This window comes from Novosphingobium sp. BL-A-41-Hi4A-0G, assembly GCF_055521735.1.
Genome location: NZ_CM145501.1, coordinates 3,427,347 through 3,482,034 on the forward strand (window position 1 = coordinate 3,427,347; position 54,688 = coordinate 3,482,034).

Here is a 54,688-nt window from a genome sequence, read left to right on the forward strand (position 1 = left end):
TTCGGGATCGGCGAGAATATAGCGCGTATTGAAGACGTTAAGGCCCTTGTTCTCCATCGCGCCGGCGTTGAAATCGCTGACCGCGACGATGTTGAAATCATCGAGGTCATACTCGCGCCCATAGACATCCTCGTCCCACTTCATCGAAGCGATGAGCGAGCGCATGGCGTGGTCGGTCCGGGCCTCGTCGCCGGGGCGGACGTAGATCGCCAGGTTCACCTTGCGGCCCGATTTTGTCGTGAAATTATCGCGGTTTGCGACGAGTTCACCGGCGACCAGCGCGAACAGGTACGAGGGCTTGGGCCAGGGATCGTGCCACTCGGCCCAGTGCGTTCCGTCGCCATTTTCGCCCGCAGCGGTGGGGTTGCCGTTGGACAGGAGCACCGGGAACAGCGCCTTGTCCCCGCTCATCCGCACCGAATAGACCGAAAGCACGTCGGGCCGGTCGGGGAAGAAGGTGATGCGGCGGAAGCCTTCGGCCTCGCACTGGGTGCAGAGCAGGCCGTTCGAGGCGTAAAGCCCTGAAAGCTGAGTATTTTCCGATGGATTGATCAGCGTTTCGATGCCCACGTCATGGGCATCGCCGGGCAGTTCGATGACGAGGTCGGTGCCGTCCATGTGCCAGTCGTTGTGCGCATGGCCGTCGACCGTGACGGCCTTGGCCTCGATCGCATCACCATTGAGACGCAGCAGCGAAGTGCCTGATCCAGCAGCATTCTTCGCAACCTTCAGCGTTGCCTGAACCCGCGTGGCATCGAGCGAGAGCGCGAAATCCAGCGCGATCTCGGGGACGAGCCATTCGGGCGGACGATAGTCCGCGCGGTGGATCACGGTGGGGGCGATGACGGGCTGGCCGGAGAGATCGTTCATGGACATGAACTTAGGAAGTGGTGCGCTGTGCGGCAATCGCGGTTATCAGGCTTTTGATGGGAAACTTGCTGATCTTCGGAATGGGCTACACCGCGCAGGTGATCGCCGCGCGGCTGCGGGCGCAGGGCTGGACCGTGCGCGGGACGGGCAGCGCGGGCGATATCGCCTTTGCCGACCGTGCTGCGGTGGAGGCGGCGCTGGCGCAGGCGACGCACGTCCTGTCCTCCGTCCCGCCACTTCGCGAGGGCGGCGATCCGGTGTTGCAGACCTATGGTGAGGCGATTGCCGCCGCACCGCTCGCAGCCATCGGCTACCTCTCCTCGACCGGCGTCTATGGAGATGCGGGCGGGGCGTGGGTGGATGAAGGCTCGGTTGTAGGCACCGGGCGGCGATCGGCGCGGACTCAGGCGGATCTCGACTGGCAGGCGCTATCGCCAAAGGTGCGGGTCTACCGCCTGCCCGGCATCTACGGGCCGGGGCGCAGCGCGCTCGAGCGGGTGGCCGAGGGCAAGGCGCATCGCATCGATATTCCGGGGCAGGTTTTCAGCCGGGTGCACGTGGAAGACATTGCCAGCGGGGTGATTGCCGGGTTTTCGGGGCCTGCGGGGATCTACAACCTTGCCGACGATCTGCCCTGCAGCCAGAACACGGTGATCGAGGAAGCGGCGCGGATTCTCGGGGTGGAACCACCGCCGATGCAGTCGCTGGAGGAGGCCAACCTCTCGCCCATGGCGCTGGCGTTCTATGCCGAGAACCGGCGCGTGGCGAACGGCAAGGCCAAGCGCCTGCTTGGCTGGAAGCCCGCCTTTCCGACCTATCGCGAGGGGCTGCGCGCCCTGAGCGCCAGCACGAGGCCGACCATTGCCAAGGCCGATCCGGCAAGTGCCAGCACCGACCAGCGATAACCCTCGAACACGGTCGAGAGCAGCATCGCGACGACTGGCACCAGCACGCCGTTGTAGGCCCCGCGACCGGCTCCCAGACGCTGGAGCAAGCGGAAGTATAGCGGGAATGTGACCACCGAACCAACGATCCCGAGATAGAGCACGCCGAACACGTAGCCGGGGCGCGGATCGAACTGCGGCGGTCCTTCGACGACCCACGCGAAGGCTCCGTCGAGCACAGCGCCAATCAGCATGGCCCATGCCAGCATCGGCACCATGGCCACGCGCCTTGCCATCGGGCTGGCCTGCAGCACATTGGCCGACGAGGCGCTGAACAGGGCGGCGGTGGTCAGCGCGATGCCGGTCAGGACTTGTCCTTCGGGTGGGGCCATGCGGTATTCGTGGAGCAGCAGCAGGGCGATGCCTGCCCCTGCGACCAGCGAACCGCCGATGAACCCGCGCGTGACCGGCTGCTTGAGCACGGCCCACGCCATCAGCGCGTTGGGCACCACCAGCAGAGCGAAGAACACGGCGACTATGCCCGATGTCAGGTGATGTTCGGCGCGGTAGACGAACTGGAAGTTCATCACGAACTGCAGCAGGCCGAGGAGGGCCGCGACCTTGAGGCCTTCTGCATTGAGGCGCAGCGATTCCCGCCGGACCAGTGCGAGCACGCCCATGCCGATGGCCGCAGCGACGAAACGCCATGTGACCGACCAGCTTGGCGGAACGCTGCCGATCTGGTCCTTGATCACCAGCCAGGTCGATCCCCAGATCAGTGCGACGAGGAAGAACGGGCCTGCGACGTCCCACTGCCAGAAGCGGGCCTGACCGGGTAATTCGCGTCCGGGTAGTTCCTGCTCGCTCATAGCGCGGCAATGGCGCGGGCAAGCGCGGAGACTTCGGCGGGATCGCTGTTCCATGCGGTGACGAGGCGGGCGGCACCGGAGGCACCTTCAGGCGCGGTCCAGTCGTAGAAATCGAAGCCTTGGGCACGCAAGGTGGCCTGCTCGGCGGGCGAGAGCACGACGAACAGTTCGTTCGCTTCCACGGCGTGGAACAGGCGCTCGCCGCAGGCCTGTGCGATTTCCTGCGCGGCCGCATTGGCGGCGCGGGCGTTTTCGAGCCAGAGGTCGCCCTCGATCATCGCGAGGACCTGCGCGGCGAGGTAGCGGCCCTTGGATTGCAGGTGTCCGGCACGCTTGCGGCGGTAGCGAACCACGTCGGCCAGTTCCATGTCGAAGAACACCAGCGCTTCGGCATTCATCCCGCCGTTCTTGACGCAGCCGAAGGTCAGGACGTCGACGCCTGCCTGCGCGGTGACTTCGGCCGGACGGCAGCCAAGGTGCGCGACGGCATTGGCAAAGCGCGCGCCGTCCATGTGCAGGCCAAGCCCGCGCCCCTGGGCGAGCGAGCCGATCCGGGCGACTTCCTCCGGCGTATAGACCCGGCCATATTCGGTGGCCTGCGTGATCGAGATCGCGTGCGGCTGGACCTGATGGACGTCGTTGCGGATCGGGTCGATGACCTTGGCAATGCTCGCGGGCGTCAGCTTTGCGCCTTCGCCGTCTGCCAGCATGAGCTTGGCGCCGTGCAGGTAAAAGCCCGGTGCTCCGCCCTCGTCCATCTCGATATGCGCCTCGCGGTGGCAGACCACGCCGCCGTGAGGGGGGACCATTGCGGCGAGCGCAAGGCAGTTCGCCGCGGTGCCGGTGGCGACCCACAGCGCGGTGCATTCGGTGCCGAACAGATCGGAAAATGCCTCGTCCATGCGCTGTGAAAGGGCATCGCCGTCGTAGCCCGAATCGGGTGCGTCGGCAGCGTGCATCGCGGCCCACAAGCGGGGGTGGACGGCGGCGGCATTGTCGGAGAAGAACTTCATGGGAAACCGCAATGTGACCCTGCGCGTTTCGGGTCAAGCGACCCCGAAGTGCCGGGGTGCAAAGGGCAAGGAATTTACCGCATGGCAGACGTCACCATCACCCACCTCGATCAGGGATCGCGCGGGGAATACCACGCCAAGGTGGAAGGCAGCGAGGCGATCGGGCGGCTGACCTATCAGCGGAACGGCGATTTGGTGGTGGCCGACCATACGCTGGTGCCGACCGAGATCGGCGGGCGCGGCGTGGCGGGCGAACTGGTCAAGGCGCTGATCGCGGACGCGCGCAAGTTCGGGTTCAAGATCGAGCCACAGTGCAGCTATGTCGAGGCCGCGTTCCGGCGTCACCCGGAATGGGCGGACCTCAGGGCCTGATTTTCCGAAGTCCGGGGAAATGGTGCTGCTGGGGAGGATTGAACTCCCGACCTCAGCCTTACCAAGGATGCGCTCTACCACTGAGCTACAGCAGCACACCATTTCCGCTTGGCCACTCCGGCACCGGTGACGGGCGGGGTGGGCAGGGGCGCGCTAATGACGGGGGGGGCTGGCTTTGTCAAGCGACGTTCGGGGCCAAAGTCCTGCAGGGCTTGCAGTAAGGCGGGGATCGCTGCAATCAGGCGGGCAATGAGCGAACAAAAGTCCACGATGAGCCGCGAGGAACGGCTGGCCGCGCGACTGCGCGAGAACCTGAAACGGCGCAAGGCGCAGGCGCGCGCTCTGGAAGCCGTTGCAGGCGCGGCCGATGCAGTGGTGTCCGAATCGCCCGATTCGCCGGAAACCGGGCTTTCCAATCCGGCCGCCTGACGCTAGGGGCGCGGTTCCTTTTTTTTAGTCAGCTACAGGATGCCCCGATGCCCCGCCTGATCCTGATTCGCCACGGCCAGTCGCAGTGGAACCTCGAAAACCGCTTCACCGGCTGGTGGGACGTGGACGTGACCGAGAAGGGTGCGGCTGAAGCGTTTGCGGCGGGCAAGCTGCTCAAGGACAAGGGCGTGTTGCCGACGCTGGCCTTCACCTCGCTGCAGACGCGCGCGATCAAGACGCTGCATCTGGCGCTTGAGGCTGCCGGTCGCCTGTGGGTGCAGGAAGACAAGGACTGGCGCCTTAACGAGCGGCACTATGGCGGGCTGACCGGCCTCGACAAGGCCGAGACCGCGGCCAAGCACGGCGACGATCAGGTCAAGGTGTGGCGCCGCAGCTTTGATGTGCCGCCGCCGCCGCTGGAAGCGGGCAGCGAGTTCGATCTGGCGTCCGACCCGCGCTATGCCGGGATCGCGGTGCCTTCGACCGAAAGCCTCAAGGACACCATCGCGCGCGTGCTTCCCTGCTGGGAAGAGAAGATCGCACCTGCGCTGCGTGCCGGGGAGACGGTGATCGTCTCGGCCCATGGCAACTCGCTGCGCGCGCTGGTCAAGCATCTGTCGGGCATTTCGGACGAGGACATCACCGGCCTCGAAATCCCCACCGGGCAGCCGATCATCTATGAACTCGACGACAATCTTGCCGAGATCGAACGCTACTACCTCTCGGAGCGCTGAGCGCCCGAAAGCCTGAAGGGGGCAGGGGAGATGTCTGAGAAGCCGCAAGTTGCCATCGTCATGGGCAGCCAGTCCGACTGGGAGACGATGAAGAACGCGTCTGCCGTGCTGGAGAAGCTGGGCGTGGCGCATGAATGTCGCATCGTCTCGGCGCATCGCACGCCTGAGCGGCTGGTGAGCTTTGCCAAGGGCGCACACCTCGAAGGCTTCAAGGTGGTGATCGCGGGCGCGGGCGGCGCGGCGCATCTGCCGGGCATGGTCGCCTCGATGACGCACCTGCCGGTGCTGGGCGTGCCGGTGGAATCGAAGGCCTTGAAGGGCATGGATTCGCTGCTTTCGATCGTGCAGATGCCGGGCGGGATTCCGGTTGGAACGCTGGCGATTGGTGTTCCGGGGGCGACGAACGCGGGGATTCTGGCGGCTTCGATTTTGGCGACTTCGGACGAGGCGTTGGCGCAGCGTCTGATCGCCTTCCGCACCGCGCAGACCGAATCGGTGGCGGAGAAGCCGGTCTGATGATCCCCCCCGGCGAGACGATCGGCATCCTCGGTGGCGGCCAGCTGGGCCGGATGATCGCGCTGGCGGCGGCGAACCTGGGCTATCGCTGCCACGTCTATGCGCCGGAAGCGGATTCGATTGCCGCCGATGTCTGCGCCGCGTTCACGCAAGGCGAGTATGACGACGAAGCGGCGCTGGCGGCTTTTGCCGCGCAGTGCGCCGTGGTTACCTATGAGTTCGAGAATGTGGCGGCTGCGCCTCTGGCGGCGGTGTCGGCACATGCGCCGCTCCATCCCCCCGCAAAGGCGCTGGAAGTGGCGCAGGATCGGGTGAACGAGAAGTCGTTCGTCGAAGCGCTGGGCGGGCGGCCCGCGCCTTGGGCCACGGTCGATTCGATGGACGATCTGCGCGCGGCGGTTGCCAGCATCGGCGCGCCCGGCATCCTCAAGACGCGGCGTGATGGCTATGATGGCAAGGGCCAGTGGCGGATCATGCAGCCGTCCGATGCGGAAGCCGTGGAGCTTCCCGGCAAGCCGCTGATCTACGAAGGCTTCGTGACGTTCGAGGCGGAGTTCTCGGTGATCCTCGTACGCACCGAGGCGGGCGAGGTGCGGTTCTGGGATAGCGCCGAGAATGTGCACAAGAGCGGTATTCTGGACCGTTCGACCGTACCTGCATCGCCGGTTATCGTGGCGCAGGTGGAAGATGCGCGGGCGCTCGCGGCGAAAGTGGCCGATGCGCTGGGCTATGTCGGCGTGCTGACGCTGGAATTCTTCGCCACGGCGGACGGCCCGGTGTTCAACGAGATGGCCCCGCGCGTGCACAACTCCGGGCACTGGACCATCGAGGGCGCGCTCACCAGCCAGTTCGAGAACCATGTGCGCGCGATCTGCGGGCTGCCGCTGGGCTCGACTGCGCTGGCGGCCAAGGGCGTGGTCATGGACAACCTGATCGGCGACGATGCGCACGATTGGCCCGCGATCCTTTCGGACCCTGCCAACCACTTGCACCTCTATGGCAAGGCGGCAGTGCGGCCCGGGCGCAAGATGGGCCACGTGACGCGGCTGGTGCTGTGAGCGGGGTACGGCCCGGACTCTTCCTGATCTACGCCCGCGCCACCAACGGCGTGATCGGCAAGGACAATGCCTTGCCGTGGCGGCTGCCTGCGGACTTGAAGCGGTTCAAGGCGCTGACGATGAACAAGCCTATGATCATGGGCCGCAAGACTTTCGAGAGCCTGCCGGGACTGCTGCCCGGTCGCCGCCATATCGTGCTGACCCGCGATGGCGGGTGGAGCGCCGAGGGGGCGGAAGTGGCGAAGAATGTCGAGCAGGCGCTGGCGCTGGCGCATGAGGGCGAAGTTGCCGTCGTCGGCGGGGCGGAGATCTACCGCCTGTTCATGCCCCTTGCCGAACGCGTGGAATTGACCGAGATACACGGGGCGTTCGAGGGGGATACCGTGATGGAGCCGCTCGGACCGGAGTGGATAGAGGTATCGCGCGAAGTGCATCAGGCGCAGGCTGAAAGACCCGCTTTCGATTTCGTCACTTACGCCAAGGTAGGCGCATGATCCGCCTCGACAGCCTGCAGCCGGTGCCGGAAACGATGCGTGGCGGGATTGTCGCGCTGGGCAATTTCGACGGGTTTCATCTGGGCCATCAGGCGGTGGTGGGCGAGGCGATCCGTTGGGCCAGGGCGGAAGGGCGTCCGGCTATCGTCGCCACGTTCGATCCGCATCCGGTGCGCCATTTCAAGCCCGATGCCGAGCCGTTTCGCCTGACCACGCTGGATCAGCGGCAGGAGTTGTTCGGCGCAGCCGGGGCCGATGCCATGCTGGTGATCCACTTCGGCGCGGATGTGGCGGGCATGACCGCGCTCGAATGGATCGAGGCGGGGCTGGTCGGGCATCTGGGTGCCGTGGGCGTGGTGACGGGTGAGGACTTCACCTTCGGCAAGGGCCGCAGCGGCAATGCGCAGGTGCTGCGCGAAGATGGGCCGCGCTTCGGGCTTTCGGCTCGCGCGGTGGGGCCGGTCACGCTGGAGGGTGAAGTCGTCTCATCTAGTCGCATCCGCGATGCGTTGAAATCGGGCGATTGCGAGACGGCGACGAAGCTGCTGACGCGGCCCTTCGCGATCCGCGGGCTGGTGCAGCATGGCGACAAGCTGGGTCGCACGATCAACTTCCCGACCGCCAACCTCGACATCGGCATGTACCTGCGCCCGCGCTATGGCATCTATGCGGTGACTGGGCGTTTGCCGGATGGTCGTCTGCTTAAGGGCGCGGCGAATCTGGGCATTCGCCCGACCTTCGATCCGCCCAAGGAACTGCTCGAGCCGCACTTTTTCGATTTCTCGGGCGATCTCTACGGGCAGGAAATCGAGGTGGCGTTCCACCACTTCCTGCGGCCCGAGGCGAAGTTTGACGGGCTGGATGCGCTGGTGGCGCAGATGGAGCGGGACTGCGACGAGGCTCGGCGGCTGCTGGCGTAGCGGTGGTTCTGTTTCACGCAGAGACGCGGAGAAGAAGTAGAGACGCAGAGATGCTGCGCCGGGCCGACAGGCTCTTTGTGCCGACGACCTGACGCAACACGCAAGCGCCGAGAATCCCAAGCGGCTTCGCCGCAAGCGCGACTTCTGTGCGTCTCTCTTCTTCCTCCGCGTCTCTGCGTGAAACAGCCTGCCTTTCCCCTAACGCAGTTCCTACCACCCCACCACGCCAGAAAAATTGCGCAAAGGCCGCCGCAGCGCTAAGGCCCGCCGGTCATGACTGAAGCACCGCGCCAAGAGCCCAGAGATTATCGACCGACCGTCTTCCTGCCGAAGACCGATTTCCCGATGAAGGCTGGCCTCCCCCAGAAGGAGCCGGTCATTCTTTCGCGCTGGCAGGACGAGGGGATTTACCGGAAGCTGCGCGAGGCGCGCAAAGGGCGCGAGAAGTTCATTCTGCATGACGGCCCGCCCTATGCCAATGGCGACATGCACATCGGCCATGCGCTGAACCATATCCTGAAAGACATGGTCTGCCGCACCCAGACGCTGCTGGGCAAGGACGCGCCCTATGTTCCCGGCTGGGACTGCCATGGCCTGCCCATCGAGTGGAAGGTCGAGGAAGAGTACCGCAAGAAAAAGAAGAACAAGGACGAGGTTCCGCCAAAGGAATTCCGCGCCGAATGCCGCGCCTATGCCCAGAAGTGGGTCGACGTGCAGCGCGAGCAGTTGAAGCGCCTCGGCATCAATGGCGATTGGGACAACCCCTACCTGACGATGGACGCCCAAGCCGAGGGAACCATCGTGCGCGAACTGCTGAAGTTTGCCGAAAGCGGCCAGCTCTATCGCGGGGCCAAGCCGGTGATGTGGTCGCCAGTTGAAAAGACCGCGCTGGCCGAGGCTGAAGTTGAATACGAGGATATCGTCTCGACCCAGATCGACGTGGCGTTCGAGATTGTTGAGTCGCCGATCGCGGAACTGGTCGGCGCGCATGCGGTGATCTGGACGACGACGCCGTGGACGATCCCGGTGAACCAGGCTTTGGCTTATGGGCCGGAGGTTGAGTATGTGCTCGTCGGTGACTCTGGCGAGCCTGCAATGCTGCTTGCCAAAGAGTTGGTGTTGAACGGCGATGTTCTTCATCGGCTCGGCAAGGCGCGCGAAATCGATGTGCTCTGGCAAGGCAAAGGCTCTGACCTCACCGGAACGATCTGCCGCCACCCGATGCACGCGCTCGGCGGGTTCTTCGCCAAGCCGCGTCCGATGCTGCCGGGCGATTTCGTCACCACCGACAGCGGCACCGGCCTTGTTCACATGGCGCCCGATCATGGCGAGGACGACTTTGCGCTGTGCAAGGCGCACGGGATCGAGCCGGTGTTCGCGGTGCAGGGCGATGGCAAGTATCGCGAGGACTGGGCATGGCTCGGCGGGCAAGGCTCGGTCATCAACCCCAAGTTCAATGCGCCCGACGGGCCGATCTGTGAGGCCCTGCGCGAGGCTGGCGGGCTGCTGGCGGCGAGTGCCGATTACAAGCATTCCTATCCGCATTCGTGGCGTTCGAAGGCCAAGGTGATCTATCGCTGCACGCCGCAGTGGTTTGTGCCGATGGACAAGGAACTCCCCTCCCGCAGGCGGGAGGGGGCGGGGGTGGGCCTTGCCGCAAGCGACACCTCTGAAACAAGCCCACCCCTAACCCCTCCCGCCTGCGGGAGGGGGACGCTCAGGGAAACCGCGCTCAAGGCCATCGCCGACACGCGCTTCGTGCCAGAGAAGGGCCGGAACCGCATCGGTGCGATGGTTGAAGGTCGTCCGGACTGGGTGCTGTCGCGCCAACGCGCGTGGGGTGTCCCGATCACGCTGTTCGTGGATCGCAAGACCGGCCAGTACCTCAACGATCCCGAAGTGAACGCGCGCATTGTCGCCGCCGTCATGGCCGAGGGCGTGGATGCGTGGGACGAGGAACGGGCGCAGGAGTACCTAGGCGAGAAGTACAAGCTCGACGATTACGAGCGCGTCACCGACATCTTGGACGTGTGGTTCGATTCCGGCTCCACCCATGCCTTCGTGCTGGAATCGGGGCGCTGGCCGGACCTGCAATGGCCTGCGAACCTCTATCTCGAAGGGTCGGACCAGCATCGCGGCTGGTTCCAGTCCTCGCTGCTGGAATCCAGCGCCACGCGCGGGCGGGCGCCTTATGATGCGGTGCTGACGCACGGGTTCACCATGGACCAGAAGGGCATGAAGATGTCCAAGTCGCTCGGCAACACGATCAGCCCGATCGATCTGATGCGCGATTACGGCGCGGATATCCTGCGGCTCTGGGCGCTCTCGGTCGATTTCACCGAGGACCACCGCATCGGCAAGGAGATCCTGCAGGGCGTTGCCGACCAGTATCGCAAGCTGCGCAACACCTATCGCTATCTGCTGGGCGCGCTGGACGGTTTCAGCGAGGACGAACGGCTGCCGGTGGCGGAGATGCCCGAGCTGGAGCAGTACATGCTCGGCCTGCTCGGCAAGCTGGACGCCACGTTGCGGCAGGCGGTCGATGACTTCGACTACAACACCTATGTCCGCGCGCTGACCGACTTCTGCAACGAGGACCTCTCGGCCTTCTTCTTCGATATCCGCAAGGACTGCCTCTATTGCGACGCGCCGACTGACCCGAAGCGCCGCGCCTATCGCACCGTGCTCGACACGCTGTTCCACGCGCTGGTCCGCTATGGCGCGCCGGTGCTGGTGTTCACGTCCGAGGAAGTGTGGCAGTCGCGCTATCCGGGCAGCGACAGCGTGCATCTGCTGGAATGGCCGGAAGTGCCTGCCGTTTCGGTGGACGAAGCGCGCTGGAACGAGCTGCGCGCCCTGCGCCAGACGGTGAACGAAGCCATCGAACCTCTGCGCCGCGAAAAGGTGCTGGGTTCGGGCCTCGAAGCGGTCGTGACCGTGCCGGAATCCGCTCCGGAAGCCGATCTGGCGGAACTGTTCATCACCGCGACAGTAATGCGCGGGCAGGGCAGTGACGTGACCGTCACCCGTTCCACCGACCACAAGTGCGGCCGTTGCTGGCGCCTGCTTCCGGAAGTCACGGAAGACGGCGCGCTGTGCGACCGTTGTGACGAGGTCGTGGCGGCAATTGACGCAGGTGCAGCGGCTTGATGCTGACCCGTCCGCGCATCGAGGGCCTTGGCCTCGCGCTGCTGGTGGCAGTGGTGGACCGGATCGTGAAGGCGATCATGGTCGGCCCGCTGATGCTGCGCGATCGGGCGGTGATCGATCTGCTGCCGGTGTTCGACTTGCGCTATGCCGAGAACGAGGGCGTCTCCTTCGGGATGTTCACCGCGACCTCGATGGAAATGCGCTATGGCCTGATCATCGTGACCGCGCTCATCGCGCTGGGCGTGACGGTGTGGATGCTGCGCGAAACGCTGCGCGGGGACATCCTTGCGCTCGGCCTCGTGCTCGGCGGGGCGCTCGGCAATATCTATGACCGGCTGATGTTCGGCTACGTCATCGACTATGCCGACCTGCACATCGGCACGTGGCGGCCTTTCGCTATCTTCAATCTGGCCGACGTGGCGATCACGTTCGGTGTCCTGATACTGCTTGCCCGCTCGTTCAAATCGCGCGAAAAGCCCAACGATAGCGGCGACCATACCGCCACGGAGAATGCATGATGCGTAAAGCTGCCGCCCTTGCTCTTGTCGTCTCGGCGGCGACTCTTCTGTCGGCCTGCGGTGGCGGCGGTTCGCTGTTCAACCGTGACCGTCCCGACGAAATGGCCGTGACCCGCGCCGCGCCGCTGGTGGTGCCGCCCGATTTCGCGCTGACCCCGCCGAGCCCCGGCGCGCCGCGTCCGCAGGATTCGGAAACCGGCAAGCAGACGCTCGAAACCCTGTTCGGCGGCCCTTCGGCGCGTTCGAGCGTGGAAACGGATGCGATCAACCGTTCGGGCACCGCTGCTGCCTCGATCCGCTCGACCGTGGGCGATCCAGGCACGCAGACCGTGGCCAAGGGCCAGGTCGTGCGCGACATCCTGTCTGCGCCGGAAGGTGACGGGCAGGCTGCTTCGGCTGCGATCCCGGGCTGATCTTCGGCTTGATGGACTGACGAAAGGCCCCGCTCCGGCGGGGCTTTTTGCGTCACACCCGCCAGTCAATCGCCCCGCGTCCCTTCGCTTCGAGGAAGGCGTTGGCTTGGCTGAACGGTTTCGAGCCGAAGAAGCCGTTGTGCGCGGACAGCGGGCTGGGGTGCGGGGCCTTCAGCACCAGATGTGGGCCATGGGCGAGCGCCGCCACACGCGCGGCCTTCTTCTGCGCGTGGCTGCCCCACAGGATGAACACCGTGGGATCGGGGCGCGCGGCGACGGCTTCGACGGCGGCATCGGTGAACAGTTCCCAGCCCTTGCCCTGATGCGATCCGGCATTGGCCGCTTCCACCGTCAGCGCATTGTTGAGCAGCAGCACGCCCTGCTCTGCCCAGTGCGTGAGGTTGCCGTGGGCCGCGCGGGGGATGCCGAGGTCGGCTTCGAGCTCCTTGTAGATGTTCACCAGGCTCGGCGGGATCTTTACGCCGTGCTGGACCGAGAAGGCGAGGCCATGGGCCTGCCCTGGACCGTGATAGGGGTCCTGCCCGAGGATGACGACGCGCACCTTGTCGAGCGGGGTCATCTCCAGCGCGGCAAGGCGGGTGCCGCGGGGCGGGTAGATCACCTTGCCCGCGCGCTCCTCGGCTTTGATAAAGCCGCCCAGCGTGCGCAGCGGCGGCGATTGCAGGACGTGTTCGAGCGCGGGGCGCCAGGATTCGGGGAGCGTTGTGGTGGTCATGTTCCCGAAAGGTTAGACGCGTAGGAAGCCCGCCCGCAAGCAGGGTTCCGGGATTGCCTCCCGCTTGCTAACAGCGCTGTGCTGTACGGAGTGCTTTGATGAAGATCGCAATGGTTGGCTCGGGCTATGTCGGGCTGGTTTCTGGAGCCTGCTTTGCCGATTTCGGCCACGATGTGGTCTGCATCGACAAGGACGAGAGCAAGATCGAGCGGCTGCGGGCGGGCGTGATGCCGATCTACGAGCCGGGTCTTGCCGAACTGGTCGCAGCAAACGTCAAGGCGGGGCGGCTGTCGTTCTCGACCGATCTTGCCGCATCCATCGAGGGCGCGGCTGCGATCTTCATAGCCGTGGGCACGCCTTCGCGGCGAGGTGATGGGCATGCCGACCTGACCTATGTCTATGCGGTGGCGCAGGAGCTGGCAGCCAACATCACCACGCCCACGGTGGTCGTCACCAAGTCGACCGTGCCCGTGGGCACTGGCGACGAGGTTGAGCGGATCATCCGCGAGAGCGGCACTGACGTGAAATTCGCCGTGGTGTCCAACCCCGAATTCCTGCGCGAGGGTGCGGCCATCGGTGATTTCAAGCGTCCTGATCGCATCGTCATCGGGGCCGAGGAAGAATGGGCGCGCGGCGTGATGCGCGAGGTCTATCGCCCGCTGTTCCTCAACCGCGCACCGATTCTGTTCACCTCGCGCCGCAGCAGCGAGCTGATCAAGTACGCCGCCAATGCCTTCCTCGCCACCAAGATCACCTTCATCAACGAGATGGCGGACCTGTGCGAAAAGGTCGGCGGCGATGTGCAGGACGTGGCGCGCGGCATCGGTCTCGACAATCGAATCGGCGCCAAGTTCCTCCACGCCGGGCCGGGCTATGGCGGCTCGTGCTTCCCCAAGGATACGCTCGCTCTGCTCAAGACGGCTGAGGATTACAACAGCCCGGTGCGGCTGGTGGAAGCGGTGGTCAAGGTCAACGACAGCCGCAAGCGCGCAATGGGCCGCAAGGTGATCGAGGCGCTGGGCGGCGATGCGCGGGGCAAGCGCGTCGCGCTGCTCGGCCTCACGTTCAAGCCCAACACCGATGACATGCGCGATGCGCCCTCCATCGCCATCGTGCAGACGCTGCTTGATGCGGGTGCCGAAGTGCTGGCCTACGATCCCGAGGGCATGGAGGCGGCCGCCGCGATCATGCCCGACGTTAAGATGGTTTCGAGCACATACGCCGCCGTCGAAGGGGCGGATGCCGTAGCACTCGTCACCGAATGGGATGCGTTTCGCGCGCTGGACTTTGCCCGCGTGAAGAAGCTGATGAACGCGCCGGTGCTGGTCGACCTGCGCAATGTCTATGACCCGGCAGAAGCGCGCGCGGCGGGCTTTGCCTACAGCAGCGTGGGCCGGGTCTAGGTGTTTGGTCCGGGCACGTAGGCGGCGGAGGCTGCCTGAGCTGGGTCAGGATCGCTTGCCTTTTGGCCGGCAGGTTGGCTGTGGCGAGCTCAGCTCAGCCGCTCCCAGGACAGACCAAAACGGCCAAGGTACTTGCGCAAGCGATCGGCATCATTGGTACTGGCGCGCTTGGTGCGCGAAGCGGCAAAAAGCAGGCGTCCCGCTTCGGACAGCGAACGGCTGGCTCGGCAAGTTGCAACGACATACGCCAGCTGGACCCGATCAAACGGATCAAGATCTGCGCGTTGCCGATCATCCAGCAGCGTGTCGAGGTCGTCTGCCGGACGCTCGTTGCCGACCCAAAGTCGCCTCAATCGCGCAATCTCTGTGGCAACCACGTCACTGTCGATGCGGCCTTTGGGCGAAAACGTCGCCATTCGGGTGATACTTGCGGCAAGGTCGCGGAAGTTGCCCGGCCATTGCGCCTCGTTCGAGACGGCAAAGGAAAGATACCGGTCGCGGGCTTCCTTGTTGAAGGTCACGCGTTCGCCTTCGCGTTCGGCATGGCGATCAAGTTCGTAATCCAGGTTCGGCGCAATGTCCTCGCGACGTTGGGCAAGTCCCGGCAGCGTGAAAGTCCACAGATTGAGCCGGGCGTAGAGGTCTTCGCGGAAGGTGCCGTCTGCCACGCACCGGGCTAGATCGCGGTTTGTGCCGGCGATCAGCTGGAAGTTGCTCTCTGTCTCACGGTCGGCACCGACGGGCAGGAAGCGCTTGTCCTCGATTGCGCGCAGGATCATCGCCTGCTCGTCGAGGCCGAGCTCGCCGATTTCGTCGAGGAACAGGAGGCCGCCGTCCGCTGTGCGCAGCAGACCCGGGCGGTCGGCCGCGGCGCCTGTGAATGCACCCTTCTTGTGGCCGAACAACGCAGACATCGCGCTGTCGCCGCGCAAGGTCGCGCAGTTCACTTCGACGAACTGTCCGCTGACCTGGCGCTTCAGCTTCTTCAGTTCGAAGATCCGGCGCGCAAGCTGGCTTTTGCCTGCACCTGTCGGCCCCATCAGCAGGATCGGCGCACGGGTGCGGCTCGCGACTTGCTCGATCTCTTCGATCATCGCGTTGAACGCAGGATTGTGCGTTTCGATGCCCGACTTGAGGAACGAGGTACTCGCCTCAGCCTCGCTGGCAAAGCGTGTGGCAATGCTGTCGTAACGCGACAGATCGAGGTCGATGACGCTCCATGTCCCTGCAGCGTCAGGAGCGCCACGCTTGGGTTGCGTCTGCAGTAGCCGCCCCGGAAGGTAATGGGCTTCCGTCAGCAGAAAGAGGCAGATCTGTGCGACGTGAGTGCCGGTGGTGATGTGGACAAGCAAATCCTCGGCATCAGGATCAAACGGCTGCGCGCGCGCGAAATCGAGAAGCTTGCCGTAAACTTCCTCGAAATCCCAAGGGTCCGCAAAGTCGATCACATGATGCTCGACGTCCGTCTCGGGGGATACGGACGCGATATCCTCGGTCACGTACTGGGCAAGGCGTCTGTGAGCCGTGCCGTGGATCATCACGAAGCGATCCACGCGCAGGTCTTCGTGCATGCACAGCCCCACTGATGGCCGCCACTTCATCCAACGTGAAGGGCCGAACTTGGACGCATCCAATGTGGAGCCGAGAAAGCTGATGACGGTGACAGGCTTCATGCGCCAAATTTCTATCATCTTATCCTATGGGATACAAATTGGACACCGCCTGATAGAGTGCCGTGCAAACCGAAATCCCCAAGTTCATAAAAATACCATTATATCTCAGTATTGTACTTTCTCTCGAAGCAGCCCTCATCCAAACTGGCACGGTACCTGCTGATACTTCTGTGTCGGGTAGGTCGAACAGCCCGGCACAAGCGGAGCCGCAGGGCGGTCGGAATGGGCCGACCGCCCTCAAGGTCCGAGACAGGGTGTAGCTCGGATGCGCCAGAGCGCCGGCCTTGGGAGCCGGAGGTCGGTGGTCCGAATCCAGCCCCGGGGCAACCGGAGAAGCTCAGGAGAAATGTCTCGCCAAAATCTCTTCGCCAGCACCATGATGCAACCAAAGGAGGCCGATCGAGGCCGATACGACTTTCGAATTCCAGCACGTGCCCGGCGGGGTGCCGATCAAGATGTGGACGCGTGGCGTGCCCGTCGAGGACGAGGCGCGGGCACAGCTGACGCGTGCGGCGCAGATGCCGTTCATCTTCAAGCACGTGGCAGCTATGCCCGACGTCCATGTCGGCATCGGCGCGACTGTGGGGTCGGTCATCCCGACCAGGGGTGCCGTCATTCCGGCAGCCGTTGGCGTCGACATCGGCTGCGGCATGATGGCCGCGCGCACTTCGCTGATGGCACACGACCTGCCCGATACGCTCGATGGCATCCGCTCTGCGATCGAGCAGGCAGTTCCGCATGGGCGCAGCGTCGGACGCGGGCAGCGCGATCACGGTTCGTGGGGCTCGCCACCCCCGGCGATCGTCGATGCCTGGGCAGTGCTCGTGGCGCGGTTCGAGGCGATCTGCGCCAAGTTCCCGCGGCTGAAGAACACCAACAACCTCACGCACCTCGGCACGCTGGGCACGGGCAACCACTTCATCGAGCTGTGCCTCGATCAGGAGGCGCGCGTCTGGGTCATGCTGCATTCCGGTTCGCGCGGGGTGGGCAATGCGATCGGCACGTTCTTCATCGAGCTCGCCAAGCAGGACATGCGCAAGTGGCACATCAACCTGCCCGACCAGGATCTCGCCTACTTCCCGGAAGGAACCGATCACTTCGATGACTACGTCGAAGCGGTTGGCTGGGCACAGGACTTCGCCGCGCTGAACCGCCGCATGATGATGACCAACGTCATCGCCGCGCTGCGGACAAAGATCGCCAAGCCCTTCGAGGCTGAAATGGAAGCGGTGAACTGCCATCACAACTATGTGACGCGGGAAAACCACTTCGGCGAGAACGTGCTCGTGACCCGCAAGGGGGCGGTGCGTGCGGCCAAAGGCGTGCTGGGGATCATCCCGGGCTCGATGGGAGCGAAGAGCTTCATCGTGCGCGGATTGGGCAACCCGGAGAGCTTTGACAGCTGCAGCCACGGCGCGGGCCGCGTCATGAGCCGCACCCAGGCCAAGAAGCTGGTGTCGCTCGACGAGCATATCGCCGATACCGAGGGCGTCGAGTGTCGCAAGGACGCTGGCGTGATCGACGAGACGCCGCGGGCCTACAAGCCGATCGAAGCCGTGATGGCCGCACAGGCCGATCTGGTGGAAATCGTCCACACGTTGAAGCAGGTCGTCTGCGTGAAGGGCTGATCCCCTTCATGCAGGCCGCCAAGCCTCCTGATTGGTAGACAGATGATTACGATCGACGGTTCGGAAGGCGAAGGCGGGGGCCAGATGGTGCGCAATTCGTGCGCACTCGCGCTGGTCACCGGGCAGCCCTTCCGCATCACCGACATCCGCGCCAGGCGCCCGAAGCCGGGATTGATGCGCCAGCACGTCACGGCGGTAGAAGCGGCAGCGGCGATTTCGGGCTCCGAATGCACGGGTCTTGCGGTGGGCAGTTCGGAACTGACGTTCCGTCCCGGTCGCACCATCCCCGGTGAGTACCACTTTGCGGTCGGCACGGCAGGCTCGACAGGGCTCGTATTGCAGACCGTGCTGTTGCCGCTTGCGCTGGCAGGTGGCCCGTCGCGCCTCGTGCTCGAGGGTGGGACGCACAATATGCTCGCGCCTCCGTTCGAGTTCATCGAACGCGCATTCATGCCGATCATCAACCGGATGGGGCCGCAAGTCTCAGTACGGCTGGTCCGTCATGGCTTCTATCCACGCGGCGGCGGCAGGATCGAGGTGGACATCGTACCCGCGCCGTTGACGCCCTTGGATTGCACCGCACGTGGCGACAGACTTGGCGTGTCTGCCACAGCGGTCTTTTCGGCACTTCCTGGCGAAATCGGGGAACGCATGCTGGCGCGGACGCGGCGCGATCTTGCCGATTGGCCCGAGGAAGCGTTTCGCATGTGTCAGGTCCCGGCAGACCAGGGGCCTGGCATCATTCTCCTCCTCGAAGCCCGATACGCCAACGTCACCGAGATCGTGAGCGCATTTGGCCAGCTTGGCGTAACTGCCGAACGACTGGCGAAGACCGCCGCCGCTCGCATGCAAGGGTATGCAGAATCCTCCGCTTTTGCAGGCCCTTACCTTGCCGATCAGTTGGTGCTTCCGTTCGTGCTTGCGTCAGGTGGTGCGTTCACGACCGTGAAGCCGAGCCAGCATCTGCTGACGGCGATCGACATAGCCAGGAGCTTTACGGGTCGGCGTTTGGAGATCGCTAAGCAGGATGGACATCACGTCATCTCAGTCGGGTAAAGTCACGCAGGTCGCAGACCGGGTTTCTGATTTGGGAGACTGACCAAATCAGGTTCTTGTTTGGCTGACGGGCCACGCAAGTCTCCTCATCCCGATAGAGAGAGTAAGCCCATTCTTGCGCATCGCCCGCATAGAGCGGTGTCCACCCGCTCTAAGGCATGCTGCCGTAACCTCATGGTCTATGCCGATAGAGCCAAACGGCTGTTGATACCATCGGACGCGTGCCTGATGATGCCAGAACAGTTCCCGTGTGAAAGCGTCGGATAAACGGCTCTGCCAAGAGCGGCGAGCCGGAAAGGTCTCAGGTGAACACATCTGCATCCGGCTGGGGTGACGGCTCGGTACCCTCGGTGATCCTGGGGGAAGTCGTCAGTCGACCGCGCATTCCGGCACATGTCATCGTCTTTGCCAACGAGAAGGGTGGCGTAGGCAAATCCACCTTGGCAATGCATGTCTGCATTGCGCTGAGCTATTCAGGTGCGAAGGTTCTTGCAGTTGATCTGGACCGCCGACAGAAGTCGCTGGCCAGTGCGCTTGATGTACGGTCTGGCACTGCAGGTGCCCTGCGGATCGAACTTCCAAGCCCTCGGCATCTCGTGCTCGAAAAGCAAAGTGGCGCGCTGTTGCATCAGGAAATCAACCGTCTGGGGGGCGGCGTCGATTTTGTTGTCATCGATCTGCCCGGATCGGATTCCACGACTGCGCGCTTTGCCATGGCGATTGCCGACACTCTCGTGACGCCTGTCGGCAACTCGACGTTCGATACAACGGGTCTCGGGAAGATAAATCACGTAACCCGGCAGTTTGCCGGCCCGGGCCAATTCGGAGCCCTGGTGTCCGAGCTTCGGGGTGAGCGAGCCCGCTTGGGTCTGCCGCCGATCGATTGGCTGGTGCTCAAGAACCGCGGACGCAGCAGCGACCAGCGACTAAGCGCCCAGACCGATGATGCCCTGCGCCAGATGGCCGCTGCGATGGAGTTTCGAATCGCAGCAGGACTCTCCGAAAGACTTGGCTTTCGTGACCTTCTGTCATTTGGCCTGACCTATCTGGACCTGAGCAGGATTCCCAGCCTCGGCAAGCGGCGTCACGATATCGAGGACAATATCGTGACCTTGCTGGCGGCCCTGAACCTGCCCGGCTTCGATGTGATGGAGAATTCCGGCCCCCGCTCGAGGACAAGACCGCAGCTTCTGAAGAGCGCCGAGGAAAGATACGTCCGATCACTTCATGCGCATCTCGGGAAGTGATCAAGCGCAACGGTAACGCCCTACAGTCTCGATCACCGCTGCGGCCTCAGTCGATCACGAGATAATAGCCCGCAGCGTTGCTCGAAGGATTGGTCAGCACGATCTCGAAGCGTCCGCTGAACAGCGGCGTCCACATGCATTCGCGGGTGCGCGCCTTGGCGGGCGGGCAGACCGGCTTGGCCTCGCCGTCTAGCACCGTAAAGTCGAGTCCCGCCTGTCCCGGCGTCGCCACTGCCACGCGCGCCGATCGGCCACCGTCGAACAGCTGCGGCAGGCGCACCGTCGCGCCGGGGTTGAGCATGCCCGCCTTGTAGGCAGGGCCCAGCACGCGCCCGCGATAGGGCGGCGTCTTTGGTATTGCGGCCTTGCTGCGCCACGTGGCCACCGGGTCCGCCTCGCCGGCCATGGGCCGTGCGCCGAACGCATCGAGCGCGGCAAGGATCGCGCCCAGCCGCTTGGGATCGCCCTGTGCGGCATCGGCATCGGCAAGCAGGCTCGCCACCGCCTCGGCCGGTTCTGCCGTGCCCGACAGCACCACGCGAACCGGCACTTCGCGCGCGGCGCGGGTACCGTCGGCAGCGCAACCGCCGAGCGCGAGAGCGCAGGCAAGGCTCAGGGCTGAAAGGACTTTCATGGGGCAGGCTCCAGGATGAATTGCGCGCCGCGCGGGGTATCGCCCAGCCTCAGGACAAGGCCGTGGCGCTCGGCAATGGCGCGGGAAAGGGCAAGGCCGAGACCGTGGCCGGGCCGGTCACCGGGGGCGGTTGCACGCGCAAACCGTTCGAACACGCGGTCGCGCTGGTCGCGGGGAATGCCGGGGCCGTCGTCCTCCACCGTCACTTGCGGGCCGGGGCGCAGGATCAGGCGGACGCACCCGCCTTCGGGAACGTACTTGATCGCATTGTCGAGCAGGTTGGACAGCAGCCGAGTGATCTGCATCCGCTCGCCCAGCATGGTCACGCCCTTGGCAATCGACATTTCGAGAGTCAGCCCGGCGTCTTCGGCACTGCCTTCGTAAAGGTCCGCAAGACTGGTGACGAGCGCGCTCATGTCGATCTCGGCGAGGCCCGCCAGATCGCCCCGGCGGCTCTCGGCAGAGGCGATGTCGAGCAGCGAATCGAGCATCGACAGGATCGCGCGAATATCCTCGCGTGACTGGCCGATCGGCCCGCCCGCGCCTTCAGGCCGGGCCTGCATCGCCGTGCCCAGGCGGTTGTCGAGGTGCATCAGCGGGGTGCGGACTTCGTGCGCGACGTGTTCGGACACCTGCTTGTAGGCCTTCAGCAGTTGCGCCTGCCGCGCCAGAAGCCTTGCGCCGTGGCCTGCCACTTCGTCGATCTCGTCGCCGCCACGCAGGCGGGCGGGAAAGCTCGCGGCGCGCCCGTCCGCCGCCGCTCCAAGCGCCGCGTTCACAGCGTCCATCCGCCGCGCAAGATGCCGCGCCGTGATCCAGGCAACGAACGCGACTGCCGCGACGATCGCCGCGCCCACGGCAAGGAACGCGGCTGACAGCACGGCAAGCGCGGACCTGTCGCGGTCGTACTCGCGCGCCACCAGCAGTTGCAGGTCCGGGGCAAGCTTGGCCCCTTGCGCATAGACCTCGGTGCCATCGCCCAGCGTCACGAACCCCTCTTCTGAGCGCGCGGCATTGAGCTCGGGCCAGCGCTTCACGTCGCCCGCCAGCAAGCGCCCCGCGCCATCGGCGACCATGTAGTGCGATCGCCGTCCTTCGAGGCTGACCACGTCCTGCCGGTCGGCCACGCGACGCAACAGTTCCTCTCGGCCCGCCGTCGCATAGATGTCGATCAGGCCTGCCAGATCTGTCGAGACGGTGGCGGAAAGCGAAGTGCGGGTCTGGCGCTGGACGGTGATCGTGGTGACCGCAAACAGCACGCCCACCGCGATGACCGCGATCAGGATCGAGGCCGTCGTCAGCTGGCCGAAGATCGACCGGGCACGGACGCGCGCAGGCTTCATTCGCCTCTCGTCAGGCGGTATCCCGCACCCCAGATCGTCTCGAGCGCAGGTGCGGCAAAGCCGTCTTCGAGCTTGCGGCGCAGGCGGCCGATGTTGACGTCGACGACGTTGGTCTGGGGATCGAAGTTCATGTTCCACACATCGCGCAGCAGCATCTCGCGCGTCACCGTCTCGCCCGCGTTCTCCATGAAATAGCGGAACAGCGCGAATTCCTTGGGGCTGAGCGCGATGTGCTTGCCCGAACGGAACGCGGTGCGGGCCTTCACGTGGCATTCGAACGCGCCGTAGATGATCACCGCGCCGTGGACCGCACCCGCTGCCCGGCGGTGCAGCGCCCGCAGCCGGGCCACCAGTTCCTGCGGTTCGTAAGGCTTGGCGAGGTAATCGTCGACGCCCGCTTCCAGCCCCTCGATGCGGTTCTCGCTGCGCCCCAGCGCCGAGAGCATCAGCACCGGTGTGCCCACGCCCGCGGCGCGCAGGCGCGAGACGATGGTCAAACCGTCGATGTCGGGCAGCATGCGGTCGAGGATGATCACGTCAAAGTCTTCGGCCCCGGCGCGCTGCAACCCTCCGGTTCCGGTCTGCTCCCAGGCCAGCCGGTCGCCATCGGCGAGCACGAGGTCCTGCACCGCCTGCGCGGCGCGCGGATCGTCTTCCACATACAGGATGTTGAGACCGCTCTTCATTCTGGAACTCCGGGGCTCGACCTCTGCCACATGGCCGAACCGTCCGACGCGATCATTTCACGCCGGACGGTGGCCATGCAACACTTCGTTTCGTGCGCAGGAGCCAGATGACGCTAGGTTGCATCGCCGGGATTGCGTCAGGAAGCTTCTCGGCAAGGAACTTTGCGCAGGCCGGGCTGGTTGCCCCGGACAAGCAAAGTGACGCTGTCCGAGGGGCTTCCTGACGCAACCCCGAAGGGGCGGGCCGCTTTTGGCCCATCGCAGCGTCGATCGTCGGTCACTATGGACGAGCATGGCTCCCTCCTCTCTCCTCGCGCTGGGCCAAAATCGGCTCCGTCACGACGATGCAACCTAGCGTCATCTGGCTCTTCAGCGCATGTCCTCTACCGAGACCCAGCCCTTGGTGCCGAAGCTGTCCTGGACCTCGATGAACAGACCTTGCCGCTGACCGGTGGGGGTGAGAGCGGTTCCGGCGCGCACGGTGCGAAGCGTTGCGGACTTGAGGTCGGCGGCGGCCAGCATCTTGGTGTCGATCGCCGTTGTCGCGGCTACTGGCGCGGGAGCCGGTGTCGGGGCGAGCGCTGCGGCAGGAACGAGCGAGGCGAGCGAGGGGCCTTGCGCCGATATGCCATTGAAAGCCTTGACGAATGCCTCGATCAGCATCTGCCCGTCCTTGCTCCCGGCATAGGCCGCGCCGGTCGCGCCGCTGGCCACGGCGCCGATGGTTCCGCCGCCATTTCCGAAAGAAATCGTGGTCTTCTTGACCTCGCCCGCGCCCGAAGCGACGGTCTGGCCATTGGCCGGGCTGATCAGGCGGATGCCCGCGGCCACCACCTTCTTCTTGCCGCCAAAGCCGCCGAACATGCCGAGCATCGAGCCGCCGCCGGGAATCCCGCGCAGCATCCCGCTCGCCGCGCCCGAGCGGACGAGGCCTTCCATGGCGACGCCCTTGGCGGTTTCGATGGACTTGTCGACTTCTTCCTTGTCGCCCGCGATCACGTTCATCAGGAACGTGGCGGGCTTGCCGCTGGCGGGATCATGGAGCGCGAAGCAGCCGGATTCACGGGCCATCGCGGCGATCAGTTCGCGCGGCGAGGACAGGCCGTACTTGGTCCAGCCTTGCGTATCGCCATCGACCAGCGCGACCGTGCCGTAGCTCGTTTCGCACTTGTTGAGCGTGACGGGCGGTTCCTTGTCAGCTGCCAGGGCGGCGGTTGAAACCATTGAAAGTACGGTGAAAGCAAAGGTCCTGCGAAGCATCGGTCATCCCCTTGAAACCGGGCCGCACCCCTCGTGCGGCCCTTTTCCAACTCTGGGGTAACTCTGCGGCAACTCCCCCCTGACTCCCACACAACTGTCCCGTCACTCTCGTGACAAATGCGGTCATCTTGGTTGACGTTCTCAGGGTGCCTTCGGACCGAACGCGATGGCACCTGCAACATTGCCGGTGGTCGTCTGGAGGAAATACCCGACGCCGGCATGAGACGCGCCGTTGCCAGCGAGGAACCCTTCCATCGAAACGCCCGAGGCCCCCGTCAGAGTCATCTGGCCGGTGCCGGCCGCGAACGTCGTTCCGCTTGTACGGAGCGACAACGAGGGGCTTGCCGCGCCGCCTGCTGTCGACATCGTCACGGCCGAGCCAGAGACCGTCAGCGCCGCTTCGAACCCGACCTTGGCGGCAGTGAAATCGACCGAGAGCTTGGCGCTGTCGAGCGTGCCGACGACCGCGTCGCCTGTTGCCGGACGGGTGCTGCCGACGAGGGCGTAATCGACCTTGCCGCTGGTCGGCACGTTGGTGGCAGGCGTGCCCCAGACTTGCGCGAGGCCACCTGCGCCGAGCGTGGTGTTCCCCAGCTGGCCAAGGCTGGTGACCCCGCCGTTGACCCAGCGTGACCATGCAATCACGCCACCTGCGGTGCCGTTGTCGGTGTTGGTCGCGCCGTTGAGTTTGTAGAACCCGTCGATCTGCGAAATCTTGCCGTCGCTGGTGGCGGTGACATTGGTGGTGTTGTCGAACGTGGCGAACCTGCCGCCGCCCACAAAGCCGACGTACTTGGCGGTTCCGGTGGGAGCGGCGGTCGTTCCGGTGCTCCCACCAGTGCCAGAACCGGTTCCCGTTCCGGCGCCCGTCCCCGAACCCACCTTGAGCGCTGCTGCGCCGATGATGTTCTTGCCGCTGCCTGCGGGGCTGACGGCGGTGTAGGTCAGGCCGATCTTGTCGGTGCTGCCTGCCCAGCTGCCGAAGGCGGCGATGTAGCAGGTGCCGGTGGAGCAGGTGCCGGAATGATCGTCACCCGGCACCACGAAGCTGAAGCTCTGGTTCGAGAACACGTTGAAATCACTGGTCGATTGCGTGATGTCGGCAAGGCCGCCGGGCGTTGCGAAGTCGAAGGTATAGGCCCCGCCGCCCGCGCCGCCTGTTGGCATCACGATCTTCGCTTCCATCCCGACCTTGGGCACGGCGAGCCCGAAGTTGACTTTGAAGCTGCCGGTGAATGTGCCGGGTGCGCCCGATCCGTCGATCCACGTCGGCTTGGTCGCCGCATAGAGATCGTACTGGATGATCCCCGTCGTCGGAGCGGCAAAGCCGGTCGGCAGGGCGCTAGTCATTACGTAGTGGAAGCCCTGATTGGCATTCAGGGTGAAGGGGTTGGCCCCGGTGTTGGTGCCATTGGACCAGCGACCGAGCAGCACATCGGCATCGCCTGCCACGTCGCCGATGGTCATCGTGCCCGGCGTGCGGGTGAAGTTTCCGGCGCGGGTATAGCTGGTCAGCCCGCCATTGCTGTCGAGCGTATAGGCCAGCGCGCTGAAGCCCGATTCGCTGCCCGCGAGCAGGGTCCCGCTCGACAGGCGCAGCGTCGTGATGAAGTTGATCCGCGGATTGGTGCCGGTGAAGCCCCCGGTGTAGCTGGTGAGAACGCCGCCCGTGCCCGTGCCCCCGCTGCCCGTGCTTCCGCCCGGTAGCGTGCCCTCCTTGCCGAAGATCACCGCGCCCTGAAGGCGGCCTGCGTTGAACGCGCCGCCGTAGGTCTGATACATCAGGCCGAGGCGCTCTTCGGGCCTGGTTCCAGCAAAATCGCCGTAGAGGCTGATGTTGCAGCCGGTGCCGCCGGAGACGCAGGCCTGCCCGGTGCCGGTCATGCCGGTGCCGAAGAAGTAGTTGCCGAGGCTGTCGTAGATCACCTCCTGCATCTGCCCGCCCGCATAATTGGGCGTGCTGAAGGTGTAGGTCACATCGCCGCTGGCCTCGGGCATGACGATCGTGCCGAGCGTGCGGAAGGTCAGCCGGGTGTTGTTGCTGGAAAAGCCGATGGTCAGCGCTGCATCGAAAGTGCCCGGCGCGGTGCGCCCGTCGGAATAGACCGGACGCGTTGCCGCCAGCACCTTGTAGTCGATGGTGCCCGAAACCGGCAGCGTTCCCCCCTTGGGCGCGAGGACCACGTAGGGCAGGCCATTGTTGGTGCCAAAGCCAAACTGGCTGTTCTTGAAGCGGGCATTGCCATCGTAGAAACGGCCGACGATGGCGCTGGCATCGCCTGCTATGTCCGTGACCTTTGCGCCAAGCGTGCCGATGTCGCCAGCCGAGAACAGCGAGCCATCGGCATTGATGTTGGGCGTGGAGTTGGCCGGCTGGATGTTCCCGGCGTGTCCGGCGATGGCCTTCGATCCCGATGCGTTCGAGGGGAAGCCGCCGGTGTAGGTGGTAAGCCGCGTGCCGCCCGTACCGCCTCCGGTGCCACCGCCTGAACCCGGAAGGCCTGAGAACAGGTCCGGATTCCCGCCGCCCGCCAGATAGACGTAGAAGCTCTGGATGAAGGCCAGCGTCGTGCCATCGAACAGCGCGGCGAGGACGCCCGCATCGGTCAGCGCCTTGAGGTAGGCGAGGATCTGCGCCTGCGTGAGCGCGGTGTATTCCGAAGGCTTTCCGCCGCCTGCGAGGAAGGCGTAGTAGGCTTCGAGCGCGGTGACGTACGTCGCATAGACCGGCAATGCCGAATAGCCATCGGGCGTGCCGCCGCCTGCGAGGAACGCGTAGTAGGCGGTGAGGAACTGGGCTTGTCCTGCCAGCAGCGTGGAGAGCTTGCCGCTGTCGATCAGCGCCTTGATGTACTGCTGCAGCAGGGCAAGGTCTGCGCCGGTATAGGCGCTCGGCACGCCGCCTGCCTGAAGGTAGGCGACATAGGCCGAAAGCGCATCGGCAAAGGCCTGATAATTCGGCGGGGTGGGCAGGCCGGTGTAGAGGTCGGGGTTTCCGCCATTGGCAAGATAGGTGAAGAACGCCGTGTAGAAGCTGGCAAGCTGGCCGAGGAAGGCCTCGTTCGCGCCGACCGCCGAAAGGGCTGCCAGATACTGCCGGATCTCGTCCTGCGTCAGCGCGGTATAGGCCGAGGGCAGGCCTCCGTTCTGGAGGAAATCGTAATAGGCCTGCAGCGCGGTGGCGTAGCCGGTGAACACGTTGAACGGCAGGCCCTGCCACCCGTCAATCGTGCCGCCGCCTGCAAGGTAGGCAAGGTATTGCGCATAGAACGTGGCAGTGTTGCCCAGGAAGCGGTCAAGCGCGCCCGCTGCGGCCAGCGCATCGAGATACTGGCGCAGCACGGCAGGATCGAGCGCGGTATAGGCAGATGGCACGCCACCTGCGGCAAGATAGGCCTGATAGCTGGCGAGAGCCTGCGCGTATCCTGCAAAGACATTGGCGGGCAGGCCCTGCCAGCCGTCGATGGTGCCGCCCCGTTTCAGATGGGCGAGATACTGCGCATAGAACGTCGCCTGAGCGCCCAGCACCTGCTCGAACAGGCCGGTGGCCTGCAGCGTTTCGAGGTATTGGCGCAGCGCGGCGGGATCGGCGCCTTCGTACTGGCTCGGCAACTGGCCGCTCTGCAGATAGGCGAAATAGGTGGTCAGCGCAGTGCGGTACTGCTGGATGAAGGCCGTGCCGCCATTGGCGAGATAGGCCTGGAGCAGCGCACGGTCGCTTTCGGCCAGACGGACGAGCAGGCCGGAATCGTTGAGGAATGTGATGTAGGCGGAAAGCGTCGCCTGGGTTGCCCCTTCGAAGGCCAGCGGATCGCCGCCGCTGCGGATGAAGCTGAAATAGGCTTGGGTCAGCGAGGTATAGCGCGCGACGAACTGGTCAGCGTTCCCGCCGCCAAGGATGAAGGCGAGGTAGGCGTCGACCAGCACGCGGTTCTGGCTCGACAGCGCGGCAAAGCCATCGGTGCGCGAGCGGTAGGAGATGAAGGCGTTGATGTCGGTGAGCGAGGTTCCGCTGAACGACGAGGGTGCCGCGCCCGAGCGGACGAGATCGAGGAACTGCACCATCAGTCCGGCATAGACGGTGAGGAACTGCGCCTGCGACTGGCCCGAGGCGAGGTAGTTCAGGTAGGCGCGGATCACGTCGGCCTGGGCCTGGTTGAACGGGCGGCCGCCGTAGAGGCTTTCCAGCCGCGCGGCATAGGCGACGAGGTTGGCGAGATCGTCCGAGGGGAAGGTCTCGAGCGACGGATTGGCAACCGCTGCTTCGATGCGCTGGCCCGAAGAGACGATGTCGCCCGAGGCTCCGGCGGCGGCGAGCGCTTCGCCAAGCACCACCGGCACGCCGTTCTGCGCAGCAGCGGCTGGACCGCCATTGCTGATCGAAGCGACTTGCGGTTCAGGGGCAGGCGTAGGTGTGGGCGTCGGGGCCGGTGTTGCAGCGGCAAGCTGGGCCTGAAGCTGCGGCGTCATGCGCGGTGCGGGGGCGACCGGGGCCGAGGTGGCAAGGCGCGGGTGACCATTGGCGACTTCCCACGCCTGTCCGGCATTGAAGCGCTTTTCCTCGCGCCCGTTGGCGATGGAGGCAAGGCCGGTGAGGACGCGGCCCGTCGCCTTGGTCTTGCCGCTGGCGTCGGTATCGACCGAGAAGCTGCCCGAGGAGCCCGCACCGCTGATCTTGCCGGTGCCTTGCCCGCCAAGACGCACCACGGTTTCGCTCATCCCTGCGCCGGTGACGGTGACGTTGCCCTTGAACAGGTCGACCGTGCCATCGGGGCGCAGCTGGAACTCTGCGCCTTCGACGAAGGACAGCATCGCGCCGCTGGACAGGCGGATCTGGGTGACGCCCGAGCCTTGGGTCACGCGCTCGCCGCGCAGGGCGGCGGCGGCAAGGTCGGCGTTGTCGGCAAAGACCACTTCCTGTGCTTGCGCGCGGGTGGCGAGCGCCAGGCTGGAGGCTCCGATCAGGAGGGCGGTGAGGGTGCGTGTGGCGGGGGTGTTCATGGGACTTGTCTCCCGGATCAGAATTCGAAGCGCGCGCCGGCCTGCACGGTCCAGCGTTCGTGATCGTAAAGAGCGATGTTCGACCAGTTGCGCGACCATGTCGCCTTGGGCTGGAGGAACAGGCGCGGCAGGACGGCGATCTTGACCGCAGCGGTCAGGTCGACGCGCTCGTCATGGCGCTTGCGCATGAACAGCAGGTCGGCGCGGTCATAGCGGCGCAAGTCGAAGGCAATGCCGCCGACGACCGCGACCTTGGGTGCGATCTGGATTTCAGCGCCCGCGCTGGCTCCGGCGAAAGTGTTGGATTCGGCATCGCCTGCCTGTTTGCGGGTTTCCTCGTGCCCGCCGATCAGGTTGACCGAGAACTGCCGCGCAGCAAGGCCGAGGCCCACGGCGAAGCGGTCTGCATCGCGCAAGGGGTCGCGGTCGTAGTCGAAGCGGGTGTACTGGACGGAGGCGGAGAGGGCTTTGCCCCCGTCCAGCATGTGGGTGTACTGGCCGATCGCGCCATAGGCGGTGCGGAAGCCTCTGTGGCCGAGCCAGTACTTCTGCACCTGCCCCGAAAACGAGGCCACATCGCGGTTGGCAAACGTGTGGGCAAAGCCTGCGGTGCCGGTGAGGCTGGCCTGGTCGAAGGCGGCGCTGTCCAGATTGTCGCGGAAATTGCCGAGCAGCGAGCCGAACACGCGGTCCTGCCGCGAGATCGCGCTGACCGCGCTGACGCCGCCCGACAGGTCGTAAAATTCGTCCTTCTGCGCGCGCGCACCGTTGCCCAGCGTGCCGGGACCGAGCGCGGCGAAGAGCGGGATGGTGATCGAGGTCAGCTGGGTGGCCGAGTTGATGTTGCTGTCATGCCCGAAGGCGGCCTCAGCGAACCCTGACACATCAGAGCCGCCTCCCTTGATCTGCTTGTCGAACTGGCGGACGAAGCCGGTGAAGCGCTGGCGCACAGGGTCGGGGATCGTCGGATCGTCGACCACGGTGGCGAACTGGGCGCGGGCGGTGTCGATGTCTCCGGCAAGCGCATAGGCGCGGGCGAGTTCGGCGCGGGCCGGGGCATTGTCGGGCTGGCGGGCGAGGACGCGCTGCAGGGCGACGATTGCCTCGCCATAGTGTCCCGCGTCAGACGCGGCGAGGCCGAGGGCATAGTCGAAAGCCGGGTCTCCGGCCTTGGTGCGCTCCTGCGCGGCGAGCGCGGTATAGCGGGCTTCGGCTTCGCTGGCGTTCGCTGTCTGGCCGAATGCGGGCGCGGGAAGCGCTGCCGCCACGGCCATGGCGCAGGCACTGGCCTGCAGGAAAAGATGCTTGGTCGCCATCGTACCCCTCGCGACTGGATGATGGCGTTTCAGCTATCGCGCGAGGCCGGGGATGTCCGATGACAATGGTTGTTAGGCGGGTGACAAGGCCTGTCGGGCGGCTTGGAGGGCTGTCACATAGACAGGCGCTATGCTTGCGCGGTAAGGTATCGACATGAGTGACCAGCCTTCACGCCTCCCCATCGATCCTCGCGCTGTCGCGACCTTCTGGCGGGTTTGCGAGACGGGATCGATCAGCGGGGCGGCGCGGGCGATGAACCTTTCGCAGCCTTCGGTCTCGAACACGATTGCGCTTCTGGAACAAAGGCTTGGTGTCACGCTCTTTGCCCGCGCGCGCAGCGGCATCGTGCTGACGCGCGAGGGTGAGGCGCTGCGCGATCGGGCCGAGGCGATGGTGCGCCTGCTGGAGACGGCGGCGGTCGAGGTGGACCATGCCGCGCGCAACGTGGCGGGGCCGCTGCGGATCGGCGGAACGCCGGGTGCGCTGGTCAGTCTCCTGCCGCAGGCGGTGGCGCGGCTGGAAGAACGCGTCGGGCCCTTCGCGCTGAGCGTGATCGAGCGGCCGGACCCGCAACTGGCCGACCTGCTGCGTACCGGCGCGATCGACCTTGCTTTCGTGACCACCGAGATCGAGGAGTGCCCGGCGGACCTTGTCGAGGTGACGGCGTCGCGGGATTCGTTCTCGCTCATCGTCGGGCGGCGGCACGATGCGCTGGGCGATGCGCTCTCGCTGCGCGACGTGGCCGAGCTGCCGTGGGTCTTGCCAGAGGCGCAAGGCGCGTTCCGGCGGCAGGTCGATGCACTGTTCCTCGCCGCGGGCGTGCCGGTGCCGCAGAACGTGATCCGCTGCGATTCGCTGCTCACCACCAAGGCCATCGTCCGGCATAGCGACCGCGTGACCGTGCTGCCGCGCACGGTCGCTGCTGCAGAGCTGAGCATCGGTGTGCTGCGCGCCATCGCCATTGCCGAGGCGACGTTCGAGCGCAGCGTCGGCGTGCGCCACCTTGCCGACCGCCGGCTGCCGCCGCTGGGCCGCGCCATGCTCGAGGTTCTGGCCGAGTTATAGCCTGCGGCAATGGCTGGGCGATAATCCGGTATTTTACCTTATGTTGAGGCCGTCGTAGGTCCTCCTGCAAAGCCTTGGGGAGAGACCATGTTCGATCGTCGTACCGTGATTGCCGGGGGCGTTGCGCTCGCCGCTGCTGCGCCGCTGTCTGCCGCGAAGAAGCCGCTGGGCAAGCTGGCCAGCCCCTCGTTCCCGCAAGGCTTCCTGTGGGGCGCATCGACCGCGCCGCACCAGATCGAGGGCAACAACACGACGTCCGACCTGTGGTATCTCGAACACCAGCAGCCCACCGTGTTCCAGGAGCCTTCGGGCGATGCCGCCAACAGCTTCCTGATGTGGGAGCGCGACCTTGATCTGGCCAAGGCCATCGGGCTCAACACCTATCGCTTCGGCGTGGAATGGGCGCGGATCGAGCCGGCCAAGGGGCAGTTCAGCGAGGCGATGCTGGGGCATTACCGCCGGATTATCGAAGGATGCCGCGAACGCGGCCTCGCCCCGGTCGTCACCTACAGCCACTTCAGCGCGCCCTTGTGGTTCAGTGCGCAGGGCGGCTGGACCAATCCTGAAAGCGCCGAGCTGTTCGCGCGGTATTGCACCCGCGTCACGCAGGCGATGGGCGCGCAGATGCACAGTGCGATCACGCTGAACGAGCCGAACATCCTGCTGCTGCTGAAGGCCCTGCTGCCCAAGCCCGTGTGGGACATCCAGAAGCTGACGCTGGAGACAGCGGCCAAGCGCTTGGGCGTGACGCGCTTCGTCTGCGGCAACGTGGCAGGGTTTGAAGACCTCGACGATCTCCAGACCGGCCTGCTCGCCGCGCACAAGGCCGGGCGCGCTGCGATCAAGGCGGTGCGGGCCGACCTGCCGGTGGGCGTCTCGCTCGCCATGATGGACGATCAGGCGGTGGGCAAGAAGTCGATCCGTGACCGGATGCGGGGCGAACTCTACGGGCCATGGCTCGAACTCGCCAAGGCCGACGACTTCATCGGCGTGCAGAACTACGAACGCGCGCTGTGGGACGACAAGGGCAAGCTCCCAGCACCCGAGGGCAGCGTGCGCAACTGGTCGGGCAGCGAAGTCTGGCCGGGCTCGCTGGGCGGCGCGGTGCGCTATGCCCATGCCGTCACGGGCAAGCCGGTGCTGGTGTCAGAACACGGCGTAGGCACTGATGACGATGCCGTGCGCGCGGCCTTCATTCCGCCAGCGCTGGCAGGGCTCAAGCAGGCGATCGACGATGGCGTGCCGGTGATCGGCTATTGCCACTGGTCGCTGATCGACAATTTCGAGTGGATCTTCGGCTTCCGGCCCAAGTTCGGCCTTGCCAGCTATGACCCGGTAACTTTCGAGCGCAAGGCCAAGCCGAGCGCTGCCGTCCTGGGCGCCATTGCAAAAGCCAACGCCCTGACCTGAGGCGTGAAATCGAATTCGCCGTGCGCCGGGGCCGACGGCGTGTTATGTGTCGGCAATCGATTGCAATAAAGTGCCACGGAGAGGCCCTGACATGACCCAGTTCGTGCCCGACGATCATCCGCATCGTCGCCAGAACCTGCTCAATGGAAAGTGGGTGCTGGTCTCTCCGCACCGGGCCAAGCGGCCTTGGCAGGGCGAGACGGGCGAGGTGGTGAAGGCGCAAGGGCCTTCGTACGATCCATCGTGTTACCTCTGCCCCGGCAATGCCCGTACCAGCGGCGAGCGCAACCCGGACTATCCGGGCGCATTTGCATTCGACAACGACTTCCCCGCGCTGATGCCGGATACTCCCGCACCAAATGGGCCAGCGCCGCAAAGCGACGATCCCGTATTCCGCATGGCCGAGGCGCGCGGCACGGCGCGGGTGATCTGCTATTCGCCCGATCATTCGAAGACCATGCCCGATATGGACCTGCCCGCGATCCGCAGCCTCGTTGATTGCTGGGCCGATGAAAGCGCTAGCCTTGCGGCGCGCTTTGCCAACGTGGCGGTGTTCGAGAACAAGGGCGCGATGATGGGCTGCTCCAGTCCGCATCCCCATGGTCAGATCTGGGCGAGCGACTTCGTGCCGACCGAAGTCGCCGACGAGGACCGCGAGCAGGCGGCATGGCGGGCGAGCCGGGGCCGGGTACTGCTCGATGAAGTGGCCGAGCGCGAACTGGCGGCGGGCGAACGCGTGGTCGAGGCCAACGACCATTGGCTGGCGGTGGTGCCGTGGTGGGCGGTCTGGCCCTTCGAGATCCTGCTGATCGCGCGCGACGCGGTCGGACGGATCGAGCAGCTTTCACCCCCGGCCCGCGATGCGCTGGCCGACATCCTGCGCCGGGTGACGCGGCGCTATGACGGGCTGTTCCAGACCAGCTTCCCCTATTCGATGGGCTGGCACCAGTGCCCCGGCGGCAGTGCCGATCCGCACAGCTGGCGGCTCCACGCGCACTTCAATCCGCCGCTGCTGCGTTCGGCCACGGTGCGCAAGTTCATGGTCGGCTTCGAGATGTTTGCCGAAAGCCAGCGCGACCTGACGGCCGAGACCGCGGCGGCCCGGTTGCGCGCGGTGGAGATTGCGGCATGAGCGATCTTGGCGAACGGTTGCTTTGCGGCTTTGCCAAAGCGTTTGGGGGAGAGCCTGCGCTGGTCGTCCGCGCGCCGGGGCGGGTCAACCTGATCGGCGAGCACACCGACTATAACGACGGCTTTGCCATGCCCATCGCCATCGGCCAGGAAACCCGCGTCGGGTTCCGTCCGGGCGGCGAGGCATTGCGCGTGGCGGCACTCGATTTCGGCGAGAGCGACAGCTTCGATCCCGTTGCGCCTTCGCACAGCGGCGGCGGTTGGCGCGACTATGTGCGCGGGGTGGTGGATCAGTTGCGGCAGGCAGGGATTGTCGTGCCCACCGGTGACCTTGCCATCGCCGGGTCGATTGCCAAGGGCACCGGCCTGTCGTCCTCGGCCTCGCTGGAAGTGGCGATTGCGCGGGTGATCCTCGAAGCGGTGGGGGAGACGCTGGATGCAGTGCAACTCGCGCTGCTCGCCCAGCGTGCCGAATGCGATTTCGTGGGTGTGCGGTGTGGCAACCTTGACCAGATCGCCTCGGCGGCGACCACGCTTGGCCATGCGCTGCTGATCGATTGCCGCACGCTGGCGCTGCGCCAGATCGCGATGCCCGATGATGCCGTGGTGATGATCGTGCAGTCGGGCGTGGTGCGCGGGCTGGTCGATGGCGAATACAACCGCCGTCGCGAGGAATGCGAATCCGCGGCGCGGGTGCTGGGTGTGCCGGCCCTGCGCGATGCCGACGAGGCCAAGCTTGAAGCTGCGCGTGGGCGCATGGAGGAAAACACCTACCGCCGCGCCCGCCATGTGGTGACCGAGAACCGCCGCACGCTCGATGCGGCACAGGCGCTTGAGTCCGGCGATCTGGTGCGGATGGGCGCGCTGATGCGCGAAAGCCACGTCTCGCAGGGCGACGACTTCGGCATCACCGTTCCTGCAACCGACGCACTGGCCGACCTGATGAACGCGGCCATCGGCAGCGAAGGTGGCGCGCGGCAGACTGGCGGCGGGTTTGGCGGCGCGGTCGTCGGCCTGATGCGCAAGGACCGCGTCGCAGCAGTGCGCGACGCGGTCCTTCAAGGCTATCGCACTCCGGCAGGCGAACCGCCGCTGGTGTGCATCGAAACGCCTGCGGCCGGGGCGGGACCGGTCGGCTGACCAGTCCCGCAAACGCGATCAGAACGCGACGCTGAGCGAGGCGCGGATCGAATAGTCGACGCCGCCCTGGATCTGCTCGGCCCCACCGGCAACCTGCCAGGTGTAGTCCATCCCGCCGAGCAGCACGCGCGCTTCTCCGGTCCAGCCGGACTTCATGCGGTCGGCCACAAGACGGAACTGGTTGCCGTCCGCAAAATTGGCCACCGTATCGCCAAGCGTTCCTGCAAGGCGCGCGCGGTAGCCACCTTCGACTTCCAGAGTCAGCGGGCGCTCGTCGCGGTTGACTTCGCCCGCGCTCCACGATGCGGTCAGGCTGCCGGTGCCGGTGAGAAGGTCCGAGGTGCGCTTGGCCACGGTCAGCGCGATTTCCTCGTCGCCGCTTTCGGTGAAGCCCTTTTCGCTGAGGCGATAGTAATCGAACTTTGCCATCGGCCTGAGCGAGAGATTGCCGCCGAGATTGGCCTTGTACGACACGCCGCCCTGACCGCCCACGGTCCAGCCCTTCCAGCGGCCATTGGCGCTGTAGGAGAGCGCGGCGCCGCTGACTTCGCCCGTGAACAGGCGCGTGGAATCGAGCGAGACGCGCCCGACCGAGGCCTTGGCGTAGGCATAGAGCGGACCTGATGCCAGACGCCAGAACAGCCCGAGTTCGTAGTTGCTGGCATCGGTCTTCTGGTAGTTCGACGTGGCGATATCGCCCTTGGTGTAGAGGAACGACAGGCCCGCATAGCCTGCGCCGATGTCGCGCTCGAGCCCTGCCGAAAGACCCCAGCCCTTGACCTTGAACGCGGCGGTGCCGGTCGCGTCCTTGGTGCCGCGGAAGTAGATCGGCTCGAGCCAGCCACCGACTTCGCTGATGTCGAAGATCGAGCTGTCATCCATCAGGTGGCGCGAGCCCATGCGGCCCGAACGGGTGACGAAATCGAACACGCCGCCGGCATAGTCGGGCAGGAGCTGGTCGAACTGGCCCTGCAGAGCGGCTTCGTCATCGACCTGAAGGAAGCTCGTGCCCAGATTGCTGAACTCGGTGCCCTGCGCGTAGATCGCGTCATAGGCGGCGGTCAGCGGTGCGCTGAGCCCGAGCTGCGCGGCGGTCTTGCGGGTGACTGCCAGCACCAGCGTTTCGCCGACCCGGCTGATCGCGCCGTTGAACAGCACCGGCAGCTTGGTGTTCGTGGCATCGAACACCGGCGAACCGGTCAGCGTTCCCGCGGTGAGGATCGTGTAGTTGCCCACCGCCTTGTCGAGCGAGGAGATCGTGGCCGTGACCTTCGATCCGCTGGCGAACGTCGCGGTGTTGACGTTGATCTTCGATGCGGTGCCGGTGGTGCCGTCGATATAGACATTGAGCGCACCGCCCGAGTTGACCGTCAGGCTGTCGAACGAGAGCGTCGTTGCGCTGCTCGCGCCGAATTTGCCGCCGTTGACGGTGACGTCCAGTTGGCCCGCATTGGCGAGTGTGCCTGCGAAGGTCGAACTGCCGCCGAGCGTGAGCGTGCCAGCGTTGCCGGCCAGATCCAGCTTGCCGACGAAGAACGCGCTGTCGCTCATCGCCATGGTTGCGGTGCCGCTGCCGAAATCGATGTTGCCGATGTAGCCGCTGTCACCAGAAAGCAGGACCGAATCGTTGCCCGCGCCGAGGAAGCTGTTGCCGTAGATCCGGCCCGAGGCGACATCGAGCACGTCATTGCCGCTGCCGGTGTGGATGTTGCCGGTGATCGAGGTGTAGATCACAGGGTTGTTCGGGTTGTACCCGCTCGCCGCCTTCTCTGCGTCCTGCGCCTTCTTGTCGATGGCGTTGAGGTACTGCTTGATCGTCACGCCAGTGGTGTTGGCGGTGAGGTCGATGGCGCGCAGATCATCGGCGCTCGATCCCGTGACCGCGATGAAGCCGGTGTTGTTGAGCGTGGTCAGCGTGCCCGACTTGTCCTGGATGGCATAGGCCGCGCCTTCGCCGGGCGAAGACAGGACCGCCTTGATCGAGCCGCTGTTCGACAGGCTGGGCACGGTCGAACCCTCGTTGATAAGGATGCCGACGGCCTTCTGGTCAACCGATGTAGCCGTGATCGTGCCCGATACGCCGATGCCGTTGGCCATCGAAACCGCGCCGCCCTTGCCGCCGATCACGACGGCATAGGCATCGGTCTTGCTGTACACCGAACTGGCCGTGATGCCGCCATCGAGTGCTAGCGAGAACTCGCCGTCGCGGCCGTTGACCTTGCCGATAACGATGTCGTTCACGCCGCCGACGAGCAGCGCGGGGCTGTTGCCGACCGAGCTGATCGAGCCCGTCACTTCCGAGGAGTCGGCGACACCGTCGTTGTCCTCGTCGCTCTTGGTGCTGTCGAGGTCGTAAGGGGCCGCATCAAGCAGAATGCCGCCTGCCACGCTGCCGTTGATCTCGACAGCGGCCTTGCCGGTGCGCAAGTCGGTGCGTGAGAGCGCCTTCGACGCGCCGGCATCGTTGGTGTAGCTCGAGCTTTGCGAGATCGCGCCCTGAATGCGGACCGAACCGCGCACGTCGCCGCCGACGACGAGGCCCTGCGCGCCTGCGCCGACCACTGCGACCGTGCCTTCCACCGTCACGTTGCCCGAGACGCCCTTGGTACCGATGCCGACGCTGTTGTCGCCCAGCACCTTGATCGTGCCGGTGTTCGAGATGCTGCCGGTGATATTCGATTTGGCGACGATGCCGCCCGAGTTCAGGCCCTCGACATTGATCGTACCGGTGTTCTTGATCGTCGCAGTTGTGGTCGCGCCTGCGCCTACGAGAATGCCGTAACGGTTGCTGGCCGAAGCGATCGGGCCATCGACAGTGCCGTTGCTGTCGGTATCCGCGCCGTTGAAGCTTTCGGTCACAGTGATGGTGCCACCGTTGGTGACGGTGGTGTTGCTGCCCGCCTGAATCACGATGCCGGCATCGTTGTCCTTGCCGCCGGTGTTGGTGATCGTGCCGCCCGAAGCCACCGTCGCGGTGTTGTTCGAATCGACCGTGACGGCAGTTCCGCCGCTATCGAGCTTGATCGTGCCACCGCTTGCGATCGTGACGTTTCCAGCAGTCGAAGTCTTGAGCGGCGTGGTCGTGCTGGTGCTGACGGTGGTATCGGCAAGCGCGGCCTGCGGGGCCATGAACGCGAGAGCGATGGACGCTCCGGTCAGCGTCGACAGGATGGTGGTGCTGCGAAGACGGTCCATAAACCCCTCATGAATTCCAGAAAGATGACCCGCGCCGGGGTGCGGTCGGCGCGGGTCCAGTGCCCGGACGACGAGGGGCGCCCCGCTGTCCGGTCGACAGGTCGGAGGACTCTTGGCCGCAAAGCCGTTCGCCTCCGCAGCGTCTAACGGGGATCACGCAGCAACCCTTCGCAACCTGCGTGAAAAACCTATGAAAAGGTTTCTGGTTGTTTGCCGTAAATCTGGCGTTCACCCGGAAACCGGCAGTCAGGCACGGTCCCGGCGCAGTCCGTGTGCAGGGGCAATGGTGCGAAACGGCAGGTAATCGTGACGTTTTACGGCGACGTGCGTCCGGAAGCGGTCCCGGCTGATGACAGCCTGGTCGCGGCGACAGATCCGATTCATCGCGAAGCGCTCGACGATGCAGCGCTGATGCGCGAAGTCGCGCGCGGATCGGTCGAGGCCTTCACCATCCTCGTCGACCGGCATTCTCCCGCGCTCTACCGTGTGGCGATGCGCATGCTGTCCGATGCGGCAGAGGCCGAGGACGTCGTGCAGGACTGCTTTGCGCGATTGTGGCAGAACGCGCCGCGCTGGAGTCCGAGCGGGGCGGGCCTCGTCGGCTGGCTGCACCGAGTGACCATGAACCTGTGCTTTGATCGCAAGCGCCGCTTTCGCGTGGTCACGGTCGAAACGCTGCCCGATCCCGCCGACGAGTCTCCCCTCGCGGATCGGCGAATCGAGGCGGATCAGGCGTCAGAGGCTGTGGCGGCTGCGCTGGCGGACCTGCCAGAGCGTTATCGGGCTGCGCTAGTGCTCTGTTATTATGAGGGATTTTCAAACGCCCTTGCAGCGCAGGTGCTTGATCTCAATATCAAGGCAATGGAATCGCTGTTGTTCAGAGCGCGCCGGCAGATGCGCACGCTGCTTGAGGCACGCGATGTGTCGTGTGCCGATCTCGAGGCGCAAGGCTGATGGGGCGCAGGGTTCCAGCCTCGCCCGCACAGGCCGAAGCGGCGCTCGATGCCGCGCTGGCTCGTGCTCCCCGCCCGGCGTTGCCTCCGGGCCTGACCGCGCGGATCGTGGCGCAGGCGACGGCGCTGCCACAGCTTCCCGCAGAGGGGCCGGTCGAGCCGCTAGAGGCTGCGCCGCGCACCTCAGCCAAGGTCATTCCGTTCCAGACTGCTCCCGCCACGCCTGTCGCAGCGTCACGGCCGGTGAGGGCTCGCCACGGCCTCCTCGCAGGAGGCTTTGCCGCCATCGCAGCAACGGTTGCCGCCGTCATGCTTGTTGGCCAATCGGGCCAGCAGGTCGTGCCGACAACCGCTCCCGCACCGATGATTGCCCAGCGCCAGAGCGCGCCTGCACCGGTACAGGCGGCCCCTGCTTCCGTGCCCGAGGCCCGGCTGGCAGCAGCTCCTGCAGCGCATTCCCGTGCGCCTGCGGAGGGGGCATCTGCCGTCACTTCACCGTCCGAACCTGCGCCTACTGCGGCCCCATCTGCAGCGCCGGAAACTCAGCTGGCCGCAACCGTCCCTCCAGCGCCGCGGGAATCCGCCGGGCCAACGTCCGATCCTTCGCCGCGTCCCAACCCGCGCGGGCTGATGGGCCCGCCAGCGCCGCAGCAGGGCTGGGCGTTTGGTGGCGGGGTGCCAGGTGGCGGGAGCATGCCGGGCGGGCAGTCGCTGCCAAGCCAGACCACCGGCTCCGCGCCCCCGCCGCCGCCACCTCCCGGACACTGACCCCTTCTGGTCACTGGCTCTATGCGCGGTTCGGCCAGTCCGCTAAAGCTTTGCCATGCAACAAGAACCGATCCTCGTGCTGACTACCGGCGGCACTATCGACAAGGCCTATTTTGACGCGCTCAGCGAATACCAGATCGTCGAGAGCGGCATCCCCGCGCTGATCGCGCAGGCCCGCGTGGCGCTGCCGTTCCGGGTGATGGAACTGATGCGCAAGGACAGCCTCGAACTGACCGACGCCGACCGCGACCTGATCGCCGCCGCCGTGCGCGAGGCTCCCGAAAAGCACGTCGTGATCACCCACGGCACTGACACGATGACCGATACCGCCAAGGTGCTGAGCACGATTGCGGGCAAGACCATTGTCCTGACCGGCGCGCTTTCTCCCGCCCGTTTTGCCGAGACCGACGCCCCCTTCAACCTCGGCATGGCGTTTGCCACCACGCAAGTCGCCGCGCCGGGCGTGTGGATCGCGATGAGCGGGCAGGTGTTTGACGGGCTGAAAGTCCGCAAGGACCGCGCGGCGGGGAAGTTCGTGGCGGTTTAGAGCGGTTTCCACCCATTCTGGTTCGCCGGGACGGAGCCTGATTTGGTTCAGTGCAAGGAGGCAGGCCGCAGGGATATGTCGATATCTCAAGGCCTGCCGACGCAGCAATGGACCAAATCAGGCCCGCCGCAAAGCGGTTGGGCCGGGAAGGCCACTGGCAGCGTTGCCGCGCTTGCAGGGGCAACAAGCCCCTGCTGCACACCGCGCCTCCCCAGTGACCTTCCCGGCGCAATCACGGTGAACCAGAATGGGTGGAAACCGCTCTAATTTGCTGCGGGCGTGATGTCCGTCGCCGCGAAATCATTGCCCTTGAACAGCAGCGGCAGGCCGCGCGCCTTGGCCAGAGCATAGCTGAACAGATCGCCGAAATTCAGCTGCGCCGGATGGCCGTTGCCCTTGCCGTATTTCAGGAAGGCTTCGTGGGCGATTGCAGAGTCCGCTTCGGTTACCGGCTCGATCTGAATGCCCGCTCGCTCAATCAGGGCGTGCAGCAAATCGACCATGGGGTCGCCTGCCATGCGCCGGGTAACAATTCTAGCTTCAACGAGTGTGGCTGCGCTCATCACTGCGGCCGGAGCAGAGTCGAGGATTGTCTGGAAGTGCTCGCGCTCAGGTTCACCGAACAGGATTGCAATCAAGGCCGACGTATCGACGGCAATCATACAGGCAAGCCATTCTCATCCCATTCGAGTTCCCACGGACCGTCCTTCCGGGGAAGGGCATCAGCGCGCGCCAGAATCTCGTCGATCTTCCGGCGTCGCTCTGCGCGGTCCGCTTCGTCAGGCTTGGCAACCGGGGTAAGCCGGACCTGCGGTACGCCGTCATGGTCGATGACCACCTCTTCCCCGCGCAGCGATGCCGCGATGAGCTTGGACAGGTTGGACTTGGCCTTGCCGATGTTGACGTGGATGGTCATGGCTTGAAGATGCCTTGGCCAAGGGGCTTGGTCAAGGTGCCTGAAAGCGCTTGCCCAAGGTCACCACGTCCTGCAGTTTATAGCCCAGTGCCGCGTAAAACCCCCGCGCCACGGCGTTGTCGCCGCGCACCATCAGCTGGATCTTGGGGCTGCCGAGCGTCTTGAGCCAGTCTTCGGCGGCGTTCATCAGCGCGCGACCTATGCCTTGCCCGCGCCGCTCGGGCGCGGTGGCGAGGTAATAGACCCAGCCGCGATGCCCGTCGAAGCCGACCATCACGCTACCGAGCAGTGCTCCGTCATCGTCCGCCAGCAGCACTGTGGACGTCGGCGTTGCCAGCGCGAGATCGAAATCGGCGCGCGGATCGTTCCACGGGCGCGTCAGTCCGGCAGCGTCCCACAATACGACCGTGGCTTCACGGTCAGCCGCAGTGGCTGCGCGGAGGCTTACTCCCACTCGATCGTGCCCGGGGGCTTGCTGGTGTAGTCGTAGACCACACGGTTGATGCCCTTGACCTCGTTGACGATGCGCGTCGCCACGCGGCTGAGGAAGCCTGCGTCGAACGGGTAGATGTCGGCGGTCATGCCGTCGGTGCTGGTCACCGCGCGCAGGGCGCAGACGTTGTCGTAGGTGCGCCCGTCGCCCATCACGCCCACGGTCTTGACCGGGAGCAGCACGGCGAAGGCCTGCCAGATCGCGTCATAGAGGCCGGCGTTGCGAATTTCCTCGAGGTAGATCGCATCGGCCTTGCGCAGCACGTCGCAGCGTTCGCGCGTCACTTCGCCGGGGATGCGGATGGCAAGGCCGGGGCCGGGGAAGGGGTGGCGGCCGACGAAGATGTCGGGCAGGCCCAGTTCGCGGCCCAGCGCGCGCACTTCGTCCTTGAACAGTTCGCGCAGCGGCTCGACCAGCTTCATGTTCATGCGCTCAGGGAGCCCGCCGACGTTGTGGTGGCTCTTGATCGTGACCGAAGGCCCGCCGGTGAACGAGACCGATTCGATCACGTCAGGATAAAGCGTGCCCTGCGCGAGGAAGTCTGCGCCGCCGACCTGCTTGGCCTCGGCCTCGAACACGTCGATGAAGGTCTTGCCGATGAACTTGCGCTTGGCTTCGGGGTCGGTGACGCCAGCTAGGCCGCCGAGGAACAGCGCCGAGACGTCCTTGTGGACCAGCGGGATGTTGTAGTGGTTGCGGAACAGGCTGACGACCTGCTCGGCCTCGCCCATGCGCATCAGGCCATGATCGACGAAGACGCAGGTCAGCTGGTCGCCGATGGCTTCGTGGATCAGCACCGCGGCAACGGCCGAATCGACGCCGCCCGAAAGGCCGCAGATCACGCGGCTGGTGCCGACCTGCTCGCGGATTTCGGCGATCTTGGTGCGGCGGAACTCGGCCATGCTCCAGTCGCCGCTGCAGCCGCAGACGTGGCGGACGAAGTTGGCGATCAGCTTGCCGCCATCGGGAGTGTGAACCACTTCGGGGTGGAACTGGGTGCCGTAGTACTTCTTCTCGTCGTTCGCGATCACGGCAAACGGGGCGCCGTCCGACACCGCGACGATGCGGAAGCCCTGAGCGAACTGGGTCACCTTGTCGCCGTGGCTCATCCACACCTGATGGCGCTCGCCCTCTTTCCACAGGCCGTCGAATAGCACGCAAGGTTCGGTCACGGTGAGGAAAGCGCGGCCGAATTCGCCCGAATCGCCAGGCTCCACCTTGCCGCCGAGCTGGTGGCTCATGACCTGCTGGCCATAGCAGATGCCAAGGATCGGAAGTCCGCTGTCGAACAGCACCTGCGGCGCGCGGGGGCTGCCATCGGCAGGTACGCTGGCGGGCGATCCCGACAGGATGATGCCCTTGGGCTTCATCCGGTGGAACGCGGCTTCGGCCTGGGTGAAGGGCGCGATCTCGGAATAGACCCCGGCTTCGCGCACGCGGCGGGCGATTAGCTGCGTAACCTGACTGCCGAAGTCGACAATGAGGATCGATTCTGAAGGCTGGATGCTCATGGCTGGCCGATAGTGGCAGCGGGCATTTCTGTCCAGATGGCGGGCGAATTGTGACAGTTGCGTTACATGCAACTGCAAATGCCCCGTTCGCACTTGCAGCATACGCATATCGGCGTATTTGCGCCCCCAGTTCCGATGCTTCCAGCCCACCCTGCCGGATGAACACGAACTGGGAGGATGACCTGCAAGGTGAACTCAACAGGAGGAACACCATGCGCGCCATTACGGCAATCGCGCTCCCGATCATTCTCGCTGCTGGTCTCAGCAGCCTGATGTGGACTGCCACGCTCGCCTGAGCTGGCAAGAGACGCGTTAAACGACAAAAGCGGCTGCCCCGGCGGGGCAGCCGTTTTGTTTATCGGGCGCATCCCTTTGTGACGGGCTTTCCAAGCAGCGTTCCCGCGCGCTAGGTCTCGGCGTAATGACCGTTACCCGCTTTGCCCCAAGTCCCAACGGACCGCTCCATTTGGGCCATGCGTTTTCCGCAATCGTGGCACATGACCGGGCGATTCGCGATCAGGGCGAGTTCCTTCTGCGGATCGAGGACATCGACGGTGCCCGCTCGCGCCCCGAACTTGCTGCCGAGTTCCGCGCAGACCTCGAATGGCTGCGGCTGACGTACCGTGAAGTCGCGCCCCAGTCCTCGCGCATCGCGGCCTATCGCACCGCTGCCAACGAGTTGCGCGCGATGGGCATTCTCTATCCTTGCACCTGCACCCGCGCCGAAGTTGCCGCCGCTGCCGTGGCCCATGGCCCTGACGGTCCGCTCTATCCCGGCACCTGCCTGCGCCGTGGTCCTACACCGGGACCGCAAGTCGCTTGGCGGCTCGACATGGAGCAGGCGACGCTGCTGGCGGGGCCGCTCGAATGGACCGACGAGCGCCATGGCGTGCAACTCGCCCGGCCCGAGCTGTTCGGCGACGTGGTGCTGTGGCGCAAGGATGCGCCCGCAAGCTACCATCTTGCCGCAACGCTCGACGATGCCGCCGATGGCGTGACGCATGTGACGCGCGGGGTCGATCTGTTCCGCGCCACGCACATCCACCGCCTGCTCCAGCACCTGCTCGGGTTGCCGGTGCCGGTGTGGCACCATCATCCGGTGCTCGTCGAAAGCGACGGACGCAAGCTCGCCAAGCGTCGCGACGCGCCCGCGCTGGCCGACCGGCGGCGTGCCGGGGAAGATGGGCGCGCGGTGGCCGCAGAGGTGCGCGCTACCCTATTTGACACTGGTATTTCCCTGTCCGACGCCATAGATCAGCAACCATGAACTATGTCCTGATCACGCTGATCATCGTCTTCACCGTCATGACGGTCGTGTCGCTCGTGCGCGGGATCATCGCGTTCCTGAACAGCACCAAGGAAGACCTGAACCGCGATCCGGCGCAGGGCGCAACCGCGAACCAGCTCCTTCAGAACAAGATGATGTTCAACCGCATCAAGTTCCAGGGCCTTGCCGTGCTGACGGTCGCGATCCTGCTCGCCTTCTCGCGCTGAGCCGCGAGGCATCCCGATCATGGTCAAGCTCAACAAGATCTACACGCGCACTGGCGACGATGGCACCACCGGCCTCGTCGATGGCTCCCGCCGCGCCAAGCATGATGCCCGGATGCAGGCCATCGGCGAGGTGGACGAGGCCAACAGCATGATTGGCCTTGCCGCCGTGGCCGCCTCGGACACCACCTCGCGCAACCTGCAGCGCATCCAGAACGACCTGTTCGATCTCGGCGCGGACCTTGCCACGCCGGGTGAGGACTTCACGCCGTCGGAAATGGTCCTGCGCGTGGTGGCAAGCCAGGTCGAGTGGCTGGAATCCGCCATCGATGCGCTGAACGAAGGCCTGCCGCCGCTGACCAGCTTCATCCTGCCCGGTGGTTCCGAAGCAGCTGCGCGCATCCACATCGCCCGCGCCACGGTGCGCCGGGCCGAGCGCAGCGCGGTGGCGCTCGCCGATGCCGAGCCGGTCAACCCGCAGGCGCTTGCCTATCTCAACCGGCTTTCGGACTACCTGTTCGTGCTCGCCCGCGCGACCAATGCCGGCAACGATCCGCTCTGGGTCCCCGGCGCTTCGCGCTAACCCGGAACACGCCTCGCGCTAGGAGCAGGTGGACTTGGGCTACGCGGCTCGCTAGTCGCCTTCCCGCATCTCATTAACAGGCGGGGATTTCCACATGATCAGGACGGTTGCAGTGATCGGCGCGGGCCAGATGGGTTCGGGCATTGCGCAAGTTGCGGCGCAGGCGGGCATGAAGGTCCTGCTGGGCGACGTCTCGATCGAGCTGGCTGACAAGGCGCGCGACAAGATCGCCAAGGGCCTCGCCAAGCTGGTCGAAAAGGGCAAAGTCGATGCTGCGCTCGCCGCCTCGACCGTGGCGAACCTGCACAGCTTCTCCGATCACGCCGCGCTTGCCGAGGCCGATCTGGTGGTCGAGGCCGCGACCGAGCGCGAGGACATCAAGCACAGGATCTTCGAATCCGCGGGCAAGCACCTGGCCCCCCACGCGATCATGGCGTCGAACACCTCCTCGATTCCGATCACCCGCATGGCCGTGTCCTCGCCCGATCCGGAACGCTTCATCGGCATCCACTTCTTCAACCCGGTCCCGCTGATGAAGCTGGTCGAGGTCATCCCCGGCCTTGCCACCTCGGTTGCCACGATCGAGGCGGTGCGCGGGTTCGTCGGTGACATCGGCAAGGAAATCGTGCTCTCGCAGGACGAGCCGGGTTTCATCGTCAACCGCATCTTCGTGCCGTTCATCAACGAGGCGGCCTTCGTGCTCGGCAGTGGCACGGGGTCGATCGTCGATATCGACAAGGGTGTGAAGCTCGGACTCAACCACCCGATGGGGCCGCTGGAACTCGCGGACTTCATCGGTCTCGATACCCTGCTCGAGATCATGAAGATCTATCTCGCCTCGACCGGCGACCCGAAGTACCGCCCCGCACCGCTGCTGCAGAAGTACGTCGAAGCGGGCTGGCTCGGTCGCAAGACGGGCCGGGGCTTCTACGACTATTCGGGCGACGTGCCGGTTCCTACCCGCTGATCCGGAACGGGCGGTCGGTCAGGGCGTAGTCTCCCTCGAAGGAGACTTTCCGTGACCGACACCCGCAAGCCGCTTCCCATAGCTGACGATTCCCCGCCCGAGACCGTCAACACCGAACAGGAAGACGGCGATACGCAAGCGCAGACCGTCGCCGACGAAGCCCTGTCGCGCGCCACCAGCGTGCTCGGCGAGCAGGATCTCGGCGACAAGGTTCGCGGATCGGGCGACGAGGAGGACGACATGCCCGACCTCGTCGATCACATGAAGCAGATGGTCAGTTCAGGCCGGATCGACATGAGCGCCTATCGCGGCGAGCGCAGCGATGACGACGAGGAAGGCATGTACGGCGAGGATGGCATCGAGGACGGCTGAGCCGCCCTCGGACTATTGCTCCGCTCCGACAGCCGGGTCGCCCGGGCCGGGATCGGCAGGCGGCTCGGCTTCGTCGTGCTGCGGACCGTCAGGATCGGCACCCGGCGGTAGTTCGCGCAGTTCGACCATCTGGCCGTTGCGCTCGATTTCGCCGATCAGCCGTCCCTTGCCATCGGCCACATCGCCATCGTCGGCCCACTTCTTGAAATCGGCATCATCGGTGCCGGTCGCAGTAGCAAGCGTGCTCGCTTCGGCGGCAGGCGCATCGGCATTATCGATGCCGGTTATCACCAAGGCAGCCACGGCCAGCACGCTGCCGACCAGCAGCAGCGCGGCGTAGCGGTAGGTCGATCTGGACTCAGCCATGCGATGCGGTCTCCCCACAAGACGTGGGTTTTCTACGGCTGAGGCGTTAACATTCAGCCAAGGACTCCATTCCAGCGCCTATTCAATCGGACATTCTCGCCCATGACCACTGTCGTGCTCCTCGTGCTCTCGAACCTGTTCATGACCACGGCGTGGTACTGGCACGTGCGCGGCGGGGCACAGGCGGTTGAGGCGCGGCCGCTCATGGTGGTCATCGCGATCAGCTGGGGCATCGCGCTGTTCGAGTACTGCCTTGCCGTGCCTGCCAACCGGATCGGCACGCTCAACGGCTGGAGCGCGGGCCAGCTCAAGATCGCGCAGGAGGCGATCGCGCTGGTCGTGTTCGGCGTTTTCATGGTGGTGGTGCTGAAGGAGCCGCTGCACTGGCGGCACCTTGCCGCTTTCGCCTGCATCATGGCGGCGGTCGGCTTCCTGTTTACGGGGAAGTAGCCCCCGCATCCTTCGCCCCGTCTACAGGAGCATCGTTTGCCCAGGGATCGACGTGGGCCGGCTTGGGCTTGGCGGGTTTGCTGCCGTCATTCTCGTCTGCCGAGGGGACGAGCGACCAGGCCAGCACGAGCATGGAAGCCGCCCACCACAAGGCGCGCCAGCGGCTGGCAAAGACAGTGGTGATGCGCGGGCCGAACATTAAACCATTTTGGCAGAATCTGGTTATCCAGTAGTTACCCTGAGCCGAAACACTGAGCCGTCCACCTGAGCCCCAACACTGAACGTGCTCCTACGGAGGCGCGTCAGTCCCTCGTCTTCTGCAGATTTCGCCAATGAACAAATGGACTTGCCTGCTCGCAGCGACGCTTGGCCTCGCCCCGCTCACCGCCTCTGGCGAGATTTCTGCTGCCGCATCTTTGCCCGACAGCGCCCGCGCGCGCTTTGAAATCTGCGCGCCCGGCCCCCGTGTGACCTGCGTCGTCGATGGCGACACCTTCTGGCTCGAGGGCACCAAGATCCGCATTGCCGATATCAACACCCCCGAGACGTCGCAGCCCGGCTGCGCTGCCGAGGCGGAACTCGGCAAGCGCGCCACCCGGCGTCTGGTCGAACTGCTGAACGCAGGACCTTTCGCACTGGAAGTGAATGGCCGCGAGACGGACCGCTATGGCCGCGCCTTGCGCGTGGTCACGCGCAAGGGCCGAAGCCTCGGCGCAATCCTCGAGGCGGAGGGCCTCGCCGAGCACTGGAAGGGCCGCCGCAGCGATTGGTGCGCCTGATTCTCAGGCCGCGCGCAGTCCCGTGACCGCGCGTGCGCCGCGGTCCTGCGCGGAAAGGCCGTCGAACACCGCATCGATGATCCGCGCCAGCTTGTCCTCGTTGAGCCGCTCCATGAACATGGTCATCGTCTGGAGGGCACAGTACGGCGCGCACATCTGGTTGACGAGGCTGATCGTCTCGTCGACCTCGAGCCCGGCGAAGTGCCCGTCGCTCATGCCTTCGCCGATGATCTCGCCAAGGTAGTGGTCGGCAAGGTCGATATAGCTGCGCACCTGCTCGAAATAGTCGCTGCCCACCTCGATATAGGTCTGCAGCTTGGCCGGGTCCGCTTCCCATTTCTTCTTCATCACGAGGAAGCGGCGCGCGAAGAATTCATACATCTTTCGGCGCGGCGGCAGGTCGCTCGCCAGCACTTCTTCCATGATGTCGGCCATCGGCTTGAACCAGTGGTCGGCAATCGCCTCCATCAGTTCCTCGCGGCTCTCGAAGTAGCGCGAGAGGTGGCCTTGCGAGATTCCGGCGCGGGCAGCCAGTTCGGAGAGGTTGAGCCCGACCGCGCCGCGCTCTTCGACCATGGCCTGCGCAAGCTCGACGAGCCGGCTGCGCGTCGCGTCTTGGTCGGTTCCGGTCTGTGCCATGGCGGTCGCGCGTCCTGAGTCTGGGCCTTTTCGCATTGTAGGGATGCGCGGGGGCGCAGACAATGGGGGTGCAGGCCAAGGACGGGAGGCCGCATACGAAGTCATGTCAGGCAGATACGGCCTTCAAAGCGCAACACCGATGGGCTAGGCGAAGCGTAACCGGTTGCACCCGTTACGATAAGGTCGCTCTTACGATGCTGCTTCGCACGCGCCTGCTGATTCCTGCTGCCCTCTCTCTGCTGCTGGGCGCCTGTGCCGCGCCTATGGCCATCTCCGACAGCGCAGGCCCTGTTGAAGTCGGCATAATCGGCATCAACGATTTCCACGGCAGCCTCGAACCGCCGCGCCAGGCGGTGAACGTGGCCGATGGCAAGGGTGGGATCGTGCCGGTTCCGGCGGGCGGCGCGGCATGGCTTGCCTCGGCCATCGATTCGATCCGGGCGAAGCACCCGCTCTCGATGACGGTCTCGGCCGGCGACATGATCTCCGCCTCGCAGCTCGCCTCCTCGCTCTATCTCGATGAACCGGCGATCGGCGTGATGAACCGCATCGGGGTGGACTTCAACGCAGTGGGCAACCACGAGTTCGACAATGGCCAGCAGGAGCTGCTGCGCAAGCAGAACGGCGGGTGCGAGAAGTTCACCCAGAAGCAGCCCTGCGCCTTGGAGCCCTTCACTGGCGCAACCTTCAAGTACCTCGCCGCCAGCACGAAGCGGGCCGATGGCTCGACGCTGTTTCCCGCAACCGGGCTCAAGACCTTCGGTTCGGGCAAGCGCGCTGTCACGGTGGGCGTGATCGGACTGACGCTGAAGGGCACGCCCAATCTGGTCAACCCGACTGGCATCGAGGGCCTGACCTTCGCGGACGAGGCGAATACGATCAACGCCGCCGTGCCGCTGCTCAAGGCGCAGGGTGCGGACGCCATCGTCGTGCTGATCCATGAAGGCGGGCGGACCAAGGGCGATCCGAACCCGCAAGGCTGCACCGACTTTGCCGGAGACATCCGTCCGATCCTCGACCGGCTCGACACGCGCGTGGACGTGGTCGTCTCGGGCCACACGCACTGGGCCTATGTCTGCGATTACGCGCAGCTCAACCCGGCCAAGCCCTTCCTGCTGACCAGCGCGGGCGTCTATGGCGAACTCGTCACCGACATTACCTTGCAGATCGATCCGGTGGCGGGGCGCGTGGTTTCGAAGCGGGCCGAAAACGTGATCGTGCAGTCGGTGCCCTACACCTCGTCACGCGGGCCGCTTGGCAACACGCCGCTGTTCCCGCAATTCCAGCCGAGGGCCGACATCGCGCAATACGTGGCGAAATACGTCGAGGCCTCGAAGGAATACACCCAGCGCCCGATCGGCAAGATCGACCGTGCGGCGCCCAAGAACGAGGGCGCGGAAGGCGGCGCGGGCGGCCCCTTGGGCAACCTCATCGCCGATGCGCAACTGGGCGCAACGCGGGACAAGGGCGCGCAGATCGCCTTCATGAACCCCTTCGGCATCCGCGCCCCGCTGGTCCCGGCGGCGGACGGCACGCTGACTTTCGGCGACATCTACCTGTGCCAGCCCTTTGGCAACAATGTGGTCACCGAGAGCATGACCGGCGCACAGATCAAGGCCGTGCTGGAAGAGGGGCTGGATGACACCGGCCCCAAGCAGGCGCTGGCGCCGTCAGTGGGCTTCGAGTTCCGCTACGACCCGGCGCGGCCTGCGGGGGACCGCATCGTGACGATCACGCTGGACGGCAAGCCTCTGGACATGGCGAAGACCTATCGCGTGACGGTAAACGGCTTCCTCGGCCTCGGCGGCGATGGCTTCTCAGGCTTCGTGGGCAAGCCTGATACGGTGACCGGGCCGACCGACATCGACGCGCTGGAAAGCTGGATCAAGGCAGTGCCGGTGCGGGGTGTGCCGCAGGAAGCGCGGGCTGGGGTGGTGAGGTAACCGCCGTACCCGCTCCAACCTCCGTCACCCCGGCGAAGGCCGGGGCCCATGACCTGTCAACGTTTCGAAACCTCGCGGTCAGCAAGGCCGGTCCTAACCGTAATGGACCCCGGCCTGCGCCGGGGTGACGGAGGTTGGAGCAGGCGCGAACTAGTGGTGCCGTATGCCGAGGGTTACGCCTTGCCAGTACTTCGCTTTGCCAGGAATCGGGAAGTAGTAGTCGTTCGCCTCTACCAGATCGCCGATCTCGGGGGTCTGCCTCAACAGGCACTCATAATCTTCGGCTCCGAGTTTCGCAGCAGGAATACGGACTTCGTAGCTTTCTGCGGAATACTCGACGTCAAACCGGCCGAGGCACTCGCCCACCGTGGCCAGCAATCTTGTTCGCATGCCCTCGCTGATGCCACTTGCCGAGATCACGAGAACGTCGCCCTGCCGACTTTGGAGTGTCTGATATGCGGTGACCGACAGCGCAACCGAGGCGGGCAGAAGCGCTCCGACAGCAACCCAAAAGAGCCGTCGCTCGAAAAGGTCGCTCAGCCATCGCGGCTTGCCCATCATTCTGTCACCCCCGCTTCGGCCACCAAGGCACAAACCCCGAAGTCCGCTCGACGTATTCCTTATACCCCGGCCGCCGCTCTTCCATGCCCTTTTCCAGCAGCGGCTTGCCCGACCACTTGGTCAGCGTGAAAGTCAGGAACACCGGGCCGATCACGCTCGCCAGCGCGACCCACAGGCCGGCGTCGGCGGCGGCGAGCCAGATGCCCCACCAGACGCAGGCGTCGCCGAAGTAGTTGGGGTGGCGGGTGTAGCGCCACAGGCCGGTCTGGAGCACGTGGCCCTTGTTGGCGGGATCGGCGCGGAAGGCGTTCAGCTGCGCATCGCCCACTGCCTCGAACACGATGCCGACCAGCCACAGCGCGGCTCCGGCCAAGGCCAGCGCTCCCAGCGGTGCGGGCGCTCCGCTGGCGAGGATGCCGAGTTGCGCAGGCAGGCAGGTGATGAACAGCAGCAGCGCCTGCGGGGCGAAGACGAACTTCAGCGCGGCCGACGCGAACGCGCCCTTCGCCTTGGCCTTGCCCAGCATCTTCGCATAGCGGGGGTCTTCGCCATGGCTGCGCCAGCGGGTGTAGAGGTGCCACGCCAGCCGCGCCGCCCAGATCATCGCCATGGCAGCAATCAGGCTCGCCCGCGCGCCGGGGCCGCCCTGCACGTGCAACCACGATGCCAGCGCCAGCACGCCCATGCCGCCGCCCCACACCGCGTCGATGAAGCTGACGTCGCCGATCTTCACCGCCACTCGCCACAGCAGGCCCATGCCGACCACGAGGATCGCGACGTTGACCAGAAGGGCGAGGAGCAGGGTATCAGGCATCGGAAATCTCCGGCATTTCGGTCAGGCCCCGGCGGGGATGCTTCGGCGTGACCTTGCGGTAGATCTCGAAGATCTTGCGCATGTCCGCCTCGTAATCGCCAGATGGCCAGATGGCCGGGCCGAGGCCGCCGGTCTTCGTGCCATAGTCCATCATGCCCACGACCATCGGCACCTTGGCCTTCAAGGCGATGTGATAGAATCCGCTGCGCCACTGGCCGACTGCGCTGCGCGTGCCTTCGGGCGCGATGGTCAGCATGAAGCGGTCACGCCGTGCGAACTCTTCGACCATCGCATCGACCACGTTGCGGCGCGCCGAGCGGTCAATCGAAACCCCGCCCATGTCGCGCATGAAGCCGCCGAGCGGCCAGCGGAACAGGCTGTCCTTGGCCATGAAGTGTGGCTTGAGGCCAAGGTCCTCGGTCAGCCCGATGAAGTAGAGGAAGTCCCAGTTGGAGGTGTGCGGCGCGGCGATGATCACGCAGCGGCCGTCCTCGGGCGGCGTGCCATGCGCCTTCCACCCGCGCATGCGATAGAACGTGACCAGCGCCTTGCGCACGATCCGCGATAGCAGGCTGGGCCTGCGGTCCTCGATTGCCCCGACCATCCAATTCTCCCCGCGTGGGAGAGTAACGCGCGAAGCGCTGGCTGTCTAACGCTCGCCCGCATCGGGCCACGCGGCCATCCGCGGCGTCGAGCGGCGCAGGAACAGGCTGGGCAGCTTCACCAGCATCAGCGACTTGTGGATCCAGTAATCGGCCCAGCGCTCGCGCCATTTCGCCTTGGCGCGGCCCTGCCGGTCGAGCCATGCGGCATAGGGCATCCAGTGGTCGGGTTCGTCCTTCTCCACCACTTCAAAAATGCGCTTCATCGCCTTGTCCGAGCGGACGTGGCTGTTCTCCAGCAGGATCTCGACCTGCCGCATCCCGCGCTGTTCGGTGAGCATGATCACGCGGCACAGCTTCTCGAACGCATCGGGGCTGGCGATCACGCCCTGCGTATCAAGCTCGTCGATGGAGCAGCCGAAGACCTTGAAGATGAAGCGGTCGATATGACCGCAGGTGCTGTCCACCGCCAAGGGCATCGTCCCGCGCAATTCGAACCAGCGCTTGAACATGACGTAGTGCTTGCGCTCGTCCCCCCGGTGCTTCTCGATCGCGGCGATGAACGCAGGATCATCCGGACACCGCACCCGCACCGCTTCGAGCACGCGGTCGAGCGAGGTGTAGCCGCGATGCTCGTTGTAGAGGTAGATCGAGGCGAGCACGTCGAGAAAGCGGGCGCGGAAGAGATCGCGCAAGCGGAGACGGGACAATGTCAAAGATTTGGTCATGCTGGGCATCGTGTCATGCTGACGCTTCGCAAAGTGACTGTAAAATGAACAAAATCAATCTTGATCAATACTTCTTCATGGTCAATGAATATCGCTCCTGAAGGGAGTGTGGATTTTGCGTCGATTTATCGTGATGGTGCTTGGTGTTCTTGCAGTTCTCGCCGGAACATCTCCAGCGGTTGCCGAACGACCAGCAGCGGACTTTGCCCGTCTGCCGATGCTTGAAGCGCCAAGCCTGTCGCCGAACGGCAAGCTGGTCGTCGCGATGGCCTCGATTGCGGGCAAGCAGGAACTGGTCATCATCAAGGCCGACGGCGGCGGACTGCAGGCGCGGTTGCCTGTAAAGGACGTGGACGTGCGCTATGTGCGCTGGGTCAATGACGAATGGCTGATCGCCACGGTCGGGGTGGAAATCCCCGCCATGGGCGGCATGGGCCTCGGCACCCGGTTGATCGCCTTCCGCACGGACGGATCGGACGCGCACTTCCTGATCGACCGGCGCGATGGCGGTGCGGGCTTCAGCATGGCCGATGTGCTCTGGGTGGCACGGGACGGCTCGCCGCGCATTCTGCTCGCCTCGCAGACGTCGTTCTACCTTGCCGACGAGGGTTTCTGGCCGAACGTATCGATGGTCGATGTCGCGACGAACACATTCAGCAAGCTGGTCTGGCCGCGCGAGGGCGTGCAGGACTGGTATGCCGATCGCGATGGCAACGTGCGTCTTGGCATCGGTATCGAGAAGGACGGTTTGCGTTATCGCGCGCTCTATCGCGCCAGCAACAAGGACAATTTCGACGAGTTCGCCAATGTCCGGCGGACCGAGGAGCTGATCGTTCCTGACGTCATCCTCGCCGACGGATCGGCGATCGCTTTCAGCACCCGGAGCGGAACCAACGCCGCCTACAAGCTCGATCTCAAGACCATGCAGGTCGGCGAAAAGCTGTTTGATGCCGGTGCCTACGACATGTCGAACCTCTTTCTCGACAAGCAGCAGACCCGCGTCCTCGGCTACGGGTTTACCGATACGCGCTTTCGCACGG

55 protein-coding genes and 1 tRNA gene (2 of these 56 only partly in view) are annotated in these 54,688 nt (G+C 65.2%); 32 read left to right on the plus strand and 24 right to left on the minus strand.

Annotated elements, in window-relative coordinates; genetic code table 11:
- Positions 1-870: the start of an aminopeptidase N gene (gene pepN / locus ACZ1JX_RS16635; RefSeq protein ID WP_465124595.1), read on the minus strand. Its footprint begins 1,782 nt before the window's first position; 870 of the gene's 2,652 nt are visible here — the first part of the coding sequence; the start codon lies at positions 868-870; its stop codon lies off the left edge, out of view.
- Positions 871-926: 56 nt separating this feature from the next.
- Here pepN and ACZ1JX_RS16640 point away from each other — a divergent pair, with 56 nt between their 5' ends.
- Complete coding sequence (locus ACZ1JX_RS16640) at positions 927-1,775, plus strand: Rossmann-fold NAD(P)-binding domain-containing protein (protein WP_465124596.1); 849 nt, start codon at positions 927-929, stop codon at positions 1,773-1,775.
- Here the strand turns inward: ACZ1JX_RS16640 and ACZ1JX_RS16645 are convergent.
- Together ACZ1JX_RS16645 and ACZ1JX_RS16650 are read right to left on the minus strand one after the other, a co-directional pair.
- A complete protein-coding gene (locus ACZ1JX_RS16645; RefSeq protein ID WP_465124597.1) occupies positions 1,685-2,623 on the minus strand; it encodes a DMT family transporter in 939 nt (312 codons plus the stop codon). The genes ACZ1JX_RS16640 and ACZ1JX_RS16645 overlap by 91 nt on opposite strands.
- Positions 2,620-3,636 carry a threonine aldolase family protein gene (locus tag ACZ1JX_RS16650; RefSeq protein WP_465124598.1) on the minus strand — a complete coding sequence of 339 codons (1,017 nt, stop codon included), beginning with the start codon at positions 3,634-3,636 and terminating at the stop codon, positions 2,620-2,622. The genes ACZ1JX_RS16645 and ACZ1JX_RS16650 overlap by 4 nt, the downstream gene beginning before the upstream one ends.
- Positions 3,637-3,717: 81 nt before the next feature.
- On the opposite strand from ACZ1JX_RS16650, the gene ACZ1JX_RS16655 reads away from it, so the two are divergent.
- A complete protein-coding gene (locus tag ACZ1JX_RS16655) occupies positions 3,718-4,008 on the plus strand; it encodes a GNAT family N-acetyltransferase (protein WP_465124599.1) in 291 nt (96 codons plus the stop codon).
- Positions 4,009-4,028: 20 nt separating this feature from the next.
- Here ACZ1JX_RS16655 and ACZ1JX_RS16660 read toward each other — a convergent pair.
- Positions 4,029-4,103, minus strand: a tRNA-Thr gene (locus ACZ1JX_RS16660).
- Positions 4,104-4,257: 154 nt separating this feature from the next.
- Here ACZ1JX_RS16660 and ACZ1JX_RS16665 point away from each other — a divergent pair.
- The 9 genes from ACZ1JX_RS16665 to ACZ1JX_RS16705 all read left to right on the plus strand — a co-directional run bounded on the left by ACZ1JX_RS16665 (position 4,258) and on the right by ACZ1JX_RS16705 (position 12,240).
- A complete protein-coding gene (locus tag ACZ1JX_RS16665) occupies positions 4,258-4,437 on the plus strand; it encodes a hypothetical protein (RefSeq protein WP_465124600.1) in 180 nt (59 codons plus the stop codon).
- A gap of 47 nt (positions 4,438-4,484) precedes the next feature.
- A complete protein-coding gene (gpmA, locus tag ACZ1JX_RS16670) occupies positions 4,485-5,171 on the plus strand; it encodes a 2,3-diphosphoglycerate-dependent phosphoglycerate mutase (RefSeq protein WP_465124601.1) in 687 nt (228 codons plus the stop codon).
- Between the two features lie 30 nt (positions 5,172-5,201).
- Positions 5,202-5,687 (plus strand): 5-(carboxyamino)imidazole ribonucleotide mutase, encoded by a 486-nt coding sequence (gene purE / locus ACZ1JX_RS16675; protein WP_465124602.1) that lies wholly within the window; start codon positions 5,202-5,204, stop codon positions 5,685-5,687.
- On the plus strand, positions 5,687-6,745 hold the full coding sequence (locus tag ACZ1JX_RS16680) for a 5-(carboxyamino)imidazole ribonucleotide synthase (protein ID WP_465124603.1): 1,059 nt from the start codon (positions 5,687-5,689) through the stop codon (positions 6,743-6,745). Before purE ends, ACZ1JX_RS16680 begins: the two co-directional genes overlap by 1 nt.
- The gene (locus ACZ1JX_RS16685; RefSeq protein WP_465124604.1) at positions 6,742-7,239 is read left to right on the plus strand and encodes a dihydrofolate reductase; all 498 of its coding nucleotides are present in this window, start codon (positions 6,742-6,744) and stop codon (positions 7,237-7,239) included. The genes ACZ1JX_RS16680 and ACZ1JX_RS16685 overlap by 4 nt, the downstream gene beginning before the upstream one ends.
- Positions 7,236-8,159 carry a bifunctional riboflavin kinase/FAD synthetase gene (locus ACZ1JX_RS16690; protein WP_465124605.1) on the plus strand — a complete coding sequence of 308 codons (924 nt, stop codon included), beginning with the start codon at positions 7,236-7,238 and terminating at the stop codon, positions 8,157-8,159. Before ACZ1JX_RS16685 ends, ACZ1JX_RS16690 begins: the two co-directional genes overlap by 4 nt.
- A 273-nt stretch (positions 8,160-8,432) precedes the next feature.
- On the plus strand, positions 8,433-11,309 hold the full coding sequence (ileS, locus tag ACZ1JX_RS16695; protein ID WP_465124606.1) for an isoleucine--tRNA ligase: 2,877 nt from the start codon (positions 8,433-8,435) through the stop codon (positions 11,307-11,309).
- Positions 11,309-11,827, plus strand: a complete 519-nt coding sequence (gene lspA / locus ACZ1JX_RS16700; protein WP_465126448.1) for a signal peptidase II — start codon at positions 11,309-11,311, stop codon at positions 11,825-11,827. Before ileS ends, lspA begins: the two co-directional genes overlap by 1 nt.
- Complete coding sequence (locus tag ACZ1JX_RS16705) at positions 11,827-12,240, plus strand: DUF3035 domain-containing protein (RefSeq protein WP_144905106.1); 414 nt, start codon at positions 11,827-11,829, stop codon at positions 12,238-12,240. Before lspA ends, ACZ1JX_RS16705 begins: the two co-directional genes overlap by 1 nt.
- A 52-nt stretch (positions 12,241-12,292) precedes the next feature.
- On the opposite strand, the gene ung is transcribed toward ACZ1JX_RS16705, so the two are convergent.
- The gene (ung, locus tag ACZ1JX_RS16710) at positions 12,293-12,976 is read right to left on the minus strand and encodes a uracil-DNA glycosylase (RefSeq protein ID WP_465124607.1); all 684 of its coding nucleotides are present in this window, start codon (positions 12,974-12,976) and stop codon (positions 12,293-12,295) included.
- A 98-nt stretch (positions 12,977-13,074) separates the two neighbouring features.
- On the opposite strand from ung, the gene ACZ1JX_RS16715 reads away from it, so the two are divergent.
- Positions 13,075-14,379 carry a UDP-glucose dehydrogenase family protein gene (locus ACZ1JX_RS16715; protein WP_465124608.1) on the plus strand — a complete coding sequence of 435 codons (1,305 nt, stop codon included), beginning with the start codon at positions 13,075-13,077 and terminating at the stop codon, positions 14,377-14,379.
- A gap of 89 nt (positions 14,380-14,468) precedes the next feature.
- On the opposite strand, the gene rtcR is transcribed toward ACZ1JX_RS16715, so the two are convergent.
- Positions 14,469-16,052, minus strand: coding sequence for an RNA repair transcriptional activator RtcR (gene rtcR / locus ACZ1JX_RS16720; protein ID WP_465124609.1), 1,584 nt, complete (start codon positions 16,050-16,052; stop codon positions 14,469-14,471).
- Positions 16,053-16,483: 431 nt separating this feature from the next.
- Between rtcR and ACZ1JX_RS16725 the strand changes: the two genes are divergently transcribed.
- The 3 genes from ACZ1JX_RS16725 to ACZ1JX_RS16735 all read left to right on the plus strand — a co-directional run bounded on the left by ACZ1JX_RS16725 (position 16,484) and on the right by ACZ1JX_RS16735 (position 19,983).
- Positions 16,484-17,680 carry an RtcB family protein gene (locus tag ACZ1JX_RS16725; RefSeq protein WP_465124610.1) on the plus strand — a complete coding sequence of 399 codons (1,197 nt, stop codon included), beginning with the start codon at positions 16,484-16,486 and terminating at the stop codon, positions 17,678-17,680.
- A gap of 42 nt (positions 17,681-17,722) precedes the next feature.
- Positions 17,723-18,736, plus strand: a complete 1,014-nt coding sequence (rtcA, locus tag ACZ1JX_RS16730) for an RNA 3'-terminal phosphate cyclase (RefSeq protein ID WP_465124611.1) — start codon at positions 17,723-17,725, stop codon at positions 18,734-18,736.
- Positions 18,737-19,041: 305 nt separating this feature from the next.
- Entirely contained in the window at positions 19,042-19,983 is a 942-nt protein-coding gene (locus ACZ1JX_RS16735) for a division plane positioning ATPase MipZ (protein WP_465124612.1), read from the plus strand.
- Between the two features lie 46 nt (positions 19,984-20,029).
- On the opposite strand, the gene ACZ1JX_RS16740 is transcribed toward ACZ1JX_RS16735, so the two are convergent.
- From ACZ1JX_RS16740 to ACZ1JX_RS16765, 6 genes are all read right to left on the minus strand, one after another.
- Positions 20,030-20,617, minus strand: a complete 588-nt coding sequence (locus ACZ1JX_RS16740) for a hypothetical protein (protein WP_465124613.1) — start codon at positions 20,615-20,617, stop codon at positions 20,030-20,032.
- Positions 20,614-21,960: a sensor histidine kinase gene (locus ACZ1JX_RS16745; protein ID WP_465124614.1), complete on the minus strand. Its 1,347-nt coding sequence runs from the start codon at positions 21,958-21,960 to the stop codon at positions 20,614-20,616. The genes ACZ1JX_RS16740 and ACZ1JX_RS16745 overlap by 4 nt, the downstream gene beginning before the upstream one ends.
- The gene (locus ACZ1JX_RS16750; protein WP_465124615.1) at positions 21,957-22,646 is read right to left on the minus strand and encodes a response regulator transcription factor; all 690 of its coding nucleotides are present in this window, start codon (positions 22,644-22,646) and stop codon (positions 21,957-21,959) included. The genes ACZ1JX_RS16745 and ACZ1JX_RS16750 overlap by 4 nt, the downstream gene beginning before the upstream one ends.
- A 369-nt stretch (positions 22,647-23,015) precedes the next feature.
- On the minus strand, positions 23,016-23,906 hold the full coding sequence (locus ACZ1JX_RS16755) for an SH3 domain-containing protein (RefSeq protein ID WP_465124616.1): 891 nt from the start codon (positions 23,904-23,906) through the stop codon (positions 23,016-23,018).
- Positions 23,907-24,047: 141 nt separating this feature from the next.
- A complete protein-coding gene (locus tag ACZ1JX_RS16760; RefSeq protein ID WP_465124617.1) occupies positions 24,048-28,907 on the minus strand; it encodes a hypothetical protein in 4,860 nt (1,619 codons plus the stop codon).
- Positions 28,908-28,924: 17 nt separating this feature from the next.
- Positions 28,925-30,223 (minus strand): tetratricopeptide repeat protein, encoded by a 1,299-nt coding sequence (locus tag ACZ1JX_RS16765; protein WP_465124618.1) that lies wholly within the window; start codon positions 30,221-30,223, stop codon positions 28,925-28,927.
- 154 nt (positions 30,224-30,377) lie between these two features.
- Between ACZ1JX_RS16765 and ACZ1JX_RS16770 the strand changes: the two genes are divergently transcribed.
- The 4 genes from ACZ1JX_RS16770 to galK all read left to right on the plus strand — a co-directional run bounded on the left by ACZ1JX_RS16770 (position 30,378) and on the right by galK (position 34,970).
- On the plus strand, positions 30,378-31,289 hold the full coding sequence (locus ACZ1JX_RS16770; protein ID WP_465124619.1) for a LysR family transcriptional regulator: 912 nt from the start codon (positions 30,378-30,380) through the stop codon (positions 31,287-31,289).
- An 87-nt stretch (positions 31,290-31,376) separates the two neighbouring features.
- The gene (locus ACZ1JX_RS16775; protein WP_465124620.1) at positions 31,377-32,699 is read left to right on the plus strand and encodes a family 1 glycosylhydrolase; all 1,323 of its coding nucleotides are present in this window, start codon (positions 31,377-31,379) and stop codon (positions 32,697-32,699) included.
- A gap of 91 nt (positions 32,700-32,790) precedes the next feature.
- The gene (locus tag ACZ1JX_RS16780) at positions 32,791-33,831 is read left to right on the plus strand and encodes a UDP-glucose--hexose-1-phosphate uridylyltransferase (RefSeq protein WP_465124621.1); all 1,041 of its coding nucleotides are present in this window, start codon (positions 32,791-32,793) and stop codon (positions 33,829-33,831) included.
- The gene (gene galK, locus ACZ1JX_RS16785; protein ID WP_465124622.1) at positions 33,828-34,970 is read left to right on the plus strand and encodes a galactokinase; all 1,143 of its coding nucleotides are present in this window, start codon (positions 33,828-33,830) and stop codon (positions 34,968-34,970) included. The genes ACZ1JX_RS16780 and galK overlap by 4 nt, the downstream gene beginning before the upstream one ends.
- An 18-nt stretch (positions 34,971-34,988) precedes the next feature.
- Here galK and ACZ1JX_RS16790 read toward each other — a convergent pair whose 3' ends face one another.
- Positions 34,989-38,165, minus strand: a complete 3,177-nt coding sequence (locus ACZ1JX_RS16790; protein ID WP_465124623.1) for an autotransporter domain-containing protein — start codon at positions 38,163-38,165, stop codon at positions 34,989-34,991.
- A gap of 306 nt (positions 38,166-38,471) precedes the next feature.
- Between ACZ1JX_RS16790 and ACZ1JX_RS16795 the strand changes: the two genes are divergently transcribed.
- The 3 genes from ACZ1JX_RS16795 to ACZ1JX_RS16805 are packed head-to-tail and all read left to right on the plus strand — an operon-like array spanning position 38,472 to position 40,433.
- Complete coding sequence (locus tag ACZ1JX_RS16795) at positions 38,472-39,119, plus strand: RNA polymerase sigma factor (RefSeq protein WP_465124624.1); 648 nt, start codon at positions 38,472-38,474, stop codon at positions 39,117-39,119.
- Positions 39,119-39,886, plus strand: coding sequence for a hypothetical protein (locus ACZ1JX_RS16800; RefSeq protein WP_465124625.1), 768 nt, complete (start codon positions 39,119-39,121; stop codon positions 39,884-39,886). Before ACZ1JX_RS16795 ends, ACZ1JX_RS16800 begins: the two co-directional genes overlap by 1 nt.
- Positions 39,887-39,941: 55 nt before the next feature.
- Complete coding sequence (locus ACZ1JX_RS16805) at positions 39,942-40,433, plus strand: asparaginase domain-containing protein (RefSeq protein ID WP_465124626.1); 492 nt, start codon at positions 39,942-39,944, stop codon at positions 40,431-40,433.
- Between the two features lie 263 nt (positions 40,434-40,696).
- On the opposite strand, the gene ACZ1JX_RS16810 is transcribed toward ACZ1JX_RS16805, so the two are convergent.
- The 4 genes from ACZ1JX_RS16810 to guaA are packed head-to-tail and all read right to left on the minus strand — an operon-like array spanning position 40,697 to position 43,353.
- Positions 40,697-41,095: a type II toxin-antitoxin system VapC family toxin gene (locus ACZ1JX_RS16810; RefSeq protein ID WP_465124627.1), complete on the minus strand. Its 399-nt coding sequence runs from the start codon at positions 41,093-41,095 to the stop codon at positions 40,697-40,699.
- A complete protein-coding gene (locus ACZ1JX_RS16815) occupies positions 41,092-41,349 on the minus strand; it encodes a type II toxin-antitoxin system Phd/YefM family antitoxin (RefSeq protein ID WP_465124629.1) in 258 nt (85 codons plus the stop codon). The genes ACZ1JX_RS16810 and ACZ1JX_RS16815 overlap by 4 nt, the downstream gene beginning before the upstream one ends.
- A 31-nt stretch (positions 41,350-41,380) precedes the next feature.
- Complete coding sequence (locus tag ACZ1JX_RS16820) at positions 41,381-41,803, minus strand: GNAT family acetyltransferase (RefSeq protein WP_465124630.1); 423 nt, start codon at positions 41,801-41,803, stop codon at positions 41,381-41,383.
- Positions 41,794-43,353 (minus strand): glutamine-hydrolyzing GMP synthase, encoded by a 1,560-nt coding sequence (guaA, locus tag ACZ1JX_RS16825; protein WP_465124632.1) that lies wholly within the window; start codon positions 43,351-43,353, stop codon positions 41,794-41,796. The genes ACZ1JX_RS16820 and guaA overlap by 10 nt, the downstream gene beginning before the upstream one ends.
- A 158-nt stretch (positions 43,354-43,511) precedes the next feature.
- On the opposite strand from guaA, the gene ACZ1JX_RS16830 reads away from it, so the two are divergent.
- The 6 genes from ACZ1JX_RS16830 to ACZ1JX_RS16855 all read left to right on the plus strand — a co-directional run bounded on the left by ACZ1JX_RS16830 (position 43,512) and on the right by ACZ1JX_RS16855 (position 46,766).
- Positions 43,512-43,649, plus strand: a complete 138-nt coding sequence (locus tag ACZ1JX_RS16830) for a hypothetical protein (RefSeq protein WP_465124634.1) — start codon at positions 43,512-43,514, stop codon at positions 43,647-43,649.
- A 125-nt stretch (positions 43,650-43,774) separates the two neighbouring features.
- Complete coding sequence (gene gluQRS / locus ACZ1JX_RS16835) at positions 43,775-44,620, plus strand: tRNA glutamyl-Q(34) synthetase GluQRS (protein WP_465124636.1); 846 nt, start codon at positions 43,775-43,777, stop codon at positions 44,618-44,620.
- Positions 44,617-44,847 carry an HIG1 domain-containing protein gene (locus ACZ1JX_RS16840; RefSeq protein WP_144907768.1) on the plus strand — a complete coding sequence of 77 codons (231 nt, stop codon included), beginning with the start codon at positions 44,617-44,619 and terminating at the stop codon, positions 44,845-44,847. The genes gluQRS and ACZ1JX_RS16840 overlap by 4 nt, the downstream gene beginning before the upstream one ends.
- A 19-nt stretch (positions 44,848-44,866) precedes the next feature.
- A complete protein-coding gene (locus tag ACZ1JX_RS16845; RefSeq protein ID WP_465124637.1) occupies positions 44,867-45,427 on the plus strand; it encodes a cob(I)yrinic acid a,c-diamide adenosyltransferase in 561 nt (186 codons plus the stop codon).
- A 94-nt stretch (positions 45,428-45,521) separates the two neighbouring features.
- Positions 45,522-46,394: a 3-hydroxyacyl-CoA dehydrogenase NAD-binding domain-containing protein gene (locus ACZ1JX_RS16850; RefSeq protein WP_465124639.1), complete on the plus strand. Its 873-nt coding sequence runs from the start codon at positions 45,522-45,524 to the stop codon at positions 46,392-46,394.
- A gap of 51 nt (positions 46,395-46,445) precedes the next feature.
- Positions 46,446-46,766, plus strand: coding sequence for a hypothetical protein (locus ACZ1JX_RS16855; RefSeq protein WP_465124640.1), 321 nt, complete (start codon positions 46,446-46,448; stop codon positions 46,764-46,766).
- Between the two features lie 12 nt (positions 46,767-46,778).
- Here ACZ1JX_RS16855 and ACZ1JX_RS16860 read toward each other — a convergent pair whose 3' ends face one another.
- On the minus strand, positions 46,779-47,132 hold the full coding sequence (locus ACZ1JX_RS16860; RefSeq protein WP_465124641.1) for a hypothetical protein: 354 nt from the start codon (positions 47,130-47,132) through the stop codon (positions 46,779-46,781).
- Between the two features lie 102 nt (positions 47,133-47,234).
- Here ACZ1JX_RS16860 and ACZ1JX_RS16865 point away from each other — a divergent pair, with 102 nt between their 5' ends.
- Positions 47,235-47,582 (plus strand): DMT family protein, encoded by a 348-nt coding sequence (locus ACZ1JX_RS16865; RefSeq protein WP_465124642.1) that lies wholly within the window; start codon positions 47,235-47,237, stop codon positions 47,580-47,582.
- Here ACZ1JX_RS16865 and ACZ1JX_RS16870 read toward each other — a convergent pair.
- Positions 47,569-47,781 (minus strand): hypothetical protein, encoded by a 213-nt coding sequence (locus ACZ1JX_RS16870; protein ID WP_465124644.1) that lies wholly within the window; start codon positions 47,779-47,781, stop codon positions 47,569-47,571. The two genes, ACZ1JX_RS16865 and ACZ1JX_RS16870, sit on opposite strands and share 14 nt — an antisense overlap.
- 133 nt (positions 47,782-47,914) lie before the next feature.
- Here ACZ1JX_RS16870 and ACZ1JX_RS16875 point away from each other — a divergent pair, with 133 nt between their 5' ends.
- A complete protein-coding gene (locus ACZ1JX_RS16875; protein ID WP_465124646.1) occupies positions 47,915-48,361 on the plus strand; it encodes a thermonuclease family protein in 447 nt (148 codons plus the stop codon).
- Between the two features lie 3 nt (positions 48,362-48,364).
- Here ACZ1JX_RS16875 and ACZ1JX_RS16880 read toward each other — a convergent pair whose 3' ends face one another.
- Complete coding sequence (locus ACZ1JX_RS16880) at positions 48,365-49,000, minus strand: TetR/AcrR family transcriptional regulator (RefSeq protein WP_465124648.1); 636 nt, start codon at positions 48,998-49,000, stop codon at positions 48,365-48,367.
- Positions 49,001-49,194: 194 nt separating this feature from the next.
- Between ACZ1JX_RS16880 and ACZ1JX_RS16885 the strand changes: the two genes are divergently transcribed.
- Complete coding sequence (locus tag ACZ1JX_RS16885; RefSeq protein WP_465124649.1) at positions 49,195-50,943, plus strand: bifunctional metallophosphatase/5'-nucleotidase; 1,749 nt, start codon at positions 49,195-49,197, stop codon at positions 50,941-50,943.
- Between the two features lie 150 nt (positions 50,944-51,093).
- Here ACZ1JX_RS16885 and ACZ1JX_RS16890 read toward each other — a convergent pair whose 3' ends face one another.
- From ACZ1JX_RS16890 to ACZ1JX_RS16905, 4 genes are read right to left on the minus strand one after another with little or no spacing between them, the layout of a single operon-like run.
- Positions 51,094-51,504 carry a hypothetical protein gene (locus ACZ1JX_RS16890; RefSeq protein WP_465124650.1) on the minus strand — a complete coding sequence of 137 codons (411 nt, stop codon included), beginning with the start codon at positions 51,502-51,504 and terminating at the stop codon, positions 51,094-51,096.
- A gap of 4 nt (positions 51,505-51,508) precedes the next feature.
- A complete protein-coding gene (locus ACZ1JX_RS16895) occupies positions 51,509-52,318 on the minus strand; it encodes a DUF1295 domain-containing protein (RefSeq protein ID WP_465124651.1) in 810 nt (269 codons plus the stop codon).
- Positions 52,311-52,922 (minus strand): lysophospholipid acyltransferase family protein, encoded by a 612-nt coding sequence (locus ACZ1JX_RS16900; RefSeq protein ID WP_465124652.1) that lies wholly within the window; start codon positions 52,920-52,922, stop codon positions 52,311-52,313. Before ACZ1JX_RS16900 ends, ACZ1JX_RS16895 begins: the two co-directional genes overlap by 8 nt.
- A gap of 45 nt (positions 52,923-52,967) precedes the next feature.
- Positions 52,968-53,630, minus strand: coding sequence for a ferritin-like domain-containing protein (locus ACZ1JX_RS16905; protein ID WP_465124653.1), 663 nt, complete (start codon positions 53,628-53,630; stop codon positions 52,968-52,970).
- A 133-nt stretch (positions 53,631-53,763) separates the two neighbouring features.
- Here ACZ1JX_RS16905 and ACZ1JX_RS16910 point away from each other — a divergent pair, with 133 nt between their 5' ends.
- A protein-coding gene (locus ACZ1JX_RS16910; RefSeq protein ID WP_465124654.1) for an alpha/beta hydrolase family protein crosses the window boundary here: on the plus strand, positions 53,764-54,688 show its 5' end (the start). The gene runs 986 nt beyond the window's last position; only the first 925 of its 1,911 coding nucleotides appear in the window; the start codon lies at positions 53,764-53,766; its stop codon lies beyond the right edge, outside the window.

Excerpts from the sequence above, each read along its gene's own strand:
- ACZ1JX_RS16800 (WP_465124625.1), top strand. The coding sequence starts at position 39,119 with ATGGGGCGCAGGGTTCCAGCCTCGCCCGCACAGGCCGAAGCGGCGCTC.
- ACZ1JX_RS16740 (WP_465124613.1), bottom strand. The coding sequence starts at position 20,617 with ATGAAAGTCCTTTCAGCCCTGAGCCTTGCCTGCGCTCTCGCGCTCGGC.
- ACZ1JX_RS16880 (WP_465124648.1), bottom strand. The coding sequence starts at position 49,000 with ATGGCACAGACCGGAACCGACCAAGACGCGACGCGCAGCCGGCTCGTC.
- gpmA (WP_465124601.1), top strand. The coding sequence starts at position 4,485 with ATGCCCCGCCTGATCCTGATTCGCCACGGCCAGTCGCAGTGGAACCTC.
- ACZ1JX_RS16830 (WP_465124634.1), top strand. The coding sequence starts at position 43,512 with ATGAACACGAACTGGGAGGATGACCTGCAAGGTGAACTCAACAGGAGG.
- gluQRS (WP_465124636.1), top strand. The coding sequence starts at position 43,775 with ATGACCGTTACCCGCTTTGCCCCAAGTCCCAACGGACCGCTCCATTTG.
- lspA (WP_465126448.1), top strand. The coding sequence starts at position 11,309 with ATGCTGACCCGTCCGCGCATCGAGGGCCTTGGCCTCGCGCTGCTGGTG.
- ACZ1JX_RS16765 (WP_465124618.1), bottom strand. The coding sequence starts at position 30,223 with ATGGCGACCAAGCATCTTTTCCTGCAGGCCAGTGCCTGCGCCATGGCC.
- ileS (WP_465124606.1), top strand. The coding sequence starts at position 8,433 with ATGACTGAAGCACCGCGCCAAGAGCCCAGAGATTATCGACCGACCGTC.
- ACZ1JX_RS16890 (WP_465124650.1), bottom strand. The coding sequence starts at position 51,504 with ATGATGGGCAAGCCGCGATGGCTGAGCGACCTTTTCGAGCGACGGCTC.
- ACZ1JX_RS16705 (WP_144905106.1), top strand. The coding sequence starts at position 11,827 with ATGCGTAAAGCTGCCGCCCTTGCTCTTGTCGTCTCGGCGGCGACTCTT.
- ACZ1JX_RS16745 (WP_465124614.1), bottom strand. The coding sequence starts at position 21,960 with ATGAAGCCTGCGCGCGTCCGTGCCCGGTCGATCTTCGGCCAGCTGACG.
- ACZ1JX_RS16845 (WP_465124637.1), top strand. The coding sequence starts at position 44,867 with ATGGTCAAGCTCAACAAGATCTACACGCGCACTGGCGACGATGGCACC.
- ACZ1JX_RS16900 (WP_465124652.1), bottom strand. The coding sequence starts at position 52,922 with ATGGTCGGGGCAATCGAGGACCGCAGGCCCAGCCTGCTATCGCGGATC.
- ung (WP_465124607.1), bottom strand. The coding sequence starts at position 12,976 with ATGACCACCACAACGCTCCCCGAATCCTGGCGCCCCGCGCTCGAACAC.
- ACZ1JX_RS16680 (WP_465124603.1), top strand. The coding sequence starts at position 5,687 with ATGATCCCCCCCGGCGAGACGATCGGCATCCTCGGTGGCGGCCAGCTG.
- ACZ1JX_RS16810 (WP_465124627.1), bottom strand. The coding sequence starts at position 41,095 with ATGATTGCCGTCGATACGTCGGCCTTGATTGCAATCCTGTTCGGTGAA.
- ACZ1JX_RS16865 (WP_465124642.1), top strand. The coding sequence starts at position 47,235 with ATGACCACTGTCGTGCTCCTCGTGCTCTCGAACCTGTTCATGACCACG.
- ACZ1JX_RS16640 (WP_465124596.1), top strand. The coding sequence starts at position 927 with ATGGGAAACTTGCTGATCTTCGGAATGGGCTACACCGCGCAGGTGATC.
- guaA (WP_465124632.1), bottom strand. The coding sequence starts at position 43,353 with ATGAGCATCCAGCCTTCAGAATCGATCCTCATTGTCGACTTCGGCAGT.
- ACZ1JX_RS16775 (WP_465124620.1), top strand. The coding sequence starts at position 31,377 with ATGTTCGATCGTCGTACCGTGATTGCCGGGGGCGTTGCGCTCGCCGCT.
- ACZ1JX_RS16780 (WP_465124621.1), top strand. The coding sequence starts at position 32,791 with ATGACCCAGTTCGTGCCCGACGATCATCCGCATCGTCGCCAGAACCTG.
- ACZ1JX_RS16805 (WP_465124626.1), top strand. The coding sequence starts at position 39,942 with ATGCAACAAGAACCGATCCTCGTGCTGACTACCGGCGGCACTATCGAC.
- ACZ1JX_RS16645 (WP_465124597.1), bottom strand. The coding sequence starts at position 2,623 with ATGAGCGAGCAGGAACTACCCGGACGCGAATTACCCGGTCAGGCCCGC.
- ACZ1JX_RS16860 (WP_465124641.1), bottom strand. The coding sequence starts at position 47,132 with ATGGCTGAGTCCAGATCGACCTACCGCTACGCCGCGCTGCTGCTGGTC.
- ACZ1JX_RS16655 (WP_465124599.1), top strand. The coding sequence starts at position 3,718 with ATGGCAGACGTCACCATCACCCACCTCGATCAGGGATCGCGCGGGGAA.
- ACZ1JX_RS16665 (WP_465124600.1), top strand. The coding sequence starts at position 4,258 with ATGAGCGAACAAAAGTCCACGATGAGCCGCGAGGAACGGCTGGCCGCG.
- purE (WP_465124602.1), top strand. The coding sequence starts at position 5,202 with ATGTCTGAGAAGCCGCAAGTTGCCATCGTCATGGGCAGCCAGTCCGAC.
- ACZ1JX_RS16895 (WP_465124651.1), bottom strand. The coding sequence starts at position 52,318 with ATGCCTGATACCCTGCTCCTCGCCCTTCTGGTCAACGTCGCGATCCTC.
- ACZ1JX_RS16815 (WP_465124629.1), bottom strand. The coding sequence starts at position 41,349 with ATGACCATCCACGTCAACATCGGCAAGGCCAAGTCCAACCTGTCCAAG.
- rtcR (WP_465124609.1), bottom strand. The coding sequence starts at position 16,052 with ATGAAGCCTGTCACCGTCATCAGCTTTCTCGGCTCCACATTGGATGCG.
- galK (WP_465124622.1), top strand. The coding sequence starts at position 33,828 with ATGAGCGATCTTGGCGAACGGTTGCTTTGCGGCTTTGCCAAAGCGTTT.
- ACZ1JX_RS16760 (WP_465124617.1), bottom strand. The coding sequence starts at position 28,907 with ATGAACACCCCCGCCACACGCACCCTCACCGCCCTCCTGATCGGAGCC.
- ACZ1JX_RS16870 (WP_465124644.1), bottom strand. The coding sequence starts at position 47,781 with ATGTTCGGCCCGCGCATCACCACTGTCTTTGCCAGCCGCTGGCGCGCC.
- rtcA (WP_465124611.1), top strand. The coding sequence starts at position 17,723 with ATGATTACGATCGACGGTTCGGAAGGCGAAGGCGGGGGCCAGATGGTG.
- ACZ1JX_RS16690 (WP_465124605.1), top strand. The coding sequence starts at position 7,236 with ATGATCCGCCTCGACAGCCTGCAGCCGGTGCCGGAAACGATGCGTGGC.
- ACZ1JX_RS16840 (WP_144907768.1), top strand. The coding sequence starts at position 44,617 with ATGAACTATGTCCTGATCACGCTGATCATCGTCTTCACCGTCATGACG.
- ACZ1JX_RS16790 (WP_465124623.1), bottom strand. The coding sequence starts at position 38,165 with ATGGACCGTCTTCGCAGCACCACCATCCTGTCGACGCTGACCGGAGCG.
- ACZ1JX_RS16650 (WP_465124598.1), bottom strand. The coding sequence starts at position 3,636 with ATGAAGTTCTTCTCCGACAATGCCGCCGCCGTCCACCCCCGCTTGTGG.
- ACZ1JX_RS16755 (WP_465124616.1), bottom strand. The coding sequence starts at position 23,906 with ATGCTTCGCAGGACCTTTGCTTTCACCGTACTTTCAATGGTTTCAACC.
- ACZ1JX_RS16750 (WP_465124615.1), bottom strand. The coding sequence starts at position 22,646 with ATGAAGAGCGGTCTCAACATCCTGTATGTGGAAGACGATCCGCGCGCC.
- ACZ1JX_RS16875 (WP_465124646.1), top strand. The coding sequence starts at position 47,915 with ATGAACAAATGGACTTGCCTGCTCGCAGCGACGCTTGGCCTCGCCCCG.
- ACZ1JX_RS16715 (WP_465124608.1), top strand. The coding sequence starts at position 13,075 with ATGAAGATCGCAATGGTTGGCTCGGGCTATGTCGGGCTGGTTTCTGGA.
- ACZ1JX_RS16770 (WP_465124619.1), top strand. The coding sequence starts at position 30,378 with ATGAGTGACCAGCCTTCACGCCTCCCCATCGATCCTCGCGCTGTCGCG.
- ACZ1JX_RS16850 (WP_465124639.1), top strand. The coding sequence starts at position 45,522 with ATGATCAGGACGGTTGCAGTGATCGGCGCGGGCCAGATGGGTTCGGGC.
- ACZ1JX_RS16885 (WP_465124649.1), top strand. The coding sequence starts at position 49,195 with ATGCTGCTTCGCACGCGCCTGCTGATTCCTGCTGCCCTCTCTCTGCTG.